Annotated in this window: 40 protein-coding genes and 1 tRNA gene (2 of these 41 cut by a window edge); 27 read left to right on the top strand and 14 right to left on the bottom strand. The window is 50.7% G+C overall.

The genetic code is table 11. The features are described 5' to 3' along the window. Positions 1-888 carry the 3' portion of a type II secretion system F family protein gene (locus ABWQ15_RS12290; RefSeq protein WP_353909070.1) on the top strand. Its footprint begins 78 nt before the window's first position, so 888 of the gene's 966 nt are visible here — the last part of the coding sequence; its start codon lies beyond the left edge, outside the window; its stop codon occupies positions 886-888. A gap of 15 nt (positions 889-903) precedes the next feature. Further along, positions 904-1764, top strand: coding sequence for a hypothetical protein (locus tag ABWQ15_RS12295; RefSeq protein ID WP_353909071.1), 861 nt, complete (start codon positions 904-906; stop codon positions 1762-1764). Positions 1765-1918: 154 nt separating this feature from the next. On the opposite strand, the gene ABWQ15_RS12300 is transcribed toward ABWQ15_RS12295, so the two are convergent. Next, on the bottom strand, positions 1919-3127 hold the full coding sequence (locus ABWQ15_RS12300) for an IS110 family RNA-guided transposase (protein WP_353909072.1): 1209 nt from the start codon (positions 3125-3127) through the stop codon (positions 1919-1921). A 292-nt stretch (positions 3128-3419) separates the two neighbouring features. Between ABWQ15_RS12300 and ABWQ15_RS12305 the strand changes: the two genes are divergently transcribed. From ABWQ15_RS12305 to ABWQ15_RS12335, 7 genes are all read left to right on the top strand, one after another. Next, complete coding sequence (locus ABWQ15_RS12305) at positions 3420-3662, top strand: hypothetical protein (protein ID WP_353909073.1); 243 nt, start codon at positions 3420-3422, stop codon at positions 3660-3662. 57 nt (positions 3663-3719) lie between these two features. After that, complete coding sequence (locus tag ABWQ15_RS12310) at positions 3720-4130, top strand: DUF4320 family protein (RefSeq protein ID WP_353909074.1); 411 nt, start codon at positions 3720-3722, stop codon at positions 4128-4130. After that, complete coding sequence (locus ABWQ15_RS12315; protein WP_353909075.1) at positions 4127-4633, top strand: hypothetical protein; 507 nt, start codon at positions 4127-4129, stop codon at positions 4631-4633. Before ABWQ15_RS12310 ends, ABWQ15_RS12315 begins: the two co-directional genes overlap by 4 nt. Next, positions 4617-5198: a hypothetical protein gene (locus tag ABWQ15_RS12320; protein ID WP_353909076.1), complete on the top strand. Its 582-nt coding sequence runs from the start codon at positions 4617-4619 to the stop codon at positions 5196-5198. The genes ABWQ15_RS12315 and ABWQ15_RS12320 overlap by 17 nt, the downstream gene beginning before the upstream one ends. Then, positions 5188-8598 carry an InlB B-repeat-containing protein gene (locus ABWQ15_RS12325; protein ID WP_353909077.1) on the top strand — a complete coding sequence of 1137 codons (3411 nt, stop codon included), beginning with the start codon at positions 5188-5190 and terminating at the stop codon, positions 8596-8598. The genes ABWQ15_RS12320 and ABWQ15_RS12325 overlap by 11 nt, the downstream gene beginning before the upstream one ends. Before the next feature lie 121 nt (positions 8599-8719). Next, a complete protein-coding gene (locus tag ABWQ15_RS12330) occupies positions 8720-9160 on the top strand; it encodes a hypothetical protein (RefSeq protein WP_353909078.1) in 441 nt (146 codons plus the stop codon). A gap of 222 nt (positions 9161-9382) precedes the next feature. After that, positions 9383-10369 (top strand): hypothetical protein, encoded by a 987-nt coding sequence (locus tag ABWQ15_RS12335; protein ID WP_353909079.1) that lies wholly within the window; start codon positions 9383-9385, stop codon positions 10367-10369. A 32-nt stretch (positions 10370-10401) separates the two neighbouring features. Here the strand turns inward: ABWQ15_RS12335 and ABWQ15_RS12340 are convergent, their stop codons facing one another. The 6 genes from ABWQ15_RS12340 to ABWQ15_RS12365 all read right to left on the bottom strand — a co-directional run bounded on the left by ABWQ15_RS12340 (position 10402) and on the right by ABWQ15_RS12365 (position 22178). Continuing rightward, positions 10402-10644, bottom strand: a complete 243-nt coding sequence (locus ABWQ15_RS12340; RefSeq protein WP_353909080.1) for a hypothetical protein — start codon at positions 10642-10644, stop codon at positions 10402-10404. A 6-nt stretch (positions 10645-10650) separates the two neighbouring features. Continuing rightward, positions 10651-11898 (bottom strand): DNA polymerase IV, encoded by a 1248-nt coding sequence (gene dinB / locus ABWQ15_RS12345; protein ID WP_353909081.1) that lies wholly within the window; start codon positions 11896-11898, stop codon positions 10651-10653. 308 nt (positions 11899-12206) lie between these two features. Continuing rightward, entirely contained in the window at positions 12207-13514 is a 1308-nt protein-coding gene (locus ABWQ15_RS12350; protein ID WP_353909082.1) for an IS30 family transposase, read from the bottom strand. A gap of 249 nt (positions 13515-13763) precedes the next feature. After that, on the bottom strand, positions 13764-19529 hold the full coding sequence (locus ABWQ15_RS12355; RefSeq protein ID WP_353909083.1) for an S-layer homology domain-containing protein: 5766 nt from the start codon (positions 19527-19529) through the stop codon (positions 13764-13766). Positions 19530-19545: 16 nt separating this feature from the next. After that, the gene (locus tag ABWQ15_RS12360; protein ID WP_353909084.1) at positions 19546-19809 is read right to left on the bottom strand and encodes a hypothetical protein; all 264 of its coding nucleotides are present in this window, start codon (positions 19807-19809) and stop codon (positions 19546-19548) included. Between the two features lie 11 nt (positions 19810-19820). Further along, complete coding sequence (locus tag ABWQ15_RS12365) at positions 19821-22178, bottom strand: LuxR C-terminal-related transcriptional regulator (RefSeq protein ID WP_353909085.1); 2358 nt, start codon at positions 22176-22178, stop codon at positions 19821-19823. Between the two features lie 474 nt (positions 22179-22652). Between ABWQ15_RS12365 and ABWQ15_RS12370 the strand changes: the two genes are divergently transcribed. The 8 genes from ABWQ15_RS12370 (at position 22653) to ABWQ15_RS12405 (ending at position 33888) form a co-directional block, all read left to right on the top strand. Then, a complete protein-coding gene (locus tag ABWQ15_RS12370) occupies positions 22653-23234 on the top strand; it encodes an SOS response-associated peptidase (protein WP_353909086.1) in 582 nt (193 codons plus the stop codon). 189 nt (positions 23235-23423) lie between these two features. Next, positions 23424-24575, top strand: coding sequence for a hypothetical protein (locus tag ABWQ15_RS12375; RefSeq protein ID WP_353909087.1), 1152 nt, complete (start codon positions 23424-23426; stop codon positions 24573-24575). Continuing rightward, on the top strand, positions 24565-25050 hold the full coding sequence (locus ABWQ15_RS12380) for a three component ABC system middle component (protein ID WP_353909088.1): 486 nt from the start codon (positions 24565-24567) through the stop codon (positions 25048-25050). The genes ABWQ15_RS12375 and ABWQ15_RS12380 overlap by 11 nt, the downstream gene beginning before the upstream one ends. Further along, complete coding sequence (locus ABWQ15_RS12385; RefSeq protein ID WP_353909089.1) at positions 25051-26970, top strand: DUF3732 domain-containing protein; 1920 nt, start codon at positions 25051-25053, stop codon at positions 26968-26970. A gap of 333 nt (positions 26971-27303) precedes the next feature. After that, positions 27304-30042, top strand: a complete 2739-nt coding sequence (locus ABWQ15_RS12390) for a class I SAM-dependent DNA methyltransferase (RefSeq protein WP_353909090.1) — start codon at positions 27304-27306, stop codon at positions 30040-30042. Positions 30043-30568: 526 nt separating this feature from the next. Continuing rightward, a complete protein-coding gene (locus ABWQ15_RS12395; protein ID WP_353909091.1) occupies positions 30569-31762 on the top strand; it encodes a hypothetical protein in 1194 nt (397 codons plus the stop codon). A gap of 611 nt (positions 31763-32373) precedes the next feature. Further along, positions 32374-33246: a macro domain-containing protein gene (locus ABWQ15_RS12400; RefSeq protein ID WP_353909092.1), complete on the top strand. Its 873-nt coding sequence runs from the start codon at positions 32374-32376 to the stop codon at positions 33244-33246. Positions 33247-33297: 51 nt separating this feature from the next. Next, positions 33298-33888, top strand: coding sequence for a TIR domain-containing protein (locus ABWQ15_RS12405; RefSeq protein ID WP_353909093.1), 591 nt, complete (start codon positions 33298-33300; stop codon positions 33886-33888). Positions 33889-34301: 413 nt separating this feature from the next. Here ABWQ15_RS12405 and tnpC read toward each other — a convergent pair whose 3' ends face one another. From tnpC to ABWQ15_RS12425, 4 genes are all read right to left on the bottom strand, one after another. Beyond that, a complete protein-coding gene (gene tnpC / locus ABWQ15_RS12410) occupies positions 34302-35837 on the bottom strand; it encodes an IS66 family transposase (RefSeq protein ID WP_353909094.1) in 1536 nt (511 codons plus the stop codon). 55 nt (positions 35838-35892) lie between these two features. Further along, positions 35893-36246 carry an IS66 family insertion sequence element accessory protein TnpB gene (gene tnpB, locus ABWQ15_RS12415; protein WP_353909095.1) on the bottom strand — a complete coding sequence of 118 codons (354 nt, stop codon included), beginning with the start codon at positions 36244-36246 and terminating at the stop codon, positions 35893-35895. Further along, on the bottom strand, positions 36243-36602 hold the full coding sequence (gene tnpA, locus ABWQ15_RS12420; protein ID WP_353909096.1) for an IS66 family insertion sequence element accessory protein TnpA: 360 nt from the start codon (positions 36600-36602) through the stop codon (positions 36243-36245). The genes tnpB and tnpA overlap by 4 nt, the downstream gene beginning before the upstream one ends. A 183-nt stretch (positions 36603-36785) precedes the next feature. Continuing rightward, entirely contained in the window at positions 36786-37001 is a 216-nt protein-coding gene (locus ABWQ15_RS12425) for a helix-turn-helix domain-containing protein (RefSeq protein ID WP_353909097.1), read from the bottom strand. Positions 37002-37162: 161 nt separating this feature from the next. On the opposite strand from ABWQ15_RS12425, the gene ABWQ15_RS12430 reads away from it, so the two are divergent. Then, positions 37163-37570 carry a hypothetical protein gene (locus ABWQ15_RS12430; RefSeq protein ID WP_353909098.1) on the top strand — a complete coding sequence of 136 codons (408 nt, stop codon included), beginning with the start codon at positions 37163-37165 and terminating at the stop codon, positions 37568-37570. Positions 37571-38464: 894 nt separating this feature from the next. Here ABWQ15_RS12430 and ABWQ15_RS12435 read toward each other — a convergent pair. Beyond that, a tRNA-Val gene (locus ABWQ15_RS12435) sits at positions 38465-38541 on the bottom strand. 499 nt (positions 38542-39040) lie between these two features. Here ABWQ15_RS12435 and ABWQ15_RS12440 point away from each other — a divergent pair. From ABWQ15_RS12440 to ABWQ15_RS12455, 4 genes are all read left to right on the top strand, one after another. After that, entirely contained in the window at positions 39041-41239 is a 2199-nt protein-coding gene (locus ABWQ15_RS12440) for a bifunctional diguanylate cyclase/phosphodiesterase (RefSeq protein WP_353909099.1), read from the top strand. Positions 41240-41355: 116 nt separating this feature from the next. Further along, positions 41356-44964, top strand: coding sequence for a response regulator (locus tag ABWQ15_RS12445; RefSeq protein WP_353909100.1), 3609 nt, complete (start codon positions 41356-41358; stop codon positions 44962-44964). A 144-nt stretch (positions 44965-45108) separates the two neighbouring features. After that, positions 45109-45282, top strand: a complete 174-nt coding sequence (locus tag ABWQ15_RS12450; protein ID WP_502919124.1) for a 4Fe-4S binding protein — start codon at positions 45109-45111, stop codon at positions 45280-45282. Between the two features lie 224 nt (positions 45283-45506). Continuing rightward, entirely contained in the window at positions 45507-46547 is a 1041-nt protein-coding gene (locus tag ABWQ15_RS12455) for a PocR ligand-binding domain-containing protein (protein ID WP_353909101.1), read from the top strand. Positions 46548-46812: 265 nt separating this feature from the next. Here the strand turns inward: ABWQ15_RS12455 and ABWQ15_RS12460 are convergent, their stop codons facing one another. Beyond that, complete coding sequence (locus ABWQ15_RS12460; protein WP_353909102.1) at positions 46813-47469, bottom strand: Crp/Fnr family transcriptional regulator; 657 nt, start codon at positions 47467-47469, stop codon at positions 46813-46815. Positions 47470-47778: 309 nt separating this feature from the next. On the opposite strand from ABWQ15_RS12460, the gene ABWQ15_RS12465 reads away from it, so the two are divergent. Further along, positions 47779-50271, top strand: a complete 2493-nt coding sequence (locus ABWQ15_RS12465) for an FAD-dependent oxidoreductase (RefSeq protein WP_353909103.1) — start codon at positions 47779-47781, stop codon at positions 50269-50271. Between the two features lie 163 nt (positions 50272-50434). Here the strand turns inward: ABWQ15_RS12465 and nifJ are convergent, their stop codons facing one another. After that, positions 50435-54094 (bottom strand): pyruvate:ferredoxin (flavodoxin) oxidoreductase, encoded by a 3660-nt coding sequence (gene nifJ / locus ABWQ15_RS12470; protein ID WP_353909104.1) that lies wholly within the window; start codon positions 54092-54094, stop codon positions 50435-50437. A gap of 379 nt (positions 54095-54473) precedes the next feature. Between nifJ and ABWQ15_RS12475 the strand changes: the two genes are divergently transcribed. The 4 genes from ABWQ15_RS12475 to ABWQ15_RS12490 form a co-directional block, all read left to right on the top strand. Continuing rightward, a complete protein-coding gene (locus ABWQ15_RS12475; protein ID WP_353909105.1) occupies positions 54474-55991 on the top strand; it encodes a YifB family Mg chelatase-like AAA ATPase in 1518 nt (505 codons plus the stop codon). Between the two features lie 91 nt (positions 55992-56082). Continuing rightward, positions 56083-57270, top strand: coding sequence for a tRNA uracil 4-sulfurtransferase ThiI (gene thiI, locus ABWQ15_RS12480; RefSeq protein ID WP_353909106.1), 1188 nt, complete (start codon positions 56083-56085; stop codon positions 57268-57270). Then, the gene (locus tag ABWQ15_RS12485) at positions 57267-57473 is read left to right on the top strand and encodes a hypothetical protein (protein WP_353909107.1); all 207 of its coding nucleotides are present in this window, start codon (positions 57267-57269) and stop codon (positions 57471-57473) included. The genes thiI and ABWQ15_RS12485 overlap by 4 nt, the downstream gene beginning before the upstream one ends. Beyond that, positions 57473-57671 carry the 5' portion of a competence/damage-inducible protein A gene (locus ABWQ15_RS12490; protein WP_353909108.1) on the top strand. It continues 1067 nt past the right edge of the window, so only the first 199 of its 1266 coding nucleotides appear in the window; the start codon lies at positions 57473-57475; the stop codon falls past the right edge of the window. The genes ABWQ15_RS12485 and ABWQ15_RS12490 overlap by 1 nt, the downstream gene beginning before the upstream one ends.

The raw sequence follows: 57671 nt of genomic DNA on the forward strand, positions 1-57671 counted from the left end.
TTCAGTATCCGTGGAAAAGCGAAAGAACTGGCGGCGCAAGTTGAAGCAGCGTCACAAAAGAAGAAAAAGCATAAGGAAACCGCGCGGGAGTATGTGGAGCGTATTGACGGCCATCCACATGAGAACTTTGCGCGAAAATCCTACCGGGAAGCAAAAACCGTCTACGACACCATTGGTCAGTCCGACCGGTATCAACGTGCTTTGCGAATCTCTCTGTTTACCGGAGCCTTAGGGGCGGTGGCCGGACTACTCTTGAGAAATCTACCGTTGGCCGTGGTGCTGGCTGTTGGTCTGTACTTTCTTCCTCTCTGGTTATCCCAATTCACGCTATTTCGGTACCAGCGGTTTGTAAGTCAAGAGTTAGAAACATCCCTGTCCCTCATTACAACCTCCTACAACCGCAACAATGACATTTTGGCAGCAATCGAAGAAAATTTGAATGCCATCAGCGAGCCGGTACGTACCGTGTTCACAGCGTTTTGCAACGGTTTGCGTTATGTGGATGCCAATGCGCCGGCCGCGATTGAGCGCATGAAGGGACAGTTGGATAATCCTCAGTTCCATGAGTGGTGCGACATCCTGATTTTATGCCAGGACAACCATCTGCTGCAGGCGGCCTTGCAGCCGGTGGTGAATAAGTTTGCTATCCTGAAGGCGCAGCAGGATGCCAACGAAACCCGCATGATGCTGCCGATGAAATACGCCATAGGCATGGCGTCACTACTCACCGGTTTTTGCCCTTTGCTGCGGATCTTAAATCAGGACTGGTATGGGAATCTCATGCACACGGTATTTGGGCAGATGTCTCTTGCCTTTGCTGCGATCACGGTATTTGTTTCACTCAACAAGGCAATATCGCTGTCCCGGCCCATTTCTTATGACGTATAAAAGGAGGAATGTCCTATGGAGTGGCTGGCAGCCATTCTAATCACGACGGGTGCGTTTTGTGTGTTTACGGCACGATTTCCCGGTATCTACGCGCCGGCACGGAAAGCGCTGCGCTTCCGTGCACCGAAAGCACTGACCCAATCTCAGGTACTGCAAAATCAACTAGCGGAGAAGATAGAACCCATGTTGGAACTCGACCCAATTAAACGATCCCAGACGGAGGCACTTCTACGCAATCTGGGACACACAGAAAGCCCAGAACTGTTCCACGCGCAGGCGTTGGCTGGCAGCATTTTTGCCAGTGCACTGTGCGTGGTATTTTTATTGTTCTCCGTGCCGCTGGGTGTGGCCGACATGGTGCTGGTGGGTTTCGGATATTACAGCAAGCGGCGTAAGACACTGGAAAAAGAATTAGCCAGGAAACGGGCGGCCATTGAGCGGGAGCTACCTCAGTTTGCCGCAACAATCCGACAAAGCCTCGGCACTACCCGAGATGTCGTTTCTATCCTTACCTCCTATCGCCGTGTTTGTGGACAGACGCTGGCCGGGGAGATCGATAAGACGCTCAACGACATCATAACCGGCAACGCAGAGCAGGCTATTCGAGCACTGGAAAGCCGTGTGGCTTCTCCCAAGCTGGGACAGCTGACCCGTGGGCTACTGGCTGTGCTGCGGGGCGATGACCAGCGAATGTACTTCGATGTCCTGGCTGAAGAGTACCGCAAGTCTCAAGATGAAGAAGTGGATCGAGAACTGCTTCATCGCCCCCAAAAGCTGTATCCCTACATGGGGCTGATGTTTAGCGGCTTTATCCTCATGCTTATCGCGTCCCTCGGTGCAGAGATTCTCACTCAAATCCATCAATTCTTCGGTTAGTTCTAAATCTTGGATCTATTTTCAAATTAAGACCTGCTAACAAAAGTCAAGTAGAAAATTCAAAGTAAAGTCTCATCCCCAAAGGGCAAGCCATCTAAGCCGTTAGGCATCTCGAAAATTGAGATGACGGCCATCCAGAGGACAGGAACGAGGTTTAGGCTGTCTCTAAAGAATCCAGGTACGCCTTAACCGAGGCATAGTATATGCGCAGGAACTTGTTTGCGGAAGCCATCATGTAGACTTTGTAGGGCTTGCCCTCAGCGCGCTTTTTATTCATGAACTGGTAGACTGGTTCATCAGGGGGCGAGTTCTGGAGGATCACACTCATCACCAGAAAGAGTGTCCTTCGCAGGGAGGATGAGCCGCGCTTGGAAATACTGCGGCTGCGGATATCTACAGTGCCAGACTGGTAAGGGGGAGCGTCAATACCGGCAAAAGCGACCAGCGCTTTCTTGGCGTGAAATCGGCGGACATCGCCAATTTCTGCCATGAGCTGAGGACCGAGGGCGGGGCCAACGCCAAACATCCGCATCACGATCGGGTATTCGGGCAGGGCTGCGGCCAAGGTCTGCATCTCCTGTCGGAGTGTGGCAAGAGCAGTGGTGGTCGTTCGTAGCTGGGAAACAGCTTGTTCGACCAGAATCTTTGCGGTGTTGGTTTCCGGCATGACCCCCAAATGACCGCAAGCGGAGGCGTAAATATACCGTGCCTTTTCCTCGCTGAAATTGTAGCCGTGTTTCCTGCACCACTTTTGGTATTTGACCGTAAAGGCTCTTTCGGAGATCCCACTAATGCAAGCGCAATGCCAGAAGGTATCCACAAAGTCTACCCACTTCTCACTGCCATCGGCGCGAGGCGGACTGGTAAAAAGACGGTTCGCATCTGGGAAGGCAGTATCCAGCAAAGAAATCAGATTATTTTTGAACATGGTTTGTACTTTGGAATACTGCCGGTACTGCCGGTAGCAGTTCTTCAGCATGAGCCGGGTGTCTTCCTCCGGGACGTACTTCGGAAGCGAAAGCCAGTGGTCAAGACCGTAGTTGGCCAACTTCACAGCGTCCTTCCTGTCGGTTTTGGCTCGCCTTAAACTGTTGTTTCCGTAGTCGTGCACCAGCATTGCGTTGACTATGGACACATAAAACCCTGCATCGTGGAGAAGCCAAGCCACTGGCACATGGTAATTGCCCGTAGCTTCCATCACTACACGGGTCTCACCGTCCAGGCTTTTGAGCAGCCTTGCCAGCTTGCTCAGTTCACTGGCGGTGTGACGCACTTCAAAAGGTGAGACTACCACTTCTCCAAATGGCCGCATGACTGAAATCATGCTCTTTCCCTTGGAGACATCAATGCCAACAGAGTTCATTTACATTCCTCCAATACAAAGAATCCGCAACCGGAACCCATCTTTTTTCTCATTGCCGATTCAATCTATTGCGTGACACGAACTCCCCGGCATCCCGGTAGGCTCAACCTGCTTAAATCGAACGCTACAACAAGAGGATGGCTGACAGTCTTAATTTCGGACATGGAAGCCCAAGAAAGGAAAGGTCAGCCAGTTGCTCCTCTTATTGTAGCTTAGGCATGAGACGGAAAAAAGCCCGGCTGGCTGCCGGACTTCCAACCAAATTTATTGTAATAGAAAGGGATAAAAAATTATGAAAACTATTAAAAACAACCTGAACGCTGCTATGGTCAAGGCTTACATCCGTGCACAGCTCCGCACCGCTCGCCTGAAGGATACCCTGAAGGACGAGTCGGGCCAGTTTGTGATGGATCACGCTGTAGTGTTTGTCATCATTCTTGTGCTGGGCGCTGCGGCTCTGCTCTTGCTGAAAAACTTCCTGAACGATGATCTGGCGCCCACGCTGAAGACCAAGATCATGGCGTATTTTAACTGAGATTTCATCATAGGGCGCGGGCCTGACCACCCGCGCCCTAGAAAGGGAGGCTATGATTTGCTTCAGAAATTAAAAGAGCGCCGGGGAGAAATGCTGTTGACCGGGGCATTTAAATTATTGCTGGGCTGCGCCGCAATTGCTCTTGTAATCTCTGTGGGAGCAGTGCTGTTTCAGTCCAACAAACTGGCAGCGATGGCCGGGGACGTGGCCCGGCACATTGAGATCGTGGGGCAGGTGGATTCCTCTGCTGATCAAGCGTTTCAGCGTCTGAAAACCACCAGCAATCTGGATTCTGCCAGTCTCTCCATTGACGCCAATTATTCAGCTGGAGGAACCCGCATTCAATTTGGAGATCCGTTCACTGTGACGGTCTCCTATACAGGCAAAATTGGCATTGGAGGTTTCCTCTCGTTGCCAATCCCGCTACATTCCAGCGTCGTGGGAAGGAGTGAGCAATACTGGAAATGACAGAGAAATTAAAAGAGCAGTGCGGCGAGTTTGTTCTCAGCACGGCGGTTAAGCTCCTGGTTGGAGCCATGCTCCTCAGTGCAGGAGTAGAGGTATTCCATGTTTACCACACGCTGGGCATCGTGCGAGAAAAGACCAATGAGGCTGTGCTGGCCGTAGCTGCGGTGAATGTACCAGAGTTTTACGGCGGGGCGCGGGAGGGGGACGGTTTCGCCCGGCATCCGGAGGACGGGTCCTTTGCCTTCAACATTACCACGGATGACGTGGTGGATGCGCTGGTGCAGTCTCTCAATGCCACCGACTTGTCTGAAGACAACACCATCACCGTAGGCAAGTCTTTTTCTGTTGCTTCGCTCCAGACGCAATATGTTAATTCTGCCGGTGGAGATCTGAATTTTCAGACAACTCTCACGGCCACCGTTCCGCTAGAGTTGGGCGGTATTCTTTTCCCTGCCGTAACAAAAAACATGGAGGTGAAGACAAGCTATGCTCCAAAATTTTAAGCGATGGTACTATCAGTTTGTCACAGACCCAGCCCTGGCCTTAATGCTGCCGTTTTGGCCGGTATATGTCCTGGGACTGATACGGCAAATTCCTGCACTTTGGTGTCCTGCGCTGATGATTATTTTCGGACTGGCTCTCTGGCAGAAATATTGTCGTGCCGATATTGGACGGAACTTTCAAGCGCTGCCGGCACTGCCTGGTGGATACCACACGATCGGGCAGAGAGCGCCGAAAGCAACCAATCAGGAAATCTGCCTGGAACTGCGGCTATCGCTCATTAAGGATAGCCGTGATGCTTTCGCAGGTATTCCTGCAGGTAAGTATCAGGCGCTTACGCATGAGACTGTATTAAGGCGGTTGGAAAGCAGTGAGCGGATCTCTGTTGAATCGGTTAGACTTGTTTATAAGGGAACACTTCAACCAATTCTGAATGCACAGTCAAAACGCCGCTGCCGGCACTGCAAAGCACGATGCAGCGCGTGGAGCGCCCCGGCCAGGCAGTTTTATCTGGTGCGGTTTCACGTAACCTCGAAAACAAAGAAAGGGGATTCAAATGAAAACTAAAGTTCCCAAAACAATCAGAAATAAACCAAGCGGTTATAATTGGATAGAAAAGAGTCTGAAAAGCCTGCTCATGACAATTGTACTTCTGATACCGCTTTTTTTAATTCCAGCACATGCCGCTTCAACTCAATATTACTCTGTTACTTATAGGGTATACGGAAACTGCTCCATGCACAATCAACAATATTCATCCGGTAGTACCTCAATTCTTGCAAATATTGGAAGTTCTGACGCAACGATTGTTGCAGCCACTAGAAATTATGTCGAACTGCAAGGCAATAGCACGATACCGAGCGGCCAGACTTATAGTGGTCGAGCAGACGTTTCAAAGCGAACCTCAACAGAGTATAATATTGATCTCTATTACTGTGGTTCACAAGTGAGTGTGTATTTACAATATAAGACTCTTCGTGATAATGGAGTTTATGAAAACTATGGCTCGTTATCAGCTTCTCCTATAGTAACATTCTCAAATGTTGATGCTACAAGTAATGGGTTTTTTTCCGGCGGATATTATTACAATACTGCCCTTTCATGTACGCCAAACACCTTTAACGGCGGTGGAGACATAATTTATTATCGCAATGATGCGAATAGCGAATTATCGTGGGGTGTAAACAATGGCAGCTGGGGATACGCACAAATTTGTATGATACCTGCATATGACCCCAAAGTTACGCTTTCATATCAGTACAATGGTAAAATTCCATCGGGTGTCTCTGCTCCCGGTTCATCGACCGTGATAGTAGGGAGTAGGGTAATAGCTGCAAGTATACCAACTGTACCGGGCTATACATTTAGCGGCTGGACAACCACATCATCAGGTGTTTACTTGTCAGGTGGTTCTTTTACTGTTCCATCCAATAACGTCACGTTTACTGGAACATGGACGGCAAACATCGACACTCCTTATGCTGTAGAACTTTATAAGCAAAATCTTACTGACAATAGCTATACAAAACAGTCTGCCGATTCTATCTCAGGCAAAGGTACAACGGATACACAAATTCGCGCTACGCTGGATATGTTAGCGCTCAGTACAAAATATCCGCATTGCCACCTGGCAGACGCATCTAAATCGGATACAACGGTCATAGGCGGAAATGGAACATCCATCCTCAAACTTTATTATGACCTCGATACAGCTAACGTCACCTATGCATACTCTGGCAACGTCCCATCAAAAGCCCCGGCAGTGCCGGCATCGGCTGCACAGAAGTATGGTACAACCCTGGCCGTGGCCGGAACTCCTACGTTGCCCGGATACGATTTTAGCGGTTGGGCCTCTGGAGATGCCGATATAACCTCTGGCACGTTTACTATGTCAGGTCAGGACGTGACAATATCCGGTAGCTGGACCCCTCGCACTGATACGCCCTATGTCATCGAATATTACCAGCAAAACGTAGACGATGACAATTATACGTTGGCCGACACGGAGCATTGCATCGGCACCACCGATACCATGGCCATTGTGCCGGAAAAGATCTATTCTGGCTTTACCATGACCCCGGAATCCATGGCTGCTTTCACCACCACCAACATCGACGGCGAGGGAACGACGCTTCTGAAGCTCTACTATGATCGTAACGTCAACACTGTCACATACGCCTATTCAGGAGTGACGGATGTAGAGCCCCCAGTACTGCCGGTAGTGGCCAGTTACCGTTACGGCCAGACGGTCACCGTTGACGCGGGCAGTCCTACTCTGCAGGGCTATGAATTTGGCAGCTGGCAAACCTCCAACACGGAAATTTCCGAGGGGCATTTTATCATGCCAGACGGCCCGGTGACCCTCACAGGCGAGTGGATTGCCCGAACCGACACTCCCTATGTCATCGAATATTACCAGCAAAATATCCAGGATGACGCCTATACACTGGCCTATACATTTAACGGTGAAGGTACGACCGGTACAAGCGTCCCGCACAAGGAATTTACCGGCTATACTGAGGTGCCGGACAGCGTAACTGCAGAGGGTAGCTTCAAAATAAAGAGCGATGGAACAGGAATCCTGAAGCTCTATTTTGACCGTGCAATCTGCACCGTGACTTATGCCTATGCCGGCGATACGGACGCAACGCCCCCGGCGCTGCCAGAGACGGCCAACTATCGCTATGGGCAAACGGTGAGTGTGGATGCAAGCGTTCCTGTACTTCCGGGCTATGACTTCTCCGGTTGGAAGTCTGCGAATGTGGAGGTCACCGATGGGCAGTTCTCCATGCCGGATAAGCCGGTCACCTTCACCGGCACATGGAAAGCCCGGTCGGACGTCCCCTACACCGTGGAGTTTTACCAACAGCACATAGAAGACGACGGCTATACTCTAGAGGATAGCTTCAACGGAGAAGGAACTGCGGGGGGGACCATTCCGCTCAAGGAGTTTGAAGGTTTCTTGTTGACGCCAGATAGCGTGACGGCCGCAGGCAATTTCAAGATCAGGAGCGATGGAACGGCCAACCTGAAGCTCTACTATGACAGGGAGCGTTTCACCGTGACGTATGCATACGCGGGGCGCTCTGCCGGAGATACTGTGCCGGAAGATGCACCAGAGCTACCGGCGACCGCAAGCTACCGCTACGGGCAGACAGTGACACTTCCGGCACAGCCGCAGAGCAAGAGTACACTGCGCTTTTTGGGCTGGGCGCTGGATGGAACGCTAACTAACGCACTCGATTTTGCACTGAAGAAGGATGTGGCGATTGCCGGTTACTGGTATACGCCTACGTACAGTGACGGAGGAGGTGATAACGATAAGGCGGCATACTCCGCCGTTCTCATCCCCGACAGCGCAGTTACAGACATTGTTCTCCGGGGAGATTCGAGCAACCGCGTGACGTTCCTTGAAGCGCCGGAAAAGGAAGGCTGTACCTTTGCAGGCTGGGCCACGGAGTCAGGAGGTGATGCTGCCTACCACGCCGGTGATACAATTACGCTGACGCGCAACTGTATCTTCTATGCGGTGTATTACCGGCAGATTGCGCCGTACATCGTTGGATTTACGGATAACACCTTCCGCCCCTGCTCCAATTTAACTTTGAAACAAGGGGCGTTGATGCTGAATCGGCTGGGAGTCTCCTCGCAGATCACCAGTCCAAATCTCTATTTCACGCGGCGCGTTTTTCTCTCTCTGATATGTACGGCCACCGGCGCTGATATTCGGAGCCAAGATCCTATGGCGCTGTCCGTTGAAAGGGGATGGATAGTAGGTTTTACAGACGGTACACTACGCCCGGATGACTATATCACCCGCGCGCAGGCCGCTACCATCCTGGATCGGGTGTTCCGACAAGGAGATGCACAAGTTAAAGACGGGAGATCCTTTGCAGATATCCCGCAAACACACTGGGCAAATGATGCTATTTCAAGGGCATCCGCAACAAGCACCATTCAAGTTTAATAAACCAAAAAGGGAACCGGAATATCCGGCTCCCTTTTTTACAAAACTCACATGTTGAAAGAATTGCAAAAATGTGGGCCACAATTGTGGCAGATGCCTGTTATTGCAAAGGGGGACGGAAATGGCTGGAAAGTTTCGTAATCAGGTTATGCGGCTATCCCTGCAGGAGCGTACAAATAAGAAAATTTTGCGGCTCCATGACGAGAAAGTACGGCTGGAAAGCCTGACTGATGAAGCACTCATGTTTTATTATCTTGAGCTTAAATCCTCGTATGAATATAAAAAGAATGTTTTTTCTTTTCTCTTAGTTACTATTTTAGTTGCTGGAATCTCAGGTGTGTGGCGGTTACTTGCTGACTTTGCTAGAAAAGCACTGGCGCTCGACCTCTCCCGTGGAATTTGCGCGAAAGCGGATTTAAGCACTATTCTTACAGCGTTTTGCCTTTTCTGCGTTTGTATTAGCGCAACCATATTTGCAATGATTATTTGGTATCTTAAATCAATGCGTACAACACATGAGATGCTATTGATGGTTGAAAAAATAAAAGAGAAACAAAAATAGGAAAATTGCGATACTTAGGGCAATCAATTGTGTTGCTTTTATGGAATCGGAGGTCTTGGATTAAGGCAAGAATAGAGCACAAAAAAATTTGCATTAATAATTACTTGTTTTATGAACACAGGAACCGAGCAAAACACCCGGTTCCTGTGCTATTTTCTGTAAAAAAACGCGTGCAGCCTGTGCAAGAGGCTGCACGCAAAGAGAAGGAAGGAAGAAAAGAACATGAACACAAAACATTCACTTTTCCGGAATCCAAGCTGCCTCCTGTACAATAAGGCGCTCTCTTACAGCGCCCGCTGGGTGGGGGCCGCCCTGTACAGCCGCCGCAACCGCCTTGGCCAATGCACCATCAGCCTCGACGCTCTGGCCGCACTGGCCAACTGCTCCATTCCAACAGCCCGCAAAGCAACAGAAGAGCTGAAGCGCGCCGGCTGCATTGATTTCTGCCGCAGCTACCAGTACCAGGAGAAGATTGGGCGCGTGGGCTACGGGAAGACAACCTACGCCTGCCTGCTGCCGGTGACGGAGAACTACACCCTGATCCCGCGTGAGATATTCCAGTGGAAGCTGTCCCACGGCGCGTTCTGCGTATGTCTGTGCCTGCTCCAGCAGGCCGGCAACGGCAAGAAAGCGTTTCCATCCATTCGCAGTATCGCAAAGCTGCTTGAGATGGGCTGCTCCACCGTATGCAGAGCGCTGGGGGCGATCCGTAAGCTGCATGGCGTCATTGTCCTGCGCTGCAAAAACCGCAATCGCACGTTCAACCGTAACTCCTATTATCTCAGAGTAGAATACAAGGGGGCAGTTCAGACATCTGTAGCGGATTCCGTGCCGCACAAGGGGGATTCCTGTTCTTTCTTCTTTTCTAATTCTACTTCCGTACATAGCCAAGTGCAATCTATTTTGGATCATGGGTGTGTTCCCATTTTTTACAGACAACTTAGGGACTTAGATAACGATAGATCTTACAAGAGAAGAAAAAACTCTAGGGCGGCTAAATCCGAAACGACCCAGCGCATGATTATACGCTGTATGCATGGAAAGCCTTTTCCTTCGAAAAATTCCGCTGTTTTTCAGCAAAGAGAAAGTCGGAGTGGTGAGAGGGAGGACCCGCCGCAGCGGGGGGGAGAGCGGCGAGGTGACTTTCTCCGTGAGCCGGCCCAGCAGGCCGGCGCTCTCTGGCTCGCCGCTCTCCCTTCCCATTTGTAAACAAGAGCGTATGAATACCAACAATACTAGCTTTAAGCCTTTTCCTCCACGAACCATCGTCCCTTCTCAAACCAGAGGTAGCGCTTCTGTCCCTGAATCCGACAGGTATAGCGATCTCCAACACCTCCGACACTCTCACAAGCCGCCCGTCGAATGTCCAGAACACGATCCACCGGGTACTTGTGGCTCTCGTCAAACTCAATTATCAGGGGACGGAGCTTGCCTTCGGCCTCAAACCGGACAATTACCGGGACATACTTTTTCTTTCGTTCCATCCCGCATCACCCCGCAAAAAAGCCCACGGGATGTACCGTATGGTCATCCTTGGGGTTGATTCTTCCTAGTAGCGGATCTGTGTAGAGCACCGCACGCTGCAGGCTCATATAGCCGTACCGATTCCGCACATCATCCACCGTCGCGTCAATGCGCTCCCATTTTTGCCGCCGCTGATCGTCCTGATAAAGCGACATCTGTACGCACTCATACGCCTCTACAAGTCCGCTCCCCCGGACGCCGATGCTGCGAACAGGCTTCTCCCAGCGATAGTTCGCAAGGAACAGGGCAAAGGCCGTGTCGGCCAGCTCTGTGCTAGAGCAACTAGGAGTCGTCAGTTTGCGTTGCCGGATAAAAGATCTCAGCTCTGTATCACGCACATAAAGCTCTACCACCGTGCAGCGAGACGCCAGCTCTCGCATCCTGGCACAGACGCTCTCCGAGAGCAGGAGCAGCATGAGGCGCACATCGTCGTTATTAACCAGATCCCGAGGCGTGGTAGCGCTGTTCCCTACCGACTTGATGGTTGGAATATGCTCCGTATTCTGCACTGGGGAAACGTCCTGCCCATTTGCGAAGGTGTGCAGCACCACGCCCATCTTCCCCAGCCTGTGCAGCAGGAAATCAACGGGCGCTTCGGCCAGTGCTCCGATAGTCGTAATACCGCCACGGCGCAGCTTCTCTTTTGTAGCTGGCCCCACATAGAGAAGATCCTCCACTGGCAGCGGGTAAACGATCTTTTTATAATTGTCCTTTTCAATCCGGGTGATGGCGTCCGGCTTTTTATAGTCGCTGCCCAACTTGGCAGTGATCTTATTGTCCGCTACACCGATGCTGGCCGTGATCCCCAGCTCAAACTTAATTCGGTTGCTGATCTCCTGGGCGATGTGCATGGCGTCGCCTGCAATCGCCGCGCTACCGGTTACGTCCAGCCATGCTTCATCTAGGCCAAACGGTTCGATCTGATCGGTGTAATCCGAATAGATCTCCCGCGCCATTTTGCTGAAGCGGATATACTCCGCCATATCCGGTGGCAGCACCACCAGCTCCGGGCATTTCTGGCGAGCCTGCCAGATCGCCATGCCGGTTTTGACGCCGCGCGGCTTTGCCAGATAGTTTGCGGTCAGCACAATTCCGTGCCGGTCTTCCTGACTGCCGCAGACTGCCAGCGGCCGGTTTCGCAGCTCCGGATGCCGCTGCATTTCCACGGACGCATAAAAGCAGTTTTGATCCACATGCAAAATACTGCGTGCCACGCCATCACCCCCTTTTATATTATAGAACATTAGTTCTATAATGCAAGTGGGAGTTATTGCTAAGCTGAATTGAAAAGTTAAGTTCCATTTTGGAATTGCAACTTCCACTTTGTAATCGTAAGTTCCGTTTTTTCAAGAATAACTCTAAATAGAGTGAATTTCATGCTAATTTGGATGCGTATTTTCACCTTCTATTCAAAAAGAGCACAACTTATCGAGAGGTCGAAGTTTTCTTTCATTTTTTGCAAAGGCAACTTCCACCCCATTCGTTTGGCTCATATACGTTGGAAATAGCGGTAGGACGCTGGTTATTTTTTCAGCAGTTTAGGGGTCAAATTAATATCATCAGCAAGAATCAATTTGGCGTTGAGTTTTGCTAAGATATCGTCACCGTAAAGAAAGCTGAGTAACTGGTATGCGGACCGGTTACCCAGCTTTTTTCTCGCATAAGAATTGATATGGTTTACCATGAGGTCTATATCAGGCTGATGCAGGTCATCAAAAGGTGCGCCTTTCGGTAGAATTCTTCGGATGAATTCATGTGTAACCTCAATACCACCCTTCTGGCCTGCCATCTGCGGATCGCAATAAAATACTCTGCTTCGGATTTCGCCCCATTCTGTGCATTCTATTGCGGATGGATTTGTAAACTCGCTTCCACGGTCTGTTAGGATAATCGGAAACAATTCGCAGTAGAGCTCATGTCCAAGTCTCTCATAAAGGCCGTCAATAATGTCCGCCACAGAACGTGCCGTGTTGGCGTCTCGCAAGAAAGCAAGTATTACACTACAATTGCGGAAAAATATCGTCAGCAGTACTTTCCCGCAGTTTCGCTTTCCCTCCACACTGTCCATTTCTACAATAGGCAGATCCGGATTTTCCTTTACATACCGCTGAAAGTCCTGATAGGTTCTTCCTTTGTAGCATCCTTTATCCAGTTTAATCAGCGTTTTCTTCTGCCTCCTGCGGTAGCGGACTTTTCGCGGAAGGTCAATGTTTCCAACTGAAAGTAAGCTGGCATCGATGTAATTGTAAATTGTCTTCTCGTTAAGCATAATCTCATCTGCATGCGTGGAACAGATATGGTGGATGGACTGGCCTTGCTTGATCAGCGGAGAAATAACAGCATCGATTCGCTGCAATTTTTCCGGCGCTGTCGCGATCCCTTGTCGGCTCTCGCTGCGGACGGCTTCATACTCCTGTTGGGCAAAATCCGCATAATAATATTGTTTTTGAAGCTGGCAACGGGTAATCCTCTTACAGCCATTACACACATATGGAGGAAGGCCAAGTTTCGGACAGCGTTCTTCTTCATAACTGGAGCATGTGCTGTTGCATTCACCGCATCGTGCGCAGAAAAGATCCCTGGTATAGGGGTGATGACAAGGCTTGCATACACTTTGCACTTTTTTACAAACATTACGCTTTTTACAGGCATTGAATGGATAGCTCTTTCCGCCAACATTTCGGACTTTGATATGGCCAACCACTTCCTTTGAGATCGTTGTTGGATCACGGTTCAGCATTCTTCCTATTTCTTTGAACGATTTTTGCTTGTTGAGGCACTGTTCAATAACGTGCCTTTCGTCAATAGTCAGATGTTTATATTTAGCCATGAGAACACCTTGATATTAGATTCCGCTATTTTCACCGTTTTGTGTATTCTAACTTTATTGCAAAACTTGTTCAATAAAGGAAGACTTTTTTCGTATGCGGGGCAAAGGGATACCCGAACCTTTCGGGCGGTCTGGTTAAGAACCAGACCGAAAAGAGGGTTCCGACGATATCGTCGGAACCCTCTTTTTACTTCAAAGGTGTTTTTAAGGATCTAAACTTTCAAAGTCCGGATTTTTGTCTGTCACCGCTTATTTTGCCAAGTTCTGGCTAAAGCGCTGGAGAATCGTTGCTACCTGCGCACGGGTGGCGTCGCCAAAAGGCATCACCTGATTGTGACTACCCTGCACAAGTTCGGCATTCACTGCCCACGCCAGCGCGGACTGCGCGTATGTGGAAATGCTGCCGTAGTCGGAGAATTCCCGGATAGCCATACCGCCTTGGGTGGTATCGTACCCCTTGTGCTGTGCGTAGCGGTACAGGATAGCCGCCATCTGCTGGCGGGTGATGGTTCCCGTGGGGTTGGAGCCGTCGGAAATGCCGTTTTCCACAGCCCACGCCTTGGCTTCCGCCATGTTGGCGGGCGTTTTGCCGTCCATACGCGCCAGCACCATCCAGATCATCTGGCGGTTCGCCGTCGCATTGGGGCTGAATGCCGTAGCAGAGGTACCGTCAAATAGGCCGTTATTATAGGCATAGGCCACGCTGCCGTAGCACCATGCGCTCTCAGCCACATCCGCAAACGGGAAATTCACAATTAAATACTGTGATAGATGCTCGGTGGTAAAGGTCACCTTGCCATTTGAGTAGCTGGCAGTCTTTGGCTCGATGCTACCGTTGTCATTGATAAACCAAACGGTAATGCTGTCCGAGTTCTCACCGGATTTCAGCGTGTAGGGAACGGAAACGGTAATCTTACCGTCGCCAAACGTGCTGACCTTGCTGCTGCCTGCGTAGACGTTGACATCCACCACGGTAGCAAAACCAGCTTGACTGCCAAGCGTAGCCTTTTGGCTGTCGGTGAGCTTGCTGTTATTGACAGTCTCTACGGAGAACTTCACGTCGCCCTTGTCTTCGACAAACGCCAGTGCAGGCTTGTCAAGCGCAACCGTGCCAGTGGGCAGGGCAACCGCGAGTCCTTCAGAACCTTCTGCTCTCTGTACGGCGGAAACCACCTTTGAGGGAATGGTCGCAGCGTTCACCTTTAGGCCGGAGACGTCTACCGTGATGGTGCCGGTGTCCTTAGATGCGGAGGCAATCGTAGAAAGCTGGCTGTTGGCGGCAGAAATTGTCGCCGTGCTGCCGGAAACGGAAGCGGACACGTTTGCAGTGCCGGTATTGCTGGAAATCGGAACTGACACGCCGTTGGCAGTGGTGCTGCTGGAGGATGACCCGCTTCCGGAGTTAGAGACAGTCTTTGCAGGGATGATCACGGAGATTTCCGCCGTATCTGCCGTCGTGCTGTCACTTGTTTTTGTAACCGTCAGCACGACCTTAACCGTCGTTTCTGCACTGGGTGGGGTAATGGTTCCGCTAATTGCCAACACAGTTGCATCGGGGGATACATGCTTGATTACCACCGTAAAACCTGGGGGAACTGTGGGGAGCGTCATGCTTGTCGTATCTTTTGTGGGAGCGTTGATTGTGGTTATTAGTGTCGCAATTTGCGCTGCTGTGAAATCAGACGAAACCCATGTTTTTGCCTCCGAATCAGAAGCCGAGTGGAACGCCGAAGCCGTCGCCGCATAAGCCGCTTCAAAGGTATGCGCCGTGCCGATGCCAAGACCCGCAAACACGTTGGAGGTCTGCCACGTGCCGTTGTCTACACGGTATACAAAGGTGCCGCTTTCGGTCACTGTCACCGTCGCGGCGACTGTAAATCCGGCAGAAAGAGTTCCGCTCACGTTTGATATGGTCGGTGCTGTAGTTGATCTCGCGGGAACGGCTATCGCCGTCGCCGTGCTTTCTGGCGTGCCATTCACAACAGCCTTCTGCCGTATATATATGTATGAGTCAACATAATTGCTGATGTTATCACCGGTTACGATTGTTAAACCGTCAAACGTCGAAGCAGTATTCATTTCATAGGCAGTTCCAAAGGAAATTGTTTCGTTCGCATAGTTGATGATCGCATCCGATGCGTCAGGCGCTGCCGGTCTCGTGTAAATTGTTGCTACGGAACTGTTTTCCGATGCAGACTGCCCCCCGGTCTCCTTAATGCGGGCATAGAAAGTGTAAGATGTCGCGGTCGACAACTCGCCGAAAGTCGGGCTATCCTGCCAAATAATTCCATCCTTGCTGTATTCTGCGTTGGCAATGGAATTAAGTGTAATGCTATCGGTTCCGACCGTTGCCGCTGTCGGCGCGCTAGGTGCGGCAGGCACAGAAGCCTCGACCACTGCTTCAGTCGCCGCACTTTTCAGCGTGACATCGTAGTTTGTTGCGGTTGCGGTCACGGTGATCGTCGCTCCGATGTCATCCGCAGACAGAGTATACGTGCTGCCTGTTCCAATATTGCTTGTGATACCGCCAACTGTTCTCTCCCATTGGTAGGAAAATATTGCGTCTGACTGTGCGCCGATAACGTTCGCCGTCAGCATTTGTCCGCATTTTGCAGTACCGGCAATGGTTACAGTGCCTTCAATGGAGCCGGTAAAAGCTGATGACGTAAGCACCGTGCCTGCAGAATGATCACCAGATTCTTTGACACGCACCTGCACAGTACCGGAAATATTACCCACAGAAATTGTGATTGTCGAGTCTATAAGCGTTGCATTTGAAGCTGACAAAGCTATCCAAGTCGTGCCGTTAGCGGTGTATTCGTATAATGGCAACATTCCATATCCACTGACCACGGTAAAACTAAATGTGTTTGTTTCACCGTCGGTTACTATGCCATTTGTCGGCGCAGCAACGGAAGAAGTAGATTTGTTCACCACTAGCGTAACAGTTGTTGTTGATGGCGCATAATTATTGTCTATGGGCGTAAATGTCACGGAGTATGCTGTCGTATTGCTGTCGGATACGGATGGTTTCGTCGCTCCGTCCGTCCAAGCAAAGCTGCCCGCTACACTGCCACTCCCTCCTGAAAGGATGGACTCCGAAAGCATTTGTCCATACGTGATTGCAGAAGCGGCAGGCGTAGAGGTAATAGAAGACATGGCCTTGTTGACCGTCAGTTTTACGGGAACGTTGATCGCATTATAATGCTCCGTATCTGTCGGCGTGAATGTAACGGAATACTCCGTCGTATCGCTGTCTGATACGGAAGGCTCTGTTGTTTCTGTCGCCCATGCAAAGTTGCCCTCTACATCAGATGTTCCGCCGGAAAGTATGGAGTCCGCAAGCGTCTGCCCATAGGTAATTGCCGAAGCAGCAGGTGCAGCGGTACAATTGGGGTCCTTTTTTCCCACCGTAATGGTGACAGAAATATTGGTAATGATATTGTAATTGGTCGTGTCATCCGGCGTATACTTGACAGTGAAGTTATGGTCTCCTAATTCTCCTACGTCGGTGGTTTCTGAGCCTTCCCATGAAAAGCCCTCCGGTAGCACCACGTCTTCCAGCGTATCGCCCCAGGCTGCCATAAGTCCGGTGGGTGCGGTGTAATCCGGATCACCTTTCGCCGTTGCGGCAGAGTTGCTTGAGCTGATGTTTCCCGTGCAGTTTTCCGCAGCAACTGTTACATTAATAACCTTGCCCAAGTCAGCCGCAACGAGACTATAGGTACTGCCTGTTGCTCCGGAAATGTTGGAACCGTCCCTCGTCCATTGGTAGGAGATTGTTCCAAGACTGCAACTTGGATCAGCGGTCATTCCGCTCGTGTTCACATTGAGGTTCTGACCACACTTGAACGTCCCGGTGATGGAAACAGATCCGCCCAGAGTTGCTTTTTCCGTCGTTACGGAAAGCGCTGGACTTGATGAGGAAACTTTCAAAGTATCAGTCCCCGCCATTCTTGCGTAAAAGCTGTAGGCTGTGTTAGGTTCAAGATCAGTAAAGGTCGTGCCGCTCTGCCAGGTATATGTGTCAGTACTATATTCCGCGCCCGTGATAGCGTTAAGCGTGATGGTAGTTTCCGTTTTGGATGCCATTGTCGGGGCCGAAGGTGCAACCTGTAGGGCCTTTACAGTTAAAGTCTTCTCGCCGAAAAGGCCTGAACCGTCTTGCGCCGTTGCACGAACTGTGACAGTGCCTGAGCCGGTGAGTGTTACTAAACCGGTTGTTGAAACAGATGCGATACCGGAACCCGAGGATATGCTCCAAGTAATATCCTGCTTAGCCTCGGTTGGAGACACGGTTGCAGACATTTGCGTGGTATCACCTATCGCAACGTTAGTTTCTGAGGCGTTTACTATTATGCCGGTTACGATATTTTGTAGAACTGGAAGCACAAGCTCGCCGAAAACGCCAGAACCGTCCTGCGCCGTAGCCCGGATCGTTGCTTTTCCATTTCCCCATGATGGATCAACAACACCGCTTGTTCTCAGCATGTTCCCAGCATCTACACTGCCTTCACCGGCTTGTGTCGACATGGTTACCGTCCATGTGACGTTTTGATTTGTGGTATTTGAAGGCTGAAAGCTATAGTGCAGCTGGAGGCTGCCGTTCTTTCCGATACAGGTTGCCCCGTTTTCTCCTGTAACCGTAATGCCTGTTGCCAAAACGTTTCCTGCTGTAAGCGTAACCGTATAGGGAGCAGATTCAGCCGCGCCGTCATAGGCTGTAAACCGAAGCGTGGTGGTTCCCGCAGTTTTAGGTGTAAAAGAATAATTTTCGTCTGCCGGAACCGCAGTACTGCTTCCGTTGGTGTATACCCTGTAGGTAAGTGTATTGCCGTCTATATCCGTGAAAATATCCGATAGTTTGAGGGTATAAGCGCTATTCACGGATACCGAAACACTATCCGTTGACGATACGCCGGATATGAGCGTCGGGGCCGTGTTCGCCGAACCCGTCACCGTGAGGCTGATGCTTATCGGCGTACTTGCATAGTCGGAGTAGTCGCCAGAGCATATCTCTTCGTTATATATGAGCAGAGTATAAGAACCCGCCATTATGTCCGCAGAAATCGGTATTGATAAGGTTCCGCTGGCATCCGCGCTCAGCTTAGCATAATATTTGACCAAGCTATCCGAATTACTCACGAGAACGCAGGAAACATATTTGCCAGTTCCTGTCTGCGCGCCGCTGAAATTTAGGCTGATGGAGCTGCCCTGCGCCTTGGTCAGACTTGCCGGAGCACTGGCAATGTTAAGGCTCAGGTTTGAGTCGAGTATGGTAAACTTGACTTCACTGCTGAGAGCAACCGAATTCATCGTGCCCACTGTCGTATCTTTGGCGCCCGATATTGGAGAGGTGTACAGCACTTTTGAAAGATTGAGTGAGGTCCCTGGGCGAACACAGTTTAACGTTGTATTGGGGGGGCCAAAGTTGTTTACAACACCGGCAGATACCGTACGGGCGGTGTTGTATTGAGACATTGTGCGCAGCACCCATGCTCCATCAGCAAGCTCACGCACACTCGAAGAGACAGTTGATGCCTCTGTCACGCCCAGTGCCCAAATTTTTTGATTGGTCGGCTGCGTGCCGGAGACCTCATCCAATGTCAGTCCGACCATGAGTGCCTGTTCGCGGGAGTCATAAGAATTCGGCAGGTTGTTGATAAATGACTGCAGTGTGCTGCCGGAATAGGAAGTGGAATTGGAATCTGGGTTATTGGGGTCTTTCCAAAACGCGGAAGACCCCATCGACCCCTTTGCAAGCAGCGTTACATATTCACTGCCCTTGTCGATACCTGTTCCGTTGAAACCCACCACATACCATCGCTGGCCGCCAAAGCCGATCTGCGTTGTGCTGGACGCAAGCGTACTTCCAGAACCAACTCCGATGGATGAGGTTGTCATCCCGTAGGGAAGTGTTGCTGCTCTTGCGGTTATCGACAATCCCGGCAGCAGGCTGGCGATAAGTGCCAGCGTCAAAGAAAGAGAGATGATTTTTTCTTTTGTTTTTCGCATTGCAGTTTTCTCCTTTTTATGATTCTAAAAACTCACTGAAGTCCAGAATAAATTCGGCAATGGTGAGGGAATTCTCGTTTTCGCTCTGCGGGTCGTCCCGCGTGTGCAGAAGGGCCATCAGGCTTTCAAGCGACTGCGGCCGCAGAACCAGCGCCCGCAGGATTTTGGCCTGCCGCGCGTCTTGGGCAAAGCGGACGCATCCGTTCAGCACAAGGCCGGTTTGATAGCCCTGTTCAATTAGCGTCACGTCAGGTTTCAGAATCAGCATGGTTTTATCCATCGCGCGCCCTCCTATATCAGGCGCAGCTTATCAGCCGCGGCTCTGGCTTCGCTGCGGCGGCTGACGCCCAGTTTTTGCAGAATGCGGCTGACGTGAGTCTTGACCGTGGGCAGCTTGATGCCCAATATCTCCCCAATCTCCTGATTGCTCAGGTTCTGACAAAGCAGCTTCAAAACCTGCGTCTCCGCCGCCGACAGCGGCTCCATGGGCTGCACCTCCTGCTTCAAGAACCGGGGATACTCCACTGCCTGCGCCCGCGTGGCGGCAACCAGTGTGTCAAGATATGCCGCGTCGGCGTCCCAGCCGCAAGCGCCCAGCAGCGGCAGGATCGCCGCACCGTACTGCGCCATAGGCCAGATAAATTGATATTCGCGGCAGGTATCCAGCGCCCCGCAAAGCTCTATCTTCCATTCCGCGTCACCCGCGCGCTCCATGCACAGCGCTGAGAGCAGCCGGATGTGGATACCGTCCATCACCCGCCCGCAGTGTTCACAATAGGGCTTTAGCCGCGCTAAGAGCAACAGCGCGTTGTCGCACTCGCCCTCAAGAATCTGCACCATCGCCCGCGTCAGATACTGGTAGCGCCACATAGCCCACAGCCGCGCGTCATTTTTTGGGGCTTTTTCCCGCAGCCACGCCCGGGCGGCGTCCGTATCGCCCAGCCGGAGGTGGATGCGGCAGAGCATCGCGTCGATGTTGGGCGAAAAGCGCGCCTGCCCGGTGTCGAGGAATTTTTCGCGCAGACTCTCGATGGCCTCCAGCGCCGCCCGTGCTTTTCCCTGGGACACCTGCACCCGTGCCAGCAGACCCACCACGGCAAACTCAATGTCCGATGTACCCCTCGCCTGAATCTCGCCCAGACGCGACATGAGGGTGAGCAGGCGTTTCGACATGTCCTCGCCCTTTTCAAACTTGCTTTCGCAGATGGCGCAGTCGGCAAGCCCCACGCCGTCCCGGCCCAGCACGGTTTCCACCGGCCTTTTCATGGTGGCGTACAGCAGGTCGTCCTTTTTCGACCACTCGCAGAAGTCCTTTCCGCCGTTCATAATGCTGGGCAGAGTGCTGGTGACGGAAAACGCCGGCACCTTGAGCTGCTTGTCCGTCATGACCCGGAACACGCTGCCAATGACCTCGATCAGTCCCTTGCTCCCCCGCTGGGGCAGGGCAATGTCCAGATACGCCAGCTTACCCTGGACGGTTTTGTACTCGGAATCGGTCTTTTTGAGCCGCGCGGCATAGTCTTGCAGCGCGGCGTACCACCGCTCGGAGGCCTCGTAATCCAAGCACAGGGAGGTCAGCATACTCATGCCGCACATCAGCGCCGGGGATTTCAGAATTTCATCGTCCGGCAGAGCGAAGTAGTAATTCTGCAGTTGGTGGTAACGCCCGACACCGGGGTGCTGCTCTGCGTTTTTCACCAGCAGCGCGGACACCTTACCCTGTTCTCCCGCAAGGGAGTAGCATTCCAGCGCTTTGTCCGGTTCATCGTGCAGCTCGTGATAGAGCGCCGCGCGGCTGTACAAGCTGCGCTGCTCCGCGTCGGTGAGTTTCTGGTGCAGCTCCCACATCAGAAACACCCGGAAGATTGGCCAGAAATGATAAGTATCCAGTCCATCGAATAAAAGCATGGTGGTATCCCGCTGGATGATACCCAGCAGCTCCCCCGCCCGGGGATCGCCGCTGACCATCTTCGCAAGCTCCAGATGGAAGCTTTCAAACGGCGCAAGGCTCACCAGCAACCGCTGCAAGGGTGCGTCAAAACGGCGGTAGACCGCCTCATCAAAATAAATGAACAGCTCTCGCTTCGCCGAGTTCAAGATGTCCTCGCTGTATGCCCCGCCATTTTTCAGCTTGCGGCAGAGGATGTCCATGGCGATGGGATAACCTTTAAAGTCACGCTGAATGGCGCTCATATCACCGGGGCTGACCGCAATGCCGCGATCTTCCAGCATCCGCTGCGCGGTCGCGCGGTCGAAAAACAGGGCCTGCGATTCTATGGTGAGCAGGACGCCCGCAAATTGAAACGGCATCAGCCAGCCGGGGACCGCTCCGCGGCCCAGCAGTACAAAGTGCAAATCATCTCGGCTGCGAATCAGATTGCAGAGTGCCTCCCGGCGCTCCGGTTCCAGCAGAACCTGCAAATTGTCCACCAGCACCGCGTCGCAGTCCGGCGGGATATTGCCCGGCAAAAATTCCGCGTCCGCCGCGCTGAGCGCGCAGACGGTATGCCCGGCGAGCAGAGCCGTCGCCGTTGTGGTCTTGCCGCAGCCGCAGGGCGCGGAGAACAGAATGACCCGGCAGTGTTCCCAGCCGGTCAGAAAAATTTCCTTCAGCGAGGGCTTTATAATGACAGAAGCGCTGTCGCCCATGAGTCGCCCTCCTTTAACAATTAGTACATTTTTAAGAATTATTTTCCAATATACCAGCTAATTGTATCAGATAAAATTTATTTTGTAATCCATCCAAAGTATGATTGAGGGGGTAAAAAGTCAAATACCAAACGCGCAGAAAGAAGGCAACAAACGACTGTTTCCAGTCGTTTGCTGTCTTTCAAGTCAAAACCGCATTTCAAAATATTCACTAAAAAAATGTGCTGATACTTTGTAGCGCCTTTATCGCGCTGGACGAGCTTATAAAACTGAAATCGGCATGACCGAATTGCGCATGCCACTATTGGTAAACTAATTTCCGTTTTGAGTTTGAAAAAGTAACTTCTGCCATATGGGTTGAAGTTAACTTTTCAACTCACCGAGTTATTGCTAAGCTGAGTAGACATATTGGCAAATGTGCTATACTATATCAGGTATAGAAAGCTCATCTAAACTGGAAAGCAGGTGCCTAAAGTGTGTGGACGCTATCAGTTTACGGCAGAAGACAGCAAGGAAATTCAGCGAATTGTACAGGAGGTGCAGGAGCGCTGCGGACGTGACCAGTTTATGCCTGGGGACGTGTATCCCTCCAACAAGGCACCGGTCTTGCTGGAGTCACATGTCAACGTCGCACCTGACCTGCTGTATTGGGGCTTTCAGACGCCCAAGGCGCTGGTGATCAACGCCAGATCGGAAACGGCAGATCAAAAGTCCTTATTCCGAGACAGTTTAGAGCAGCGCCGCTGCGTGATTCCCTCCACAGGCTTTTACGAGTGGAGTAAGGACAAGCGGAAATATCTATTTCGCCTTCCGGAGCAACAGGTCCTCTACATGGCCGGAATCTACCAGGAGCGGGACGGGAAGAACTGCTATTGCATTCTCACCAAGGAAGCCAACGACTCCGTGCGGGAGGTTCATCCGCGTATGCCCGTCGTCCTGACGTCAGAACTGATCAACACTTGGATCATGGAGCCGGCAGCCTACCGGGAATTGCTCAAAAAAATACCGCCGCAGCTGCTGGCCACGGCGGAAGACAATCAGACGTCGCTCTGGTAATTGTGCGTCCTTGGGCAGGTTAAGTCCCGAGGGCGCTTTTTTTGTTGAAATTGACGTTATTATGGTGTATCCTAATTTTGGTAAATTGAGTGCAGCGCTGCGTTTCCATTAATAGCAATTATACGCAGTTCCCCAACGGTAGATTTTCGAAATTCTATATGTGTTAAGCAAAATAGAGGTGATTTAATAATGAGTAGAAAAAGAAATGATGCTACACCTTCTAAATTAGGAGATATATATCAGTATTTTATAGCTTTGCTGGACTGTTTCAAAATGAAAAACGGAGAGAAAATACAAATTGAACTTCAGGGCGATGTTACTTTAATTTCCGGTGACAACAATAGCTTTCAAAAAGAAGTAAAACACCATACTGGTTCATCTTATCTTTCAGATCGAGATATAGATTTATGGAATACCTTGAAAAACTGGATAATTGATTATCTAGATAGTATGAAATTTGATCAGCTAATTCTCTTTACTACAGCCGATATCGCGACCACCAGTATTTTTTGCAACTGGAATACGAAAGAAAAAACGGAAAAGTATAATATTCTTCATAAAATTGGGGAAAGGGCAAAAAAAGCTGAGGAAGGTTTTAGACCTTGCTACAATGATATTTTCAATTGTGGAAACATCACGAAAGAACAAGTCTGTGATTTGCTTGATAAATTTCAAATAGAGCATCTTCAGCCTCAAATACAGGGAATTTCTGCTCGCTTTTCACCTTACCTTGTCACTATTCCAGAGGTTAATCGAGATAACTATATCGCTTCACTCTTGGGCACTGTGCTTCAACAAGTCGTAAAACCGCCCCATATATGGGAGGTACCATTTGAAGTTTTTCAGGAGCACGCCCAAACTATTGCTCCCGCATACATGAAAGAGGGAGTAGTTCCTCTCCCCTTAGATTTTCTGTCAATTGAGCCTGATAGCACAGAACGTGAGGTCGCCAAAGAAAAAGCTTTTGTAAAAGCACTTGGAAACATTGAATATAAAAGGATAATTCCTCATGCAATATCAGATTATTGGAAAGCGACTAAGACTATTGCACGCTATTTTAGTGATAATATTTCATACACTGCCAGTCTGAGTGCGTACAGAGAGTCCTTAAGTCGACGAATGTTTTACGCAAAGGAGTCAGTCCTCAACGGCGAACCTTTATTAGAACGCAATCAAGAACTAAGTGCCTCAAGGAAATTATGTTCGGATGTGCTAGGATGGGAAGCGAATGACTTCGGAAGCATAGTTGCCAATCAATCTTTTTTCCAAAACGGAGTTATACACAATATTGTAGATGATGAAGACTTTGTGTGGGATATAGGTGATAATTATGAGCCTTAAAAACATTGAAACCTTATCACTGAATCCGCATTTTTTTAAGCATATGATTATTTGCTTCTTGTCTGGCTATGGAAAACCATGTGACCTAAAACTTATATTTATGGTTCTACCCATTTTGCTTTATGCTCCATCAAGAAAAAAACTTGCCTCGGCTAAATCTACGAGTCGCTTGGAGTCTTTATTTAGAGCGCAAGTCGAGGTTGATGGCAAGATAAAACTATCAGGAAAAACAAGGCTATCTGGATTTATGTCGCGGTATAAAATGCTTCAACCTGCAACTAAAAAAACAATAATAATTCTTCACAATCAAGGCCTTATATCCATTAATGGTCGCTACATAGTCACAAATAAAACTGTCTCTTATAAAGATTATAGTATATTTATATCAAGTTGGATGAAAGCTGCCTACTATTTAGGCGTTGTGTTTTCCAAATCTACAGAAGATCATATCACTTACTTTTTGGGGGTGGAATAGGTGAAAAGCTATATTAGTTCAATAGTGCTTCTCAATAGAGAGGAAAAAAGAATTGTACCACTTAAACAAGGAGTCAATATTATTACCGGAAACTCTAAGACGGGGAAAAGCGCTTTGGTAGAAATCATTGATTACTGTTTATGCAGCTCAAGATCTACGGTGCCAAAAGGAAAGATTACTGAATTTACTACATTATTTTGTATTACGTTAGTAATACAAAATAGCTGCTATGTAATTGCAAGGCAAAGCACTGAGCTCGGTTCCAAAATGTACTTATCTATAGAGGCTGAAAATTTTGATCCGAATATGCTTAATTTATCATATTTTGATGACAAATCTTTGCAATTACCTAGAGAAGTTAAATCTGAACTTGAGAGTGCGCTAGGTCTCATGGTATCAAATATGCAAACCGAAGATATAGATGCGAAACCCGAAAAGGCTTCTCTGCGGAACATGGTTTCATACTTATTTCAGCATCAAAATTTGATGGCAAGTAAATTCGCTTTGTTCTATAGATTTAGTGACTTTTATAAGCGCAAAGCCGTGATTCAACAATTTCCCGTTTTTTCCGGGTTGGTAGAACAAGAATATTACAGTAAACTGATTCGCCTTAATGAACTAAAATCTAGATTAAAAAAGTTGAGAAAGAATGAAGAAACCAACAAGGCTGCTTCCCAAAAGATTAAAATGGCACTCAGTCCTTTGCTTGAGAATTACTTTGCCCTATTAAATTTGACTTTTGATAACTCGGCTTCATTGTCTAAGATGATTGAGATAGCCAATGCTCTCCCAACGTTTGATGACTCTCCGCTATTTAATGATCAAGGAATTATGAATCGATATCATGAGCTTTGTCGTGAACTGGACAATTACAGGGATCAAGAACACGAGATATCTGTACAAATAAGTGATATAGAGAATGCAAATAAGGCGGGTACCGGCTTCATCGAGGTTCTTGGTGAACTTCAAGAAAAAGCCAAAATTTCCTCTCCAGAGGATGATGCTAACTATATTTGTCCACTATGTGGAAACTCCTGTGACGATATCAAGGCTGCAGATCAAAATATATTAAACGCATCATCGTGGCTTGATGATGAATTGGCAATAACTTCAAAATACACTGCTGATTTTTCTGAGGAAATCAGGAAGCTATCTAGTATTAAAGATGAAATCGTTAGGAACATAAAGCTGACTTGGGGGCAAATCAAGGATATTGAGCGCAACTATATAAACTCAAAGGAATTGTTGTCCAAAAAAGAACAAGTTGAGTATGCAAAAGTTAAAATCCTCCTTTATGTTGAAATGATTAACACCGGTGTGTTTAAAAATGTAGATTTAGATGCAGAGGAACTGCAGGGTGAAATATTAAAACTCGAATCCCGAATTGCCGGTTTTGATTTAGATACCGAAATGCAAAAAGCGCAGATTTTTATATCTGAAAATATGAATAGGCTTGCTTTAACCTTGGATTTTGAAGATGAGTATAAACCGATCAACTTAAATTTTGGATTGATCGATGAAACTTTTGATATATATCATCACCAAAACCATCGCGATAAGATATTCTTATACGAAATGGGAAGTGGTGCAAACTGGGTGTCCTGTCATATCGCCTTGTTTTTAAGCTTGTTACGTTATTTTTGCAAAAATCCCAAAGCACCGATATTAACTACAATGTTTTTTGATCAGCCGAGCCAAGTGTATTTTCCTCAACCAGAAAAGAAAACATCGGCTGATATAGCTGCAGTAGAAAAAATGTACAAAACTATCTTCGACGAGATAAACTCTATCGGTAAGGACTATGGAATACTGCCTCAAATAATAATTGTAGATCATGTTTCTGGTTCGGAACTGACTCATAAAAAAGAATTTTTGAGCTATGTTAGAAGAGATTGGCGTGACGGTAGGCATTTAATATGAAACTAATATTGATTGGCGTTCCATTATGAGCAACTCGAGCAACAGCAGGGACTATGTAAGCTTCGCAGTATATTTATGATGGATAGACGATGGAACAACACCAACAGAAACAGCTACAAAGGAAATTACACAGGAAATCAAAGCTAAACTTGCAGCTATGACCGACAAGAAGCCAACAGAGGATGATATAGCCGCTGCGGTGGTAGCAGTTGTCAGCCAGAGGATGGGAATGGGTAGCGCCAATTCTCAGTTTGTAGCGAAGTTGATGCAGCTGTTTATTCGCAGTACCGAGGGATAACGGGAGATGCAGACTTTCAGAGGAGGAACAACCTTATGATCTTAACATGGGAACAGATACAGGCTAATGCGATTGCTTTCTCAAAACGCTGGCAAAACGCCAAGCGCGAGGAGGCTTTGGCGCAGACCTTTGAAAAAGAGTTTTTAGCAGTATTCGGCGTAGAGGACGTTCTTGCCGTGGGTGAATACGAATACAAAGTGCCGCTTGACGATGGACATAACGGATATATCGACTATTATTGGCCGAAGAAAATTGCCATTGAATTCAAAACCCGCGGCAAGGATTTGAACAAAGCGTATTCTCAACTAAAAGACTATGTGCTGCATTTGCCCGGTGCAGATATGCCGAATTTGCTGATGGTCTGCGACTTTGAAACTATAGTGCTACACCACAGAAATACAGGCGAGCAAATACAATTTGAGACAAAAGACCTTCGAAAATATATCAAGCAGTTCGCGAATATCGCCGGATATGAAACCACTCGCACTTATGAGAATCAAGTGGAGGTCAACGTCAAGGCAGCCGAGAAAATGGCAAAACTACATGACGCGCTCAAGGCGCATGGCTATGAGGGACACGTGCTGGAGGTATACCTTGTTCGGCTATTGTTTTGCCTGTTTGCCGATGATACGGGTATCTTCCCGAAAGACAGCTTTGTAAACTACATAGAGAACTCCAAAGAGGACGGCTCCGACCTCTCCATGCGGTTGGCGCAGCTCTTTGAAGTTTTGAATCTGTCCGATGAATTACGGAAAAAGCGCACACTTCTTTCGCCGGAGCTGCTGCAATTCCGCTATATCAATGGTCACCTGTTTGCCGACCCGTTACCCTTTGCCGATTTCAACGATAAAATGCGGCTGACCCTTGCTGATTGCTGCAAATTCGATTGGAACAAGATTTCCCCCGCTATCTTCGGTGCTATGTTCCAAGGCGTTATGGATAAAGACCAGCGCCGAGAGCTTGGCGCGCACTACACAAGCGAAGAAAATATCTTAAAGCTCATTAACCCGCTGTTTTTGGACGAATTGTGGGAGGAGTTTGAGCGTGTCAAGACAACGCCCGCGCTGCTTGACCGTTTTCACGATAAGATTGCAAACCTCAAATTTCTTGACCCCGCCTGCGGTTGCGGTAATTTTCTTATCATCACATATCGGGAATTGCGGAGGCTTGAATTTGAAATTCTGAAAATGAAGTTTTCACAACTTGCATTCGCACAGGCAACTATTGGAGAGAACCCGCTGGAAAACGAAATTCGTGTGAATGTAGAACAGTTTTATGGTATCGAGTATGAGGATTTTCCGTGCCAAATTGCACAGGTAGGAATGTGGCTGATGGATCACCAGATGAACAATGCCGTTGCCGACTACTTGGGCTTTCCTTTTGTTCGTTTGCCGCTACGTCAAAGCGCAACGATTGTGAATGAAAACGCCCTGCAGATAGCTTGGGAGGATGTTGTACCTAAGCCGGAGCTTTCCTACATTCTTGGTAACCCGCCGTTTGTCGGCGCGCACATGATGGCACAGGGCAGCCCGCAAAAGCGCGAGGTCGAAGAAACCTTTGGGTATATAAAAGATGTGCAGGATTTGGATTATGTGACCTGCTGGTATAAAAAGGCTGCGCAGTATATTCAAGATACAGGTATTGAGGTTGGATTTGTTTCTACAAACTCAATTTGTCAAGGCGCACAAGTTCCAATTCTTTGGAATGTGTTGCTGAACGATTTACACATTTATATCAAATTTGCTCATCAAACATTCAAATGGAGCAACGAGGCGAAAGGAAAAGCGGCTGTATTCTGCGTGATTGTTGGATTCTCACTGCACAACAGAGAGAAGAAAAAGTTGTATTCTTATGAAACCGTATCCGCAGAACCAACGGAGAGTGTTGTCGCAAATATTAATCCGTATCTGCTATCGGGAAATGATTGCTTTGTTACAGCACAGAAAAAGCCGCTTTGCGATGTACCGGAAATGAAATTTGGAAGTCAGCCCCGCGATGGAGGCTTTTTTGTACTATCACCGGAGGAACGAGCAGAAATACTTGCTCAAGAGCCTGCGCTTGCAAAGGTCATTAAAGCTTATATTGGCGCAGACGAATTTATCAAAGGGAAGGAACGGTATTGCATTTGGCTGCACAATGAACCGTTTGAAATTATTAAGAACAGCAAGATTTTGAAAGAACGGATCGCCGCCGTTGAAAAATTTCGGTTGAAGAGCACCGCTAAAACCACAAATGCCTATGCAAAGGTGCCGGCGATTTTTGCTCAAATCGCACATCCATATTCTGATTATCTTATTGTACCATCAGTGTCTTCCGAGCGCAGAAGATACATTCCGATTGGATTTATGGATGCCAATACGATTGCAAGCAATGCCGTCCAAATTGTTCCCAACGCTACGCTGTATCAATTTGGTATTTTGACCTCCAATGTCCATATGGCATGGATGCGAACAGTTGCAGGTAGATTGAAAAGCGATTATCGTTACTCAAAAGAGCTTGTTTACAATACTTTCCCGTGGCCGGATGCCGATGAGAAACAAAAGGCAGTGATTGAGGCAGCAGCACAGGCTGTTTTGGATGAGCGTGCAAAGCACCCAGGTGCAAACCTTAGAGATTTATATGAGCCGACATTGATGAAGGTTTCGGGTTTGCAGGCTGTTCATACCAAATTAGACCGCACTGTATGGTCGGCATATGGAGCAAAATGGAACTCCGAAGCGGAGTGCGTTGCTGATTTGATGGAAAGATATCAAAAGTTGGTAAGCAATAAATAGGAGGAAGATATGCGGCCATTCCATGACTATGATTTAGGCATGGTTATTAAAACTGTGTGAGTAAATAGAAAAGCATAGCAACGACGAAATAATGGCAAATGACTTGAATCTTCTCGCAAACAACTGCTATGAGCAGTTTTATATTGAGCCGGTAAACATAAGCTTCTCTTCAATCCGGAAAATCACCGCTTCAATGAAGGAAACATAATTGTGATTGAAGCGGATGCTGTGGATTCGTGATGCGATTATACTGAATCACAAACGGCAGCAATCCGGAATTTCCTGATAACTGCCACTTGTGTTTAGACGGGGTGATTGAGCAAAATGATTTTAACAGTTGCTTGGCATCGGCTTGGGCTTTTGAACTTCGCAGTTTGTTTATCAAACGTTCAGGAGATTGATAGAGCATTCAAACATCAAGCCGCAACAGACTTTCACAGAAAGATGTTGAGGAAATATTAAGGTTGTTATCTTAAAACGCGATAAACGCAAGCACTGTTATGAATACATAACGGGAGGAAATAGCATGACTAACAAAGAAAATATGGCATTAACTGAACTGAACGGTGCCAATGGTGCTTTGCAGCGAAGTATTCGTGTGGAGCAAGCACTAGCTGAAATAAAAGACACATTTCAAGCGCCAATGCTCGCGAAGATTCCTTTTGCTGAAATTGCAACACTTGGCGGATCCTTTTCAGGAGTAGTGGAAACATTAGCAACTCCTGCGGCAGAGGGCATATACAGATGTGTTTTCCCAAAGGGAGTATCCGGTTCACTTGCTATGGCAAAAGACGGTAGCGGTGCACTTGGTGCTATTATGAATGAGAGTGGAATTGCCGGACAGGCTCGATGGCTTCCGGTCGACAAAGCTATTGGCCCCGCTTGCCTGAGAGCAACTCTTGTGGCCGTTGCTGTTCTTGCTGTTGTAAAACAAATCAGCGACATAAAAGACGGTCAGAAAGAGATTGTCAGCATTTTAGAACGCGATAAAAAATCTCAGCTTCTTGCGGATTATGATATTCTTGCTTCTTATATGGATGACTACAAATATTATTGGGAAAATGAAGCCGATACAGTAGTGAACCTGAATCAAGTTAAAAATATAAAAAGAAACGCACAAAAGGATATTCGCTCATACACACAACGGCTAGAAGAATTGGTGGCTGAAAAGACTAATCTTTTGAAGATGCAAACTGCTTCTCAAAGCATTGGCAAGATTCTAAATTGCTTTGTTCACTATAAGCTTGCGCTACACGTGTTTGCACTGTCTGAATATATGGAAGTAATGTTGTCGAAAAACTTTCAAGCAGAGTTTTTAAATAAAATATCTGCCGATCTCCGAGATTGTTCTATCCGTTTCCGAGAGCTATATACAAATTGCTATGATAAAATAGAAAAGCTTAAAAAAGAAGCGTTGACAACACAAGCAGCTAACAAATTTGCAAAAGCAACTTCTGATTTAGGCAGGCTGATTGGAAAAATTCCTGTCGTAGAAAAAGGATCAATTGATGAGTTCCTGATTAGCATTGGTGCATCGATTGATGAAACCGAAAAAAAGCAACTCGAAAAAACGATGAATTTCTTTATTCAGTACAAAGAAAGCGGGATTATCCCGGTTGCAGAACACATCGATACTATCAATACGCTCTCCAATAAGCCGGTAATAATGCTGTATAACAAAGATGTTTTGTGCTTCGAAGAGATAGAGGAAGCTGTATAATTCGGTCGCCACCGTGCAAGCAATTTCGTTTAATGAATAGCGAATTATCCGAATAAAGGCGCGAAAAAAGCAGTCGAGAAGAAATATCTCAACTGCCTTTGTTTGGATAATTCCATAGCACGAAATCGCCATCTATGGGGAAAGTATAATTTCTCTTGCTTAATTTCCGACAAGTATAGTATCCGCAAAAGCCTTGCAAATCAAGGATTGCGGCGGATACGAAATAGAGAAATTATACTTTTTGGCACAACAAATAAACCTCCTCTGGTATCGTTCCAGCCGTTTTTCTTTAGAGGCAACGTGGTTTATGTTGTGGTACTATTCTATCAGCTGATGAAAACACTGTCAATACCACCGCCGCAGGCGGTTTAGTGCTATGTTTACATTGTGAAGAGAGCAAGGCCCAATTATTTATATTAAATGCAGTAAGGTAATATAATGGAATGGATTTGCGTTTAAACATACCCTAATGAATTGTTTAGCAGGCATTAATTAAAATGGAAAAATAGTTGAATTTTGTTAAATAATGGTATATTCTTACAGAAGAGAGAAAAGTGGTTACCACAACAGGAAGTTTGAAAAAAAGGTAATCATATATTTGGTGATTGTATATGAAAAGAGTACTTATTAATAAAAAATACTTTAAAAGAAGTTTTATTACTTCTGTAAGTTTTATTTTTGCAATTATTTCGGCAGTTCAAATATTCTTTTCATTGGAGAATGATTTTGGAATAAAACTTGATAATCCATGTAAAAAATTGATTGCACTTATCATTCCTATTTTGCTTGCTGGGCTAATTGCTATTATTAGAACCTGCACATTTAAAAAAAACACATTAGTTGATGAAACCCAGCTCTCCGTTATATTACGTTACGGGAATCTGTGGAAATATGGTTTTCCGAGGTTTTGCAACAAAAAAAGAATTGTTGTTGTAAATGTCAATACAGCATTTGATACTATTGTTGATCCCCCCGAGGTTCATAAACCATTAGTTAGTGCAAGAACTGTTCATGGACAGTGGATTGAACAGATGGTGAAACGAGGAGTGTCCCTGGACAAGTTAAATATCGAGATAAAGAAGAGCTTAGACGAACAGAGAATAGTCCCGTCCACTGTTCTCAATAAAGACAGAGGTAATGCTGATATTTACCCCAGGGGTACTATTGCACTTTATCAGTATAATAATACGACTTTCTATTTATTAGCACTATCTGAATTTGATGAGAAAAATAATGCGCAGAACTCTCAGGAAGAACTGCGAAAAACAATCTTAAAGTTAATTGAGTTTATAGGTCATTATAGTCAGGGTTATGATGTCTATATTCCTGTTATGGGTTCTGGTAATTCTCGCACAGGAATAGATGATCAAACTGCACTTGAATTATTGTCATCGAATTTAAAACTTAATCGTAATGATTTGCGTGGTAAAATCAGTGTCGTAGTTTACGAAGGAAATAGAGATAAAGTAACAATAGGAGGATAAATTGTTATGTCTCAAAAATATAAATAGCGAAAATTAAAGCAAGTTATCAACATGGAAAAAGTGAAAGGAGATACTATGGCATATCGAAATGGTAACTATTCCGCATTCTATGTCAGCGAACCATTTAGCGAAAGTAATCTGGGAGCTTCGAGCACACACGACTTTGTTTACTACAACATGTTGCGTATGTGGAAAGCCGCTGACGATGATTTCCCATTCAATGATTCGCACAACAAAACCTATAATGTCCGTGATGGAAGTGACTGGGAGAAGACGCTAAAGCCTCGTCTCCATGAACGTTTGGACAACTCAAAAAATATCATTTTGTTCCTAAGTTCTATTACAGTAAACAGCCGCGCATTGCGGGAAGAAGTGGATTATGGTATTAACACCAAAGGTCTTCCTGTAATAGTAATTTATCCCGATTATTCAGAAAAATCTGACATCGTTGATAGTAACGGCAACTTTAAAAAGCAGATAAAGGATTTATGGGACAAACTTCCAAAGTTTCGTGATAGTAAGTCGTCCGTTGCAGTTCTTCATGTACCATGTAAAAAGATACATATTACATCAGCCTTAAACGACACGGGTTTTATGGTAAATACGATGAAAGATGCGGAAGACTATTACTATAAACCGTAATAGTGAAGTACCGGTTTTATGCGGTTTTCAGATACTCGTTCATTAAAAAAGATATGTATGATACGACTATTGCCAAAAAAGATATCCAGCAAGGAGGCCAGTAGTTCACAGTGCAAAATTGATGTCTGAGTTTCCCAGTTTGTTTACACCATGAAATAGGGCATAATAGTTCGTTCTTTCTTATCTAAGACGGCTTGGTACCTCAATTTTTCGCTACGTTTTGATTGTTTTGACCCACATGCTATAAGATGGAGCAGCAAGCCATAAAAATACACGAGGGGGGCTCTGGAGTATATTCTCGAGAGCTCCCCTTTGTGTTATGCTATCCGATTAAAACTCAGTATGGTAAAGTACGCTCGCTATAACGTATTTGTAAGCGTCAAATGCCAATATAAAAGGCCAGCGTCGGAGGGTCAGGCCCCAGCGCCGGTCTTAAAATAGTTTGGCAGCAGCGCATCAAGCTGTTCGGTGTCGTGCAAATCCAAATTTGGTGCGGCTCGGAAAATGTGCGTCAGATAGTCATACGGTTTCAGCCCGTTTTCCTTGGCCGTCTCAATGAGCGAATAAATCACCGCGCTGGCCTTGGCTCCTCTTGGGGTATTTGCAAAGAGCCAGTTTTTTCTTCCAATGACAAAGGGCTTAACGCTGCGCTCCGCTCGGTTGTTGGAAAATTCCAAGCGGCCGTCCAGCAAATATTTTTCCAGATATTTTCGCTGTGACCTGGCATAGTATGCCGCTTTGCCCACAGCAGATTTTGGCGCAGCTCCACACAAATCTGCCCATGCAAAAAACTCCTCCATGAGCGGCTTGGAGGATTCTATGCGCTTTTCAAATCTCTGCTCAGGGGGCAGGTCCTCAAATTCATGCTCCAGCGCAAACAGTCGGTCGCAGTAGCGTTTTCCAATGAAAGCAAGACTCGCCTCACGACCTTTTTCCGGCACAATTTTCAGTGCCTCGTCAAACTTTCGTCTTAGATGCGCCCAACAGCCCACAACCGCAATGCGTTCGGGTAGCTTGTGGTACCCATCGTAGCCATCTGCGTGAAGATAACCACTCCAGCCCTCCAAAAACTGCTTGGGATGCTCTGCCTTGCGGCTGAGCTGGTAGTCATACAGCACGATTGGATGCTCTGCACACCCACTTGTTCGGTATAGCCACATGTAGCTCTTGGATTGTGCTGTTTTACCCGGCTCCCGCAGCACCTGCAAGGTCGTTTCATCTGCGTGCAGCACATCCTGTTCCAGTAATTGCTCCTTCATGCGGTTGTAAACCGGTTCCAGCCAATCCTCTGCCGCTTTGAGCAGCCAGTTGGACATGGTCTGTCTGCTTAGCAGGATGTCATCCCGCTGAAATTCCTGTTCCTGCCGGTACAGCGGAACGCTCATTACAAATTTTTGGTTCATAATGTGCGCCACAGCCTCCGGCGAGGCAAAGCTTCCCGAAATGACCGGCTTCGGCACCTCCGCTTTCCGAATGGGAACACGAATGTCAGTTTGCTCACAGTGCCGGCAGCTGTACACAGCGCGGCGGTGCTCCACAATGCTCGCCTGTGCCGGAATAATCTTCAGCTCACGGCGGCTCTCATACCCCATAACGTGCAGCGCACAACCGCACTCGCAGCATACCTGCTCATCCTCAGATAGGGTGTATTCAATTATCTCAACGGGCAAGTCCTCAGGCAGACGGTCGGTAGCGGAACGCTTCTTACGGTAGTGCTTTTCTACCTCCACAAGCTCCGGCTCGGGCTGCTCAGGCATTGCCATGACTTCAACCTCATTGAATAAATTCAGCTGCGTAAGGTCGTACTCAGACTTCTCACTGGATGCACCAAACTGCCTGTGCCGAGAAAGGCGCATCTGTTCCAGCAGGTATTCCACCTGCCGTTCCAGACGCGCCCGTTCTCCGACTAAATTGTCGTATTCAGCTTTTGTAATTGTTACTGTTTCCATAGATGAATTGTACCATGAAAACAGCCGGAACACAAGTGTTTCCAATGCTTTCAGGTCATATTACCCGTCGCTCCGTTACCTCGTTTCGCTTGAGCTTCAGCTCGATTTTCGCTCCGCCCAGAAGAATGGATAACTCCTCCGAGGTCATCGTCATAACCGCATCTTCGCCAACGCTCGGCCACTTGAAATGTCCCTTCTCCAAGCGCTTAAAGTACAGCCAGAACCCATCACCGTCCCATTCCAGTATCTTCAGTCGGTCACGGCTGCGGTTGCAGAATACGAACAGCGCTCCGCCGAATGGGTCGAGCCGGAAGCTGCTCTCCACGATGGCGCTCAGCCCGTTTATGCTCTTGCGCATATCCGTGTGACCGCAGGCAAGGTACACGCTTTTGTTCCCAAACCGCATCATAATGCTTTCAGTGTCCGGCAGACCTTCGCTAAAAGCTCCGGAGTTGTCTCAGCAGTCACAGCAACACGGCAACCGTTGATTTCTATGGTTACAGGTGCTTCCGCAGGAGTATTTTCGGCAGGAGATAACTGCATCCAGCCCGTGGGTACGAGGCCCGTTTCAGTATTAGACGACTGCTCGGCAAGCTCTTTGCACGCAGCGTCACGCAGCCGACGCTGCCAATAGAAATATGTGTTTTCTGCAAAGCCCTTCATCGCGCAATACGCACGGATACTTTGCCCAAGCTCCGTGCGCTCTTTCATCAGTTCTGACCATTTCGCCAAACGGTATTGATATGTCACTTCTTTTGAGGTCATTACCATCCCCTACTTCCGTCATGAAAATCCACATTGTGCGTTCTCATGTTTTCGTAGGTCTATTGTAGGACACGGTGTTTGACTATGCCACGTACCGCCGGGATTGACGCTTACACGTATTTACAAGAGAGGAAGATATAAAAAGCCATGTCTCCTCTTACGTTCTGTTTAAGTCCCTGAGGATTACTTCTCAGTGGCTTCGTTATCTGCATATTCCATCAGATCACCAGGCTGGCAACGCAAAAGACGGCACAGGTGATCTACAGTATCAGTTCGAATGAGTTCGTTTTTTCGGAGCTTATTAACGGTGGCTGCGTGTAATCCGTTTTGGCGGAGCCAATATGTGGCGGTCTTACCCTCTGTTGCGAGCCGCGCAAACAACTTATCATACTTAATCAAAGCTATCCCTCCCTAAAATAGTTTACCAATTCCGTTTGTCTATTACAATGTACAAAACTTACAAAGAATGTTGTCTATCTTCGTGTAATTTAGTAGTTGCTAGCTTGTCTACTATAGTGTACAATTATACTATAAAATCAGATAGAAGGTAGGCTCATGAAATGGAACAGCTTTTCAAATATTACGGCACGGTATCGAGCATAAGCTTTAGCAGCAAAGGGTGCGGCGCAGCGGATCTGATCCTGGGCGATATTACAGATCGAGACAAGCCCCCGGTGCGTGTCGAGGCGCACGGTGCGCTTGCGAAATACATCAACGAAATTGAGATGACTGACGCCGAGGAGCGCTATATCCGTTCTGATTGGTACTACGACAGTAATCTGTTTCTCTATCGCATTGAGGTTCCCAGCGGCAACCAGCATATCCCCGCAAAGGTAATTACACAGGCTGACTTCCTCTCCGATGAGCTGGCGATCTTCGGGCCGCAAGAGTACATCGAGACAGACGAGCCAGAGGCCATGAGCCCAGAACAGTTAGTAGCCTGGAGTGATTACCGCTTCAATCACTAAGTCAGTGCCTGTCCTACCGGGCATACGGGGAGGAAGGAGTGCAGCGTAATGACCATCGTCCTATGTACTATCGGTGCGGCTACACTCACGTCCTGGTTCTTTCGCTTACTTGACGCAATTGATAGGCCATGTAAGAGGCAGCAGCCGCAACACCGTTGAATGAGATCCGAAATATATGCTACCCTTACCAACCTTCGGACTAAATTAAATTGCCGCAAAATTACCACTTATTTCTTGCAATTCCTCCTATCTGGCGGTACAATGGCGAAGTGCCATAAGCACACAGGTTATTACACTGGGGTTTGAGCCCCAACAGGGGCGCGTGAGCCGAGAGGCTCCACCGGTGTTCTAACATATATGTTTGAGGTAAAGCAAAAGGCCCTCCCCTTTCGGGAAGAACCTTTTGCCTCAAACGCACAGTGCACCTTGAAAAAATCCAAAGCGCTTTATTCGATAATAGCTGCTAGCACAGCCATTGTCCACAGATATTAAAAATATTTTGCCTAACTGGCAAGATCTCTTATTTGCGTAGAAGTTTCTTTGGCTATACAGCGGAAGATTTGAACAAGACAATCGGCGGGCTGTACCGAGAGGACGGCCAGCACTGGGAACAATGCCGGGCGAGGCATCATGATTCCTCTGTGGCGACGATCATCCTTCAGGGATGGGAGCCTAAGAAGCTGCAATGAAACGCCGATTGATAATGATACTTCCTCACGGCCCCGCATGGACTTGACGGGGAGGCTGCATCGGTGTGCAGTCCTATGCGCCCACAGAAAGGACTGGTAATCCTTTTTGCCTTCGGGCGGTTCTTCCGCTACTTTTTTCGCTATATGCGATTCTGAGGCAAAGATGTAAGTTTTTTTACATCTTTGCCTGAAAATCGTGTTAAAGTGGTGGACGATACAGGACTCGAACCTGTGACCCCCTGCACGTCAAGCAGGTGCTCTAGCCAGCTGAGCTAATCGTCCGAAACGAACAGACATAGAATACACGAAAGACTCTGTTTTGTCAACTGCTTTTGAAGAAAAAATAAAATTTTGAGATCTCAGTAGTCTGACGGTAGCCAAGCAGAGAGCGACAACTGAACAATGAACGGGATAACCAAGTTGTCAGAATTACGGAAACTCAAGCAGTGCGGATAAGCAGCTTGATCTCATTAGTAAGCGCCTGGTGATCGTGACAATTGCATTGAAGTACCGCTGAATTCCCAGACATAAATTAGATAATGCGGCGGTGCTTTGCGCTTTAGAGTCTTTCCTGAGTACCCGAGAGAATATGAGAGAAAATGCGCAGAAACGTTGTAATTTGAATATAGTGACTATATAATAATATATATCATAATATATATATCATGATTTTACAAAATAAGCAGGTGTCGTAACCTGCAGTTTGCACGAATTTCAGTGGTATCTTTTAATTGATGACTTTCAGTTTTAATATACGCGAATGGACGGAGGGAAAAGGTGGATGAACCCAAGACGCAAGATTTTGGTTGTGGAAGACAATATTGTCAATCGCCTGACGCTCTGTAAAATTCTCTCACAGGATTACGAGACGCTGGAAGCCGCCAACGGGCAGGAGGCGTTCGATATTCTGAAGCGGGAGGCACCGGGCATTTCCCTGATCTTCCTCGACATTTGCATGCCCGTTATGGATGGATATACGTTTTTGGAAATGGTACAAACCGATCCGAGACTCGCTGCTGTCCCTGTTATCGTCGCAACCCAGAGTGACGGAGACGAAGACGAGGTTGAAGCCCTGACTCACGGCGCCACAGATTTTATCACAAAGCCCTATAAGCCCAGCGTAGTTCTGCACCGGGCCACCAGCATTATTTCTCTTCGGGAGACGGCCGCGCTGATGAACCAGATGGAGTACGACCAGCTTACCGGCCTATATAGCCAGGCGTTTTTCTATCAGCGGGTGCGCCAAATTCTCGGGCAGAACTCGGAAACGCAGTATGATCTGCTCTGCTCCAATGTAGAGAACTTCAAGTTTATCAATGAGGTGTTCGGTCTGGCCGTAGGGGATCAGGTACTTCGCCTGATCGCACGGGAGCTGCAAAGCGGCCTGCCTGGCGATCACTTGTGCGGTCGATTACATGCAGATATCTTCGCGTGCATGATTGAGCGGGGAGCCTTCGATTTTGAGTCTGCACTGGGCTGTGCTATGACGCGAATCCGCGGGGAGTCCGGAGTAAAAGGCTTCTCCATGAAGTGGGGCGTTTACCCCATTACGGACGTCCACCTACCTGTGGAGCGGATGTGTGACTGGGCGGTGCTGGCCTGCAATTCCATCAGGGGAAAGTACGGCCGGACAGTGGCTGTTTACAACGATGAGCTACGCCAGACGCGGCTGCGGGAAAAGGCACTGGAGGACAGCATGGAGTCCGCGCTAAACTCCCGGCAGTTCGAGGTTTTTTATCAGCCGAAATTTAACCTGCGCAGCAATCGCATCTGCGGCGCAGAGGCGCTGGTGCGTTGGAATCACCCGACACTGGGGCTTCTCCCCCCCGAAAAATTCATCCCACTTTTTGAGCGCAACGGCTTTATCACCCGGCTGGACCGGTATATCTGGGAAAACGTGGCTGTCACGATACAAGACTGGGACCTGCGGGGGATACCGCTGGTTCCCGTCTCCGTCAATGTTTCCAGAGCAGATATCTACAATGACGATCTGGATGCCTCCCTGGTTGATATTCGGAGGCGCTATCAAATCAAGCCGTCTCTCCTTCATCTGGAGATTACGGAAACTGCTTATACGGAAGATCACCAGCAGCTGTGCGATGTGGTGACAAATCTCCGAAATGCGGGCTTTACCATCGAAATGGACGATTTTGGAAGTGGTTCTTCCTCGTTAAATATGCTCAATGAGCTGCCGATCGACATTTTAAAGCTGGATATGAAATTTCTAAAAAACGGCTTGGAGCGGGGCAAGCGCCGAAGTATTCTCAGCTTCGTGGTGAGCCTTGCCCGATGGCTGGACCTTCAGGTCACCGCTGAGGGTGTGGAGTCCGCGGAACAGGTGGAAAAACTGCGGAACGTGGGCTGCAATTTTGCTCAGGGCTATTATTTTTCTCCCCCGCTTCCCCGGTTGGAATTTGAACAGTTTCTTCAGAATGTGGATATCTCCGAAGAAGAAAACATGCTGAAGGACTGCGATATTCTGGAGAAGACCCGCCTTTTAGAGGTTGCCGCATACGAGGACTATCTCACTGGCCTTCTGAATCGTAGGGGGCTGAGCAACGCGCTGGCACAGCTGGATTTTTCCCAGGAAAATATTGCGATCTTTATCTTTGACATGGATAATCTGAAATGCTGCAACGACTCCAAAGGGCATACCAGCGGCGACGAGATGCTTCGGCGGTTCAGCGACATCCTCCGCTCTCACACCCGCGGGGGAGACATCATCTCCCGGATCGGCGGCGACGAATTTGTGGCCGTAATACCCCAGATGCGCTCTCCCGAATCCGCCATGAAAAAGGGGCAGGAGATCTGCCGGGCATTTCGAGACAGCAGACCCGGTACACCGGACGGGTGCGTCGCGTCCTGTTCGGCGGGGCTGGCAATTCTGCAGGACGGGGAATCCTTTGATGATGCGTTTGCCCGTGCGGACCGGGCGCTCTACCATGGTAAACGTACCCGGAAGGGCACTTGTTTTGACTAAGAAATCTGCATTAGGTATACGCCGGCATATTCTTTTCCATCATAAACTTAAAATTCTAGAAACGGCAGCTCCGCAGACAAGGTTAAAAAAAGCGGATTTTGAGGGGGATAACATTCATGAAAGAGAGTGCAGCGGCAATCGGGCAGGTACAGGAGTTTTTGCGGACCTGGTTTTGCCGCCGGGACCCGGAGACTACCGCTCAGTATCTGTCCGACGATTTCCAGTATGTCGGCACGGGCGGCGGAGAGACGGTTGTCGGCTCTGCCGCCATGCGAAACTATCTGCTGGAGGATTGCCGGGAGGAGCCCGGTCCATTCCGCGTTGTTTTTCTGCATCCGCAGGAACAACTGCTGCAGACCGGCTGTGCTTTCGTGAATTTAGGGCTTCTTCTTCAAAACAAGCAGTACAGCTGGCGGCTGCGGGCCTCTTTTGCTCTGCGGACAGAAAATGGCCTTTGGCGCATCTGCCATATCCATGTCTCCGAAGCCACAGGCAATCAGCAAGACAAGGAGCACTATCCCCATACGCTGGTAGTGGAAAGTCTGAACCGCCAGCTCAAAGATCTTTTGGACGAGGCCACCCCGGGCGGCATGATGTGCAGCTATCAGGACCCGGGCTTTCCGTTCTATTACGTGAATCAGAGAATGCTGGACTATCTGGGCTATGGCAGCGAGGCGGAGTTCGTCCGTGATATCTCAGGGCTGATAATAAACTGTGTACACCCGGACGACTGGGCAGAGGTTGAACGGCAGGTTGCGGCCCAGATGGGTGAAAGCGGCGAATATACGGTGGAATACCGGATGCGTAAGAAAAACGGCGACTACATTTGGGTCCACGACATTGGCCGCAGCGTAACGGCGGAAAACGGAAAGCCCGTCATTATTTCCGTCTGCGTGGATATCACCGCCCTGCATACGGCGCAGGAAGACCGCCGTGAGATGCTCAATACAATTCCCGGCGCGGTCCTGCGCTGTCGATATGCCGAGGGGCTGGAGGTTCTGAATACCAGCGATGTTCTGTACAGCATCACCGGATACACCCCGGAAAACTTTTCACTGATGGGCAATCGGCTGTCCGCCCTGCTGCTGCCGGAGGACGCCGAAAAGGTTCTCCCCTCCTTTCACACTCAACTGGCCGGAGGCGCCGACTCCGTATACATGGAATGCCGTCTGGCCCGCCGGGACAACGAGGTAATCTGGGTTGCCCTGCGGGGACACCTCACAGAGGGGGTCAACAGCGACAATTCCTTCCTTTTCTGTATGCTCACTGACATCAGCGATCAGGTGGATAAGCGCAACCGCATCCGTGCTCAGTTCCAGCGGGAATCCGACTATGCTACGGAGTTGGCGGCCCCCAATCTGATTGCAAAAGCGCAAGCCAATCTGACGGAGGACACCTTTGAGTCTTATTCCGGTCTGGGTGGTTCCGAAGTGGAGGCTTACTTTACCTCTGTTACCGTGGATGAGGCAATGCGCACTATTTCCGAGAGTGCTGTCTTCAAGGAGGATGCAACTCGCTTTTTGGAGCAGTTTTCCCGCCAACGCCTGATCGACGCCAACGCCGGCGGCGAGACGGATCACAGCGTGGAGTTTCGCCGAAAAAGGATGGATGGCAGGATGATCTGGTGCCGGACGGTGGGCCGCACCTATCTTACCCCGGAAACCAACCACCTGACGTTGTTTGTTTACAGCTTCGACATCACGGAGGAATGGCTCTCCCGTCGCCTTTTGGAGCAGGCATCCATGATGGATTATGATTTTCTAGCGGATGTAGACATAGAAAACGATCATTATCACATCGCCGCCCGTGGCGAAGTAGACTTTATCAGCATGCCTTCTGCGGGTAAATTTCATGAAATATGCCTTAAGACTTCCGCCGCTGTGATTCCGGAGACATTTCAGTCGGATTTTTTGAAGCACCTGGATATTGACACCATTCGCGCCCAGCTGGAGATAAACCCGTCCTACTCGTTCACGATGCCCAATCGGGTAAACGGACAACTGCTTTACAAAAAATACAGCCTGTCGTATATTGACAAGATCTCCGGACATGTCTGCCTGAGCCGCGTGGATATCACGGATATCATCGAGCATGAGCAGCGCCATCGGGAAACGCTGCTGACCGCCCTTCAGGCCGCGGAACAGGCCAACGTCGCCAAGAGTGACTTTCTCTCCCGCATGAGCCACGAGATCCGCACACCTCTCAACGCCATCATCGGGATGGCCGCCATTGCCGCCGGAGCTGTCGATAACAAGCAGGAGGTGGCGGACTGCCTGGGCAAGATCGGTATTTCTTCCCGTTTTCTGCTGTCTCTGATTAATGACATTTTGGACATGAGCCGCATTGAAAGCGGAAAGCTATTGCTGAAGAGCGAGCAATTCTCCCTAGAGCGGATGATCTGCAGCACCACCGACATGATTCGCACGCAGGCAAATCAAAAGGGCGTGGAGTTCGAGTGCATCATGCACACGGGGCTGAAAGACAGCTATGTGGGTGATGAAATGAAGCTCCAGCAGGTGCTGATCAACATTTTGTCCAATGCTGTAAAATTCACCCCCGCCGGAGGAAAGGTCACTTTCTCGGCGGACCAGCTCCACAGCATGAAAAACGCCGCCACTGTGCGTTTCGTCGTCACGGACTCCGGCATTGGCATTGACCCGAGCTTTCTGCCCAGAATTTTTGACGCCTTTTCTCAGGAAAGCGGCGGCACCACCGCTATGTACGGCGGTACGGGACTGGGTCTTGCCATCTCGAAAAGCATTGTGGATATGATGGATGGACACATTACCGTCCGTTCCATTCAGGGAGTGGGGTCCGAGTTCACCGTGGACGTGAAGTTGGAAATGGGCGCAGAGGAGACCCCCCGGCGCCGGGAGGCCATCCCCTACGCGAAGATGAACTGTCTGGTGGTAGACGACGACGCAGCCGTCTGCCAGAATACGGTCCAGATCCTGCGGGAGATCGGCATGACTGCCGAATGGGTGGACAGCGGTGCCCGGGCGATTGCCCGGACCCGGGAGCTGCTGGAACAGCAACAGCATTTTTCATCTGTTATTCTGGACTGGAAGATGCCGGAGATGGACGGAATTGAGACCGCACGGCGCCTGCGGACCATGGTAGGACCGGAAGTTACCATCATCGTTATGACCGCCTATGACTACAGCAATATTGAGGACGATACCCGCGCGGCCGGTGTGGATCTACTGGTGGGTAAGCCGCTGTTTCGATCCACCCTGGAGTCCGCCTTTGAACGCGTCTATTCCGGTAAGACAGAGCCACCGTCCACCTCGCAGCTCAGAACTTACGATTTCAAGGGCCGCCATATTCTTCTGGCGGAGGATCATCCCCTGAACATTGAGATCGCAGTGAAGCTTTTGCAGCAGGTCGGCTTCCGGGTGGACACCGCCGTTAACGGCCTCAGGGTACTGGAGCGGTTCAGGGAGTCTGAGCCGGGCTATTACGACGCGGTTTTAATGGACATCCGCATGCCCTTGATGGATGGGCTTTCCGCCGCGGCGGCAATCCGCAATCTCAGCCGCCCCGATTCCGCCCTGACGCCCATTATTGCCATGACCGCCAACGCCTTTGAAGACGACGTGGAGAAAAGCATGGCAGCGGGCATGAACGCGCACTTGACGAAGCCTATTGAGCCGGAAAAGCTGTATCGCGTGCTGCACGAAGCTATCAGCGCACGCAGGGAAGGAAGTCTTCCTTCGTCTCTGTAGACATGACGTTCGAAAGCGTAAGTTTATCACGGAACCGGGATTAAACGTATGCTAGTCTATAATAAAAAACTAAAGGGGGCCAATTACGATGGCTTTTGGATTTAAAGCGAAAGCGATACGGCATCAAACACTGAAAAGCTGCTGGTGGTCAACACAAACCGCTGCCCGCAAAATCATCCCTGTCCATCCGTGCGAGTGTGCCCCACGGGCGCACTGACCCAGTCAGGCTTTCAAGCTCCGACGGCAGAGCAGGACAAGTGCATCCGCTGCGGAAAGTGCGTCAAATTCTGTCCTATGCTTGCGCTGACACTGGAATAACCCGCTGCGGCGTTTCAGTGCAAATACTCGGTAACTGCCAGTTCAGGTATGTCCGCCCCTTTTCCCTGTTAAAAGCATGCTAATTTTTGCCAGGTCTTTAGCTTCTATTTACTTCCAACGCCGCTCATGCTATACTTTCTAAGTAGATAATTCGAAGCAGATGCAGATGCTGATTAGAAAAGATCGCCACATAAAAATATTCATAAAGAAAGTGGGCGGGAATAATGATTGTATTGGATGGATATGCGGTAGATGTTACGAAATTGGAGCTGGAAGATATCATTGATAAATCGGTTTTGCAGCTCTTCCTCGACAACTTTGCTCTGGGCTTTAATTGTGCCGCAGTCTCAGTTGGAAGAAATGGCGAAGAATTTACAAACCCCAGCTATTACCGCCCGTTTTGCGCAAATTATATTCATACCTCCGCTGTTGGTGACGCGCGGTGCGCTTCATGCCACAAAGAATTTGGAAAAAAAGCAGCTGCCAGTAAACGCCCTTACATAGGCCCTTGTCACGCTGGATTGATTGATTTTTCGGCCCCTATTTTAATAGAAGGTGAACTGATCGGAACAATTTTGGGAGGGCAAATCCTAACCAGTCCAATTGACGAGTCCAAAGTCCGTCAAGTCGCGCAGGAAATTCACACCAACTCGGATGGGCTGGTGGAAGCCGCAGAGAAAATTGATATCGTACCAGAGAAAACGATTGAAGCCGCGGCAGAAGTGTTATATATTGTCGCAAATGCGCTGGCGCAGTCCGGATATAATCGAATCAAGGCCGACCTGCTGTCCGCCGAGTTAGCGAATAGCTTTATCCAGATTTCCAGTACGGTTGAGGAACTGGCAGCTTCCGCGCAGTCTATTACGGGAAACCAGAGTTCTCTTGTAAACGAGATCAATACGGTTGGTGACAACCTAAAGTCAATCGTTTCCGCACTTAGGGACGTTTCTAAAATTGCAGATCAGATCCGCATGATCGGACTGAACGCCACGATTGAGGCGGCCCGATTGGGGCAGACCGGAAAAACCATCGCGGTAGTCGCTGAGGAAATTCGCAAGCTGGCCGATACTACAAAATCAACCGTTGCATCCATCGACACCATCAAAGAGGCAATTGAAAAAAGCGTCAACAGTACCGTTCATTCCGCAAACGATACGCTGAACAGTACCAGCGAGCAAGCCGCTGCAATGGAGGAGTTATCGGCAGCCGTGCAAAGCTCGTCCAGTCTCGCCGAATTGCTGAAAGATATGTCACAGACGCACTAAGGCAGCACCGTGTGACAGTGAATGTGATCTGCCCGCCAACACTCCGCCGTCTTCAAATCTCTTCTATATCGTATAAAGCACTTTCAATGGCAAAACTGCCGTTGAAAGTGCTTTTTCTGTATGTTAAAAATTCCGCATGATTTGAGGACAGAGCCACACTTTTTGCTGTTTCCATAGCAGCAGAGTTTCGGCAGCACGGAACACCTGGTTCGCGCACAAGCGCCTGCGCGTTCAGCCATCCGTCCTCAAGATAAACGGCGGCTTTTTAATTTACCAGAGCCTGCAGACGCTTCCGATCCGTCAGCTCCACGGCGCCGCGGGCAAGGGAAACCATACCCTCCGACTGAAAGTAACGCAGCATCCGCGTGACCACCTCCCGCGCCGTTCCCAGATGCGCGGCGATTTTGTCATGGGTGATCTTCAGCGTGTCTCCGCCGTCCAGTGCGCTCTCTTCAAGCAAGAACTCCGCCAGCCGCTTGTCGAAGCTCTTCCACATAATCTGCTCAACAAGCCACATAACCTCGGAAAATCGAGAGGCCATCAATTGATTCGTATAGTTCGACACCGCCAGCGAGCTGTCCATCAGTTTCTTATATACGTCCGCAGAGATGACCCACAACTCCGAATCCTTCTCCGCCTCAATGTCAACATCGAACTGAATGTTTTTCATCATGCAGGCGGCGGAAAACAAACAGATGTCCCTTTCAAACAAGCGGTAGATCGTGACCTCTTTGCCTTCGTCAGAAAGGATAAACGCCCGGAGTTGGCCCGAGCGCACAACAAACAGCCCCACACAGTCCGCGCTGCCGCTGTGCAGCAGCGTTCCCTTCGGCGCAGTGCGCTTCACCGCCGCGCCAAGCAGCAACTCCCGCTCTCCAGAGGTCATTTGATTCCAAACGGGGAAATATTCTTCCAGCCCCATACGCGAATCCCTCCTTTTACAATTAGCCTTAAAAACGGAAGTCCGGCAGCAAAACGGATTTCCTTGCGCCATTTCGTACATACTACAATTATACTTTATTTTTTCCGCATGTCAATTTCGTTTCTGACGTGGACACATTCCTGTCACACAGGGCTGCGGACTTTTTTGGCAACGGCAGCCGTAAATATTTTCAGCAAACAAGCGCCGAAGGGTGACAATATCACGGAAAAACTCACATGCCGCAGATATACTGAAAAAAACAATGTGCGTTTTGCCGCGAGGCGGCCGCACTGCAAGGAGGAGAAAGTTATGTCTAAAGTTGTGATTGTCGGAGGCGTCGCCGGGGGAGCCAGCTGCGCCGCGCGTTTGCGCAGGCTGGATGAAACTGCGGAGATCATTCTCCTGGAACGCGGGGAGTATATCTCCTACGCCAACTGCGGACTGCCCTATTATGTGGGAGAGGTGATCCGCTCCCGGGACGCGCTGCTGGTGCAAAAGCCCGAAGTCATGCGGGCGCGGTTCCGCGTGGATGTGCGCACCCGAAATGAGGTTCTCTCCATTGACCGGGAGAAAAAGACCCTCAGCGTGAAAAAGCTGGAGACGGGCGAGGTTTACCAGGAGTCTTATGACAAACTGGTGCTGGCCACCGGCTCCTCGCCCATCCGCCCGCCCATTCCAGGAATTGACTCCCCCCGCATCCGGACGCTGTGGACGGTACCGGACACGGATCGTCTCCATGACATGGCCCGGGCAAATGGCGTCCGGTCAGCGGCGGTGATCGGCGGCGGGTTCATCGGTCTGGAGGTGGCGGAGAACCTCCGCCACGCCGGGTTGGATGTCTCCATTGTGGAAATGCTGGATCAGGTAATGGCGCCCATGGACTATGAAATGGCTCAGGTTTTGCATGAGAATATTGAAGCCAACGGTGTACACCTCTCTTTGGGCGACGGCGTGGATTCCTTCCGGGATGACGGAAAACAGGTGACCATTGTCCTCAAAAGTGGGAAGGAAATCGCCGTGGAGCTGGTGGTTCTCTCCATCGGCGTGCGGCCCAACAACGAGCTTGCCAAGGCGGCGGGACTGCCCCTCAACGCCCGGGGCGGCGTGGTGACCGATGAGCATCTGTGCACCTCCGACCCGAACATCTACGCGGTGGGAGATATCATTGAGGTAAACGATCTCGTCTTTGGCGAGCGCACCATGGCGCCGCTTGCCGGTCCCGCCAATAAGGAGGGACGCATCGCGGCGGACAATATCGCCGGCGGAGACGTGATCTATCGCGGAGCGCAGAGCACCTCCATCTTCAAGGTATTTGACCTGACGGCAGCCACCACGGGAACCAACGAAAAAACGCTGATCAAACGCGGCTTGGTTTTGGGACGCGACTATGAGCGCGTCATCATCTCGCAGAACTCCCACGCGGGCTACTATCCCGGCGCCACGCCTATGTTTCTCAAGCTCCTGTTCTCCATGGACGGGAAAAAGATATTCGGCGCGCAGATCGTGGGATACGACGGCGTGGACAAACGCATTGACACCATCGCCGTGACGCTGCGGCTGGGCGGAGGGGTCCGGGAACTGACCGAACTGGAGCTGGCCTACGCGCCGCCCTACTCCTCGGCCAAGGACCCGGTGAATATGCTGGGCTTCACGGCGGAAAATGTGCTGACCGGAAAGCTGCGCTTTTCTGGCTGGGATGCGGTGGAAAAACAGCCCGACGCACTGCTGCTGGACGTACGCGAAGACGCTGAGCGCATGGCCTTCCAGCTGGACAACGCCGTTCAGATTCCGCTGGGGGAACTCCGTGACCGCCTGAATGAGGTGGACCGCTCCAAAACCATTCTTGTCTTTTGCGCCATCGGCGTGCGCTCCTACAACGCTGTCCGCGTTCTGATGCTGCAAGGCTTTGAGCACGTGCTGCTCTATCCCGCAGGCACCCGATTCTATCAGTCCACCCACTATCAGCAGTTTGACGGAATCTCACAGCCCGCTGCGCCGGTGTCGGACAGCGGACAGCAGGTGCTGCCGGACAGCGCGCCGATCGAGACGATTCGACTGGATTGCAGCGGAATGCAGTGCCCCGGCCCCATTATGAAGGTATTCGAGTCCATGAAGAGCATGGGGGATGGACAGTTACTGGAAGTCGCCGCCTCAGACCCGGGCTTTGTCCGCGATATCGCGGCATGGTGCCGCCGCACAGGCAACACGCTGGTGTCCAACGACCGGCGCGGAACAGATTTTGTGGCGCTGGTCCGCAAGGGCTTGGCAGAGCCGGCGGTGAAGCGGACGGCGGATGTCCAGGCGAACGCCGGCACGCAGGTGATCGACACTCCCCAGGGCAAGACCGTCATCGTCTTCTCCGGCGATCTGGATAAGGTGCTGGCCAGCTTTATTATTGCCAACGGCGCAGCGGCCATGGGACGGCCCGTAACCATGTTCTTTACCTTCTGGGGATTGACGGTGCTGCGCAAAGCGGAAAAACAGCCGGTAAAAAAGACGTTTATGGAGTCAATGTTCGGCACCATGCTGCCCCGGGGCAGCGGAAAGCTGCGGCTTTCCCGGCTGGATATGGGCGGCATGGGTACCGCTATGATGAAGCGGATCATGAACGACAAAAACGTGGATTCTCTGGAAGCTCTGATTCAAAAAGCTATCAGTCAGGGTGTGAAAATTGTGGCTTGCACCATGAGCATGGACGTCATGGGCATTAAAAAAGAGGAGCTGATTGACGGCGTGGAGCTGGGCGGAGTCGGCGCATATTTGGGCGACGCAGAGGAGTCCAATGTGAATCTGTTCATTTGATAATGCCCGCGATATACCTGCAGCGTCCAGCGCCGCAAAGGTCTTCATACAGCGGCTATCCCCGCAGCTGTACAGCTTGCGTCGTTGATCGATGCAAAAGAGGTTCCCGGCTTTTTAGCCGGGAACCTCTTTTTTATAAGATTGCGTTGAGATCTGCCTGCGCTCAGTCGGCGTACATTGCCTTGAGCTTAACCAGCTTCTCGTAACGCTCCTTGGCGGCCTCTTCGCTCTTGGCGAACAGGGAGGTGGCGCGCTCCGGGAACTCGCGGGTCAGACGGGAGTAACGGGCCTCGTTCATCAGGAAGTCCTGATAACCGCCGGCGGGCTCCTTGGAATCCAGAGTGAACTTCGCGCCCTCGGCGGCGGGGTTGAACCGGAACAGATTCCAGTAACCACAGTCCACAGCCTTCTTCATTTCCTTCTGGGCGTTCATCATGCCACCCTTGATGGAGTGCATCTCGCAGGGAGAGTAGCCAATGATGAGGGACGGGCCGGGATAGGCCTCGGCCTCCTGAATGGCCTTCAGGGTCTGGGCGGGATTGGCGCCCATGGCGACCTGAGCCACATAGATATAGCCATAGCTCATGGCGATCTCCGCCAGAGACTTCTGCTTGACTTCCTTACCGGCAGCCGCGAACTGAGCGACCTGACCGATGTTGGAGGCCTTGGACGCCTGTCCGCCGGTGTTGGAATAGACCTCGGTATCGAAGACGAAGATGTTCACATCGTTGCCGGAGGCAAGGACGTGATCCACACCGCCGAAGCCGATATCATAGGCCCAGCCGTCACCGCCGAAGATCCACATGGACTTCTTCGCAAGGTATTCCTTGTCGGTCAGAATCGCCAGAGCCAGCGTGCAGGCCTCGCAGTCGCAGTAGCTCTTTCCGGCAGCCTTAAGGGACTTGACATGTGCCTCCATCTCGCCGTGCTTGGCGCCAAAGACCGCCTTGGAGGCGGGGCTTGCGACAAAGGTCAGGCACTCGTCCACCGTGCACACGCCCTGCTCCAAGGCGGTAATATAAGCCTTGGTGGCGGCTTCGTTGGCGGTGCTGTCATCCATGGTGTCCAGCCACTTCTGAGCGGCCTCTTTCAGCGCGGGAACCGTGTGGCCCACGGCGATCAGGGCCTGGGTCTTCTCCTTCAGGCTGGTGCGGATGGCGTTCTGGCCCAGGAACATGCCCAGACCGAACTCGGCGTTATCCTCAAACAGAGAGTTGGACCATGCGGGACCGCGGCCTTCCTTGTTCACGCAGTAAGGAGAGGTGGCGGCAGGACCGCCCCAAATGGAGGAGCAGCCGGTGGCATTGGCGATATACATATGGTCGCCGAACAGCTGGGTGACGAGACGGCCGTAGCTGGTCTCGGCGCAGCCGGCGCAAGAACCGGAGAACTCCAGCAGGGGCTGCTTGAACTGGCTGCCCTTGACGGTGTTGTCCTGCATATCCTTCTTCTCGGAGACCTTGGAGACACAGTAATCGAAGACGTCCTGCTGGTCGGCCTCCTGCTCCAGGGAGACCATGGCCAGAGCGTCCGTCGGGCACTGGCCCACGCACACGGCGCAGCCCATGCAGTCCAGGGGAGAGATGGCCATGGTGAACTTATAGACGCCCTTGCCCTTGCCGGCCTTCACGTCCACAATCTTCGCGGCGGCGGGAGCGGCCTTGGCCTCTTCCTCGGTCAGCGCGTAAGGACGGATGGTGGCGTGGGGACAGACATAGGCGCACTGGTTGCACTGAATGCACTTGGCAGAGTCCCAGGTGGGAACGTTGACGGCCACGCCGCGCTTCTCATAGGCGGCGGCGCCCAGTTCGAACTGGCCGTCCGCATGAGGCATGAACGCGGAGACAGGCAGGCTGTCGCCGTCCATCTTGCCCACAGGCCACAGAATGTCCTCCACCTGCTTGACCAAGGCGGGGGCACCGACGGCCTTCTTGGGCTCTGCGGCGTCCTTGGCGTCCTTCCAGTCAGCGGGCACAGCAAACTTCTTATAGGCAGTGGCGCCCATGTCAATGGCCTTGTGGTTCATGTCAACCACGTCCTGGCCCTTCTTCAAGTAGGAATGGGTGGCGGCATCCTTCATGTAGCCAATCGCCTCGCTCCCGGGCATGACCTTGGCCAGAGAGAAGAACGCGGACTGCAATATGGTGTTGGTGCGCTTGCCCATGCCAATCTTGACGGCCAGATCGATGGCGTCGATCGTGTAGACCTGGATGTCATTTTCAGCAATATAGCGCTTGGAGGCTGCATCCAGCTTTTCGGAGAGTTCCTGATCGTTCCACTGGCAGCTGATCAGGAAGGTGCCGCCCGGCTTCACGTCGCGGACGATGGGGAAGCCCTTGGCGATATAGGCCGGGACATGGCAGGCCACGAAGTCGGCCTTGTTGATGTAGTACGGGCTCCGGATGGCCTTGTCGCCAAAGCGCAGATGGCTGATGGTCACGCCGCCGGTTTTCTTGGAGTCGTACTGGAAGTAAGCCTGAATAAACTTGTCGGTGTGGTCGCCGATGATCTTGATGGAGTTCTTATTGGCGCCGACGGTACCGTCACCACCCAGACCCCAGAACTTGCACTCGATGGTACCGGCTGCGGCGGTGGAGGGAGCCTTCTTCTCAGGTAGGCTGAGGTTTGTCACGTCGTCCACGATGCCGATGGTGAACTGACGGCGAGGCTCTGCCTTGCTGAGTTCGTCATAAACGGCAAAAATGCTGCGGGGCGGCGTATCCTTGCTGCCAAGGCCATAACGACCGCCAATGATGGTGGCCTGACGGCCGGCGTTGGCAAACGCGGTGACAACATCGAGGTACAGCGGCTCGCCCTGGGAGCCGGGCTCCTTGGTACGGTCCAGAACCGCGATCTTCTTAGCCGTGGCAGGGATGGCGGCCAGCATCTTCTCGGGGGCAAACGGACGATACAGGCGGACCTTCAGCAGACCGACCTTCTCGCCGTGAGCGTTCATGTAGTCGATGACCTCCTCGGTCACGTCGCACACGGAACCCATGGCAATGATGACGCGGTCAGCGTCGGCGGCGCCGTAATAGTTAAAGAGCTGGTAATCGGTGCCCAGCTTCTTGTTGATCTTATCCATGTACTTCTCCACCACGGTGGGCAGAGCGTCATAGTACTGGTTGCAGGCCTCACGATGCTGGAAGAAGATATCGCCGTTTTCGTGAGAGCCGCGCATGTTGGGGCGCTCGGGGTTCAGCGCGTGCTTGCGGAACGCGTTCACGGCGTCCATGTTGCACATTTCCTTCAGGTCCTCGTAGTCCCACACGGCAACCTTCTGAATCTCGTGGGAGGTGCGGAATCCGTCAAAGAAGTTCACAAAGGGAACGCGGCCCTCGATAGCAGCCAGATGGGCCACGGGGCTGAGGTCCATGACCTCCTGCACGTTGCCCTCGCACAGCATAGCAAAGCCGCTGGCGCGGCAGGCCATCACGTCGGAATGGTCGCCGAAAATGTTCAGCGCATGGGTAGACACCGTACGGGCGGAAACATGGAACACGGCGGGCAGCAGCTCGCCGGCCATCTTGTACATATTGGGAATCATCAGCAGCAAGCCCTGAGAAGCGGTGTAAGTGGTGGTCAGGGCGCCGGCGGTCAAAGAACCGTGGACGGTGCCGGAGGCGCCTGCCTCGGACTGCATCTCGCACACCTTCACTTTGGTGCCGAAAATGTTCTTCTGGCCGGCAGCGGACCACTGGTCCACAAGATCCGCCATGGGGGAGGACGGGGTAATCGGATAGATTCCCGCCACTTCGGTATACGCGTAGCTGACGTATGCAGCGGCGTTATTACCGTCCATGGACTTGAATTTTCTTGCCATAAACTTACCTCCTAATAGTTGCCGCACCTATCGGGCGGCATTTTAACAAAGCCACGAATCCGCTTTCCCGAACGATATCCGCGCAGAAATATTATAGCACCGAGGTTCTGAACTGTAAACATTTGGTTTGTTATTTTTTGCGCAAATCTCCATTTTTCTGTGGAAAGTCCAAAAGAACTTTATATTTTTAAGCACTTTTTTTGTAAGAGGGTTTCAATCTCCGTCATTTTGTGGTAAAATAACCGCGTTTCTTACGATGCCTTTTACCTGTCTGTTTTTACCTCTTTTGTCATACCTCTCGTCTTTCGTATTCCTGTGCGGGGAAATTTTTGGCATCTTAAAAGTGATCTTACTGTCAATTGATTCAGGAGGTAGGCTCATGGTTGTATCCATCCGCTCACTGGGGCTGAACGGCATCGCGGGCTACGAGGTGAGCGCGGAGTGCTTTCTCTCCGGGGGGCTGCCCGCGTTCGATATCGTAGGGCTGCCCGACGCCGCCGTGCGGGAGGCCCGGGAGCGGGTCCGGGCGGCTGTGAAAAACTGCGGCGTAAAATTCCCCGTCAGCCGCATCACGGTGAATCTGGCCCCCGCCAACCAGAAAAAGGCGGGAACGGTTTACGATCTGCCCATTTTCATCGGCATATTGGCCGCTGCGGAAGAGCTGAAAAAAATTCCACCCGACGCAGCATTTCTGGGTGAGCTATCCCTCTCGGGGGCGGTCCGGGGTGTCAGCGGCGTGCTGCCCATGGCGCTAGCCGCGAAGGAAGCAGGCATCCGCACCCTCTTTGTCCCAGCGGAGAACGCTGCGGAAGCCACGCTGGCCGGGGGACTGACGGTTTACGGCGTGCCAGATGTGAAAGCTCTGGTCGCCCACCTCCGGGGCGAAGCGCCCCTTTGCCACGCCGAGCCCTGGTCACCGGCAGAAGAGTCGGAAGACCTGCTGGACCTGCGGGACGTAATGGGGCAGGAAAACGTGAAACGGGCGCTTGAGATCGCCGCCGCAGGCGGACACAATCTTTTGCTGATCGGCTCTCCCGGCTCCGGGAAATCCATGCTGGCCAAGCGTCTGCCCTCCATTCTGCCGGACATGACCAGAGACGAGGCTCTGGCGGTCTCCGGCATCTGGTCGGTGGCGGGACTGACGAACCCCAGGCACCCGCTTTTGCTGCGCCGTCCCTTCCGTTCTCCGCACCACACTTCCTCCGCTGTGGCACTCAGCGGAGGCGGGCCGTATCTGCGGCCGGGCGAGATGTCCCTGGCCCATAACGGCGTACTGTTTCTGGACGAGCTGCCGGAGTTTCACCGAGATGTGCTGGAGGCCATGCGCCAGCCCCTGGAAGACGGGGAGGTCACCGTGGCCCGAGCCGGAGGCACTCTGCGCCTGCCGGCGCAGTTCCAGCTGGTGTGTGCAATGAACCCCTGCCGCTGCGGCTGGCGGGGGCACCCATCCGGACGGTGCACCTGCTCCGACCGGGACGTGGAAAAGTATGTCGAGAAGATATCCGGTCCTTTGCTGGACCGCATTGATCTGCACGTAAACGTACCGTCTGTTGAATACGAAGCCCTCCGGCGCAAAACAGTTCCGGAGGATTCCGCCGCCGTGAAGCAGCGGGTGGAGGGGGCGAGGAGCTTACAGCTGTCCCGCTTTACCGGGACGGATGTGACCTGCAACGCTCAGATGCCGCCCTCCATGATCGCCGACGCCTGCGCGCTGGATGCGGCGGGCGACGCGCTGATGAAATCCGCCTTTGAGCGGATGGGCCTCACCGCCCGGTCCCACGACCGGGTTCTGCGGGTAGCCCGCACCATCGCGGATCTGGAGGGTGCGGAGCACATTGAAGCCCCGCATCTCGCGGAGGCCATCCAGTACCGCAACACGGAGATTCTGAAGGGCTGACCGGCAGGGCAGAGAGAGTCCGGCCTTTTAGGCTGAAGGAGCGCTTGTTCCCGCGCCGCGGCGGCGCAAAAATCCCAATCGGAGGTTTTATATGACAAACGAAAACGCGCAGGAACTTTTCCTGCTGAAGCTGGGCGAAGTGGTCCTGAAGGGACTGAACCGCCGCACCTTTGAGGACAAGCTGGTCAGCAACGTCTGCCGCAGGGTGCGCCACTGCGGCAACTTCAACGTGTATCTGCGCCAGAGCACGATCTATGTGGAGCCGCAAAACGGCGAATGCGACATGGCCGCGGCGCTGACCGCCTGTCGGCAGGTATTCGGCGTGGTATCGGTCGCCCGGGCCGTTCCCTGTGAAAAGGACGTGGACGCCATCACCGAAACGGCGGCATCATATCTGAGGGATGAATTCGCGGCGGCGAAAACCTTTAAAGTGGAGTCCAAACGGGCGGACAAGCTGTTCCGCCTGAACTCCATTCAGATCTCGCAGGCCGTGGGCGGCCTTTTGGCACAGCGGTTTCCCGACGTATCCGTGGACGTTCACAAACCCGACCTGACCGTCCATGTGGAGATCCGGGAAAAGGCGGCCTATGTCCACGCGCCCGCCGCCCCCGGTGCGGGCGGTCTACCCGTGGGCATGGGCGGCACGGCGGTGAGCCTTCTCTCCGGCGGCATCGACTCCCCGGTTTCCTCGTGGATGATGGCCCGCCGTGGCGTACAGCTGGAACTGGTCCACTTTGTCTCCCCGCCCTACACGTCCCAGCAGGCGCTGGACAAGGTGCTGGAGCTGGCGAAGCTGCTGACGGCGTGGTGCGGGCGGATGACGGTCCACGTCATTCCCTTTACCAAAATTCAAGAGGAGATCCGCAAAAACTGCCCGGAGGAGTATTTTACCCTCATTATGCGCAGGTTTATGATGCGCCTTGCGCAGGCCGTGGCCAAAAGCGTCCACGCGGGCGCCCTCATCACCGGCGAATCCCTGGGTCAGGTGGCCAGCCAGACCCTGCCGGCCCTGAACGTGACGGAGGATGTGACGGACCTGCCGGTTCTGCGGCCCCTGATCGGCATGGACAAGGTGGAGATCATCCGGATCTCCCGGGAAATCGGCTGCTTTGAAACCTCCATTCTCCCCTATGAGGATTGCTGCACGGTGTTTACTCCCCGGCATCCCTGCACCCGGCCGAAGCTGGAGGACGTCCGGGCGGCGGAGGCCGCGCTGGATATCGACAAGTTGATGGATGAGGCCATGGCGGGCCGCGAAAGAGTTCAGGTGAAACCGTGAAGAAGGTGGAGATGAATTTGAGCGCCGCCGTATCGTCTCTTACAGCCGGGGCAATGTGCCTGGCGCTGGCATCGCACAACGGCTTTAAGGCGCTCTATGTTCTCGCCGCCGGACTGAGCGCTCTTGCAGGAGCGATCAATCTGTTTGATTGCTTCAAAGCGTGGCACTCTGACGACGAATCCGAGAAAAGAGGTTTTGATTGATGGCACACACCGCTGAAATTATCGCCGTGGGAACAGAGCTGCTTCTGGGCAACATCGCCAACACCAACGCCCAGATGCTCTCCCAGAGCCTGTCCGGCCTGGGGGTCAACGTCTTTTGGCACACTGTGGTGGGGGATAATCCGCAGCGGCTGAAAGAGGCGCTGAACATCGCCCGGAGGCGGGCGGATATCCTCCTTA

The organism is Oscillibacter sp. (genome assembly GCF_040505565.1).
In the GTDB taxonomy this organism is placed as follows: domain Bacteria; phylum Bacillota; class Clostridia; order Oscillospirales; family Oscillospiraceae; genus Oscillibacter.

What these genes read in the sequence shown, in the direction of transcription:
- ABWQ15_RS12295 (WP_353909071.1), top strand. Translation starts at nt 904, where the DNA reads ATGGAGTGGCTGGCAGCCATTCTAATCACGACGGGTGCGTTTTGTGTG.
- ABWQ15_RS12300 (WP_353909072.1), bottom strand. Translation starts at nt 3,127, where the DNA reads ATGAACTCTGTTGGCATTGATGTCTCCAAGGGAAAGAGCATGATTTCA.
- ABWQ15_RS12305 (WP_353909073.1), top strand. Translation starts at nt 3,420, where the DNA reads ATGAAAACTATTAAAAACAACCTGAACGCTGCTATGGTCAAGGCTTAC.
- ABWQ15_RS12315 (WP_353909075.1), top strand. Translation starts at nt 4,127, where the DNA reads ATGACAGAGAAATTAAAAGAGCAGTGCGGCGAGTTTGTTCTCAGCACG.
- ABWQ15_RS12320 (WP_353909076.1), top strand. Translation starts at nt 4,617, where the DNA reads ATGCTCCAAAATTTTAAGCGATGGTACTATCAGTTTGTCACAGACCCA.
- ABWQ15_RS12325 (WP_353909077.1), top strand. Translation starts at nt 5,188, where the DNA reads ATGAAAACTAAAGTTCCCAAAACAATCAGAAATAAACCAAGCGGTTAT.
- ABWQ15_RS12330 (WP_353909078.1), top strand. Translation starts at nt 8,720, where the DNA reads ATGGCTGGAAAGTTTCGTAATCAGGTTATGCGGCTATCCCTGCAGGAG.
- ABWQ15_RS12335 (WP_353909079.1), top strand. Translation starts at nt 9,383, where the DNA reads ATGAACACAAAACATTCACTTTTCCGGAATCCAAGCTGCCTCCTGTAC.
- ABWQ15_RS12340 (WP_353909080.1), bottom strand. Translation starts at nt 10,644, where the DNA reads ATGGAACGAAAGAAAAAGTATGTCCCGGTAATTGTCCGGTTTGAGGCC.
- ABWQ15_RS12350 (WP_353909082.1), bottom strand. Translation starts at nt 13,514, where the DNA reads ATGGCTAAATATAAACATCTGACTATTGACGAAAGGCACGTTATTGAA.
- ABWQ15_RS12355 (WP_353909083.1), bottom strand. Translation starts at nt 19,529, where the DNA reads ATGCGAAAAACAAAAGAAAAAATCATCTCTCTTTCTTTGACGCTGGCA.
- ABWQ15_RS12360 (WP_353909084.1), bottom strand. Translation starts at nt 19,809, where the DNA reads ATGGATAAAACCATGCTGATTCTGAAACCTGACGTGACGCTAATTGAA.
- ABWQ15_RS12365 (WP_353909085.1), bottom strand. Translation starts at nt 22,178, where the DNA reads ATGGGCGACAGCGCTTCTGTCATTATAAAGCCCTCGCTGAAGGAAATT.
- ABWQ15_RS12375 (WP_353909087.1), top strand. Translation starts at nt 23,424, where the DNA reads ATGAGTAGAAAAAGAAATGATGCTACACCTTCTAAATTAGGAGATATA.
- ABWQ15_RS12380 (WP_353909088.1), top strand. Translation starts at nt 24,565, where the DNA reads ATGAGCCTTAAAAACATTGAAACCTTATCACTGAATCCGCATTTTTTT.
- ABWQ15_RS12390 (WP_353909090.1), top strand. Translation starts at nt 27,304, where the DNA reads ATGATCTTAACATGGGAACAGATACAGGCTAATGCGATTGCTTTCTCA.
- ABWQ15_RS12395 (WP_353909091.1), top strand. Translation starts at nt 30,569, where the DNA reads ATGACTAACAAAGAAAATATGGCATTAACTGAACTGAACGGTGCCAAT.
- ABWQ15_RS12400 (WP_353909092.1), top strand. Translation starts at nt 32,374, where the DNA reads ATGAAAAGAGTACTTATTAATAAAAAATACTTTAAAAGAAGTTTTATT.
- ABWQ15_RS12405 (WP_353909093.1), top strand. Translation starts at nt 33,298, where the DNA reads ATGGAAAAAGTGAAAGGAGATACTATGGCATATCGAAATGGTAACTAT.
- tnpC (WP_353909094.1), bottom strand. Translation starts at nt 35,837, where the DNA reads ATGGAAACAGTAACAATTACAAAAGCTGAATACGACAATTTAGTCGGA.
- tnpB (WP_353909095.1), bottom strand. Translation starts at nt 36,246, where the DNA reads ATGATGCGGTTTGGGAACAAAAGCGTGTACCTTGCCTGCGGTCACACG.
- tnpA (WP_353909096.1), bottom strand. Translation starts at nt 36,602, where the DNA reads ATGACCTCAAAAGAAGTGACATATCAATACCGTTTGGCGAAATGGTCA.
- ABWQ15_RS12430 (WP_353909098.1), top strand. Translation starts at nt 37,163, where the DNA reads ATGGAACAGCTTTTCAAATATTACGGCACGGTATCGAGCATAAGCTTT.
- ABWQ15_RS12440 (WP_353909099.1), top strand. Translation starts at nt 39,041, where the DNA reads ATGAACCCAAGACGCAAGATTTTGGTTGTGGAAGACAATATTGTCAAT.
- ABWQ15_RS12445 (WP_353909100.1), top strand. Translation starts at nt 41,356, where the DNA reads ATGAAAGAGAGTGCAGCGGCAATCGGGCAGGTACAGGAGTTTTTGCGG.
- ABWQ15_RS12455 (WP_353909101.1), top strand. Translation starts at nt 45,507, where the DNA reads ATGATTGTATTGGATGGATATGCGGTAGATGTTACGAAATTGGAGCTG.
- ABWQ15_RS12460 (WP_353909102.1), bottom strand. Translation starts at nt 47,469, where the DNA reads ATGGGGCTGGAAGAATATTTCCCCGTTTGGAATCAAATGACCTCTGGA.
- ABWQ15_RS12465 (WP_353909103.1), top strand. Translation starts at nt 47,779, where the DNA reads ATGTCTAAAGTTGTGATTGTCGGAGGCGTCGCCGGGGGAGCCAGCTGC.
- nifJ (WP_353909104.1), bottom strand. Translation starts at nt 54,094, where the DNA reads ATGGCAAGAAAATTCAAGTCCATGGACGGTAATAACGCCGCTGCATAC.
- ABWQ15_RS12475 (WP_353909105.1), top strand. Translation starts at nt 54,474, where the DNA reads ATGGTTGTATCCATCCGCTCACTGGGGCTGAACGGCATCGCGGGCTAC.
- thiI (WP_353909106.1), top strand. Translation starts at nt 56,083, where the DNA reads ATGACAAACGAAAACGCGCAGGAACTTTTCCTGCTGAAGCTGGGCGAA.